This is a genomic window from Virgisporangium aurantiacum (genome assembly GCF_016863635.1).
GTDB lineage: Bacteria > Actinomycetota > Actinomycetes > Mycobacteriales > Micromonosporaceae > Virgisporangium > Virgisporangium aurantiacum.
Genome location: NZ_BOPG01000085.1, coordinates 1 through 57,671, shown reverse-complemented (window position 1 = coordinate 57,671; position 57,671 = coordinate 1). Strand labels below are relative to the sequence as shown.

The following is a 57,671-nucleotide window of genomic DNA, read 5'->3' as shown; positions in this document are numbered from 1 at the left end:
GATCGTCCGTCCGGGCAGGCTGAGGCGGTTCGCGCCTATCCGGTCGTGACCTGGAGCGCGAAGAGATCACAGCCGTGCCCCCAGCCGAGCAGCGTGGCCACTGCCACGAACGGTTCGATCGGGCAGTTGCCGGCGCCGGCGCCGGCCAGCGACGCGTCCACCGGTTTACGCGGCCGGCGTGCCGACCCGATCGGGCTGGCCGACCTGGGCGTCCAACCAGGCGTCGACCTGGTCACCCGGCAGCGGCCGGGCGAACAGGTACCCCTGGCCGTAGGCGCAACCCGACTCCACCAGCAGCTGCTGGTCCGCCGCCGTCTCGATGCCCTCGGCCACCACGGACAGGCGCAGGGTGGCGGCGAGCTGGATGATGCCGCGGACGAGGTCGAGCTGGTGGGCCGAGGTGGAGATGGTGTCCACGAAGGACTTGTCCAGCTTCAGCGTGTCGACCGGCACCCGGTGCAGATAGCTCAGTGACGAGTAGCCGGTACCGAAGTCGTCGATCGAGACCTTGACCCCGGCCTGCCGCAACACGGCGATGTCGGCCCCGATGGACTCGTGGTCGCCGAGTAGGAGGCTCTCGGTGATCTCGACCGTGAGCAGGCGGGGCGGCAGGCCGGACCGGGTCAGCGTGGCCAGCACCCGGTTGACGAACCCTGGTGCGCGGAACTGGCGCACCGAGACGTTCACGCTGATGTACGGCGGGTCGGCGGCGAACCGGTGGTACCACCGGGCGGCGGTCTCGATCGAGGTCCGCATTACCCACTCGCCGAGCGGCACGATCAGCCCGCACTCCTCGGCGACCTGGATGAATTCCAGCGGCGGAACCGTCCCGCGGGTCGGGTGCTGCCATCGCACCAGCGCCTCCAGCCCCCGGACGCGGGCGGTGGCGAGGTCGACGATCGGCTGGTAGTGCAGGGTGAACGCGTTGTCGGCGATGGCCTGGTCCAGTTCGGCGCGCAGTTGCATGCGCTGCAGCACGGCCGCGTGCAGCGACGCCTCGTACCGTCGCCACCTGGCCTTGCCGGCGCCCTTGGCCGCGCCCAGTGCGACGTCGGCCTGGCTGATCAGCTGCTGGCTGTCCGTGGCGTCCGCGGTGGTGGACACGCCGATGGTCGGCTGTGCCGTCACCGAACTGCCGGCGATGAGGAACGGGTCCAGGAACGCGGTGATGACCCGCTCGACGATGACCTCGATCTCGTCCACGCCGGCGGCACCGGTGACGATCGTGCCGAACTCGTCGGCGCCCAACCGGGCGACCGGCCCGTGGCCGGCCACGCCGTCGGCCAGCCGCTCGGCGATCGCGATCAGGAGGGCGTCACCCATGTCGTGGCCCATGGTGTCGTTGACCAGGCGGAAGTCGTCCATGTTCACGAGTAGCACGCCGGCCACGGTGCCGCTCGCTTCGGCGTCGACGCACGCGTTGCGGACGGTGTCCTGGAACTGCAGCCGGTTGCCGAGGCCGGTGAGCGGGTCGATGTAGGCCCGCCGCAGCAGTTCGCGCTCCAGCCGTCGCCGCTCGGTGACGTCGCGCAGGGTGAGCACAAGTCCGTCGACGGTGGGCTCGTGGCGCAGATCGCGCACCGTCATTTCGACCTCGACCCGGGTGCCGTCCGGGCGTTGCACGATCCACTGCTGATCACCCGTGGCGTCCGCGTCCTCCGGCGTCAGGTCGCCGGTCAGCACGGCGCGCAGATCCGGGGCGACCAGTGTCGTCACGTCGACGTCGGCCAGGTCGTCGGTGCCGAACACCACCTGCGCCGACGGGCTGGCGTACTTGACCGTGCCGCCCGCGTCCACGATCAGGATGACGTCGGTCGCGTTCAGGATCAGCGTGCGGAAGTACGCCTCGCTGTCGCGGCGGTTGATCTCGCGGTTGAGCGCGAAGGTGCTCAGGATGCTCGCCGCCTGGCCGACGAGCACCGGCGCCGCCTCCTGCAGGTCGACCAGCGGCGCCTCGGCCGCCGCGACGTACAGATCGCCGACATACCGGTCGCCCAGCGAGAGCGGACAGTGCAGGGTCAGCTCGAAACTGCCGAGGGCCGCGGCGGCCGAGGCCGGCAGGCTGCGGGTGTAGCGCATGCTGACGTTCGCCGGCTGCTCGTCCCGAGTTTCCGGGCCCTCCAGCAGGAGAACCGCGCGGTGGGGCGTGTCCGGGGGCAGCAGCGTCGCGATCGCCCGGTGCACGACGTCACGCACCTCGCCGGCGTTCGTAGCCGCCAGCAAAGCCTCGCAGGCGCGGCGCAGTTCCCGCTCACGGTTCAGGGTGCGACGCAGCCCTCCGGCCACCACCGACATCCGGGCAAGCGCGAGCAACACGAGCACCGCGGACCCGATCGCGATGACCAGACCGTCCTGCACCGGGCCGTGCAGCGCCTGGAAGAACAGGATGGTGGGCGCCACCAGGGAGGCGACCCCGAGCACCAACCGCCGCGCGTGGACCTCGGTCGGGGCGAGGACCACCCGCGGCTCGGTCAGAGCGGTCATCGACCGGGGCAGCGCCGCCGCCCCACCGGCGATGAAGTACAGGAACCAGCCGAGATCGATCGGGCCGCCCAGGGCCCAGGCGCCGTTGAGCTGGCTGAGGCCGTACAGCGCGTCGGCGGTCAGCATGCCGATGCCGGAGATCAGCAGCAGGTTCACGCTGGGGCTGCGCGCCGTGCCGATGGCGAAGCGGACCAGCAGGGCGAGGAACAACACGTCGTAGAGCGGATACGCGACCGAGATGGCCTTCTCCACGAGAGTCAGGTTCGGGTTCTCCAGGTACGGGCTGATGAGGAACGTCCAGGACAGCAGGCCTGCGCCGGCCGTCAGGATCATCGCGTCCAGCATGCTCGCCCGGTCCCGGACGGTCGCTCCCGAGCGGATCAGCTGGCGCAACGCGAGCAGCGACAAAGGGACGAACATGCCCAGGAAGATCGCGTCCGCGACGGACGGGAACGCCCGCCGGTGCAGCATCTCGGCGAGCACGAGCGACGTGACCGTACCGACGGCGAACGAGAGCTGACCGCCGGCGAACAGGTACCACGGCAGCCGGCGGCGGGGCCGGTTGCGCCGCACCCCGACCATGATCGAGACGAAGGCGGTGAGAACCATCACCCCGTACGTCAGCGGTCCGATCGCGGGCACCGCGACGTACACGACCACGACCAGCCCCACCCAGAGGGCGTACAACCACGAGGCACGCCTGGACACGTCTCTCCTCCGAACGGACCTGTCCGGGCAGCAACGGCCGCCCGCGACGACCGCGGGACCGTTTGCCCGGTGGAGCATCCGACCCCCAATCGGCCGACAGATCCGCACGGTGAACAGTTTTGCCGCCGGACTCCCCGCCGCGGGTGGTCCGAACGGGTGGACTGTGACAGGGTGTCCGTTCCCGTGTGAAAGGTGTGGTATGGATCAACCGGACGTCGACATCTTCTCGTTCGCCGAGCGGCCTGACCTGCTCGCCCGGCTCGACGAGTTCACCGACGACACCGCCGCCCCGTTCCTCTACCACGACCCGGTATCGGTGACGCTGTTCCGCAGTCTCGTCGACCGGTTGCCGGAGTACACGCTCGTGGCCGTCGAGCGGGCCGGCGGTGCGCCGGCCGGGTTGATCTCCACGCTGCCGTACACGCCGCCCCCGGAGGGCGACCTGCCGCCCGGGGGCTACGACGCGGTCCTGCTCGTCGCCGCCGCGGACGCCCTGGCCGGCCGGCGAGGTCCGCTGGTGGCGGCGCTGTTCGCCACCGTCGCGCCCGGCCTGCGCGGCACCGGGCTGTCCGAGGCTCTGCTCGCCGCGGCCGGTCGCAACGCCGCCGCGTTGGGCCATGCGGTTCTGGCCGTACCGGTCCGGCCGACGCGCAAGCACGAGCATCCCGACGTCCCGATGGCCGAGTACATCGCGTGGCGCCGCCCGGATGGCCTGCCGGTCGACCCGTGGCTGCGGCTGCACGCACAGGCCGGTGGCACGATCGTCGGGGTGGCGCCACACTCGATGACGATCACCGCCCCGCTGGACCGCTGGCGTCGGTGGACCGGGCTCCCGTTCGATGAGTCCGGCCCGGTTCGGGTACCCGGCGCACTCGTCCCGGTACTCTGTGACACCGACCACGACATGGCGATGTACGTCGAGCCCAACATCTGGGTGACGCACGCGCTGTAAGTGCCGGCAGCGTTGGCAGCGGTTACGGTCGATCTATGACCACGTTCGATCTCTCGGGCCCCGCTACCTGCGCCGAGCCGGGCAGCGTCGAGGCGCTGTACGAGGCCGGGCTGTGGGACCAGGTGATAGACGAGGTCGACGGCCGCCGGATCCGCATCGGCGATCGATGGCTGGTCGACTTCGCGTCCTGCAATTACCTCGGCTTCGACCTCGATCCCGAGATCCAGCAGGCGATCGTCGGTCAGGTACACCAATGGGGCACGCACGCCAGCTGGTCGCGGATGCTGGGCAGCCCGCGGCTGTACCCGACGGTCGAGGAGCGGCTGGCCGACCTGCTCGGCGCACCGGACGTGCTCGCCCTGCCGACGATCAGCCAGACGCACCTGTCGGTCATCCCGGCCCTGGCGGGCGACGGCACGATCTTCCTCGACAGCAGGGCACACCGCACCATCTACGACGGGACCGTCCACGCCCGCGCCCGCGGTGCGACCGTGCACCGGTTCCGCTCCGGCGACACCGACCAGCTCGCCGACCTGCTCCGGACCGCCCCCGGCCGGGGACCGCGGCTGGTATGCATGGACGGCGTCAACAGCATGACCGGCAACCCGCCCGACGTCCGCGCGGTCGCCGAGGTCTGCCGGACGTACGACGCGCTGCTGTACATCGACGACGCGCACGGCTTCGGCGTGTTCGGCGAGCGCCGGCCGGACGAGTCCTCGCCGTACGGCGTTCGGGGCAACGGGGTCGTGCGGCACTTCGGCGAGACGTACGACGGGATCGTGCTCGTCGGGGGCTGCTCGAAGGCGTACTCCTCGCTGCTGGCGTTCGTCGCCTGCGAGCCGGCTCTCAAGCGGCGGCTCAAGCTGGAAGCCCAGCCGTACCTGTACTCCGGCCCCGTGCCTACCGCCGCGCTGGCGACCGTGCTGGCCGGATTGGACGTGAACGCGGCCCGGGGCGACGCCATCCGCGCCGACCTCTACCGCCGGACCGCACGCGTGCTCGACCACCTCCGCCACCTCGGCGTGCCGACCGCGAACACCTCCGGCTTCCCGCTGATCGAGGTGCCGTTGGCCGACCCGGACCGCCTGGTCGACGTCGGCACGGCACTACTGGACCGCGGGATCTACACCACGCTCGCGCCGTACCCCGGCGTTCCCCGCACCGAGGTCGGCTTCCGGGTGCAGGTCACCGCCGCCAACTCCGACGCGCAGGTCGACGCGCTGCTCGACACCCTCAGCTGGCTGATCGCCGGGTACGACCCGGGCGGGCCGGTGCTACGAACCGGATGAGCCCAGCCGGATCGTCCAGTGGTTGCTGCGCAGCGGGCGACCCTCGTACGAGACGTCACACTCGCCCAGCAACGTGAACCCCATCCGCCGGGCCAGCGTGTTGGACGCGGCATTGTCGACCGCGATGAACGCGTGTACCGGCTCAGTCATCCCCTCCGCCGCCAGCAGGGAGAAGAGCGCCCGCAACGCGCGGACCCCGAGGCCGGTGCCCAGGTACTGCCGGCGCACGAGCACACCGGCTTCAGGGACCGTCCCACCCTCCCAGTCGGTGTGCCAAAGCCCGACCAGGCCAAACGGCCGGTCAGAACCCGCCGGGTAAGCCGTGAAATACCGGTCTCCGAACGGCGGGTCCAACCGCATCTGGTGAACCGCGAGCAGTCGGTCGGCCGGCACCGCGCCGCCGAGATCGCGCATGACCTCCGGATCGCCGTCGAGCGCCTCGGTCAGCTCCAAGTCGGCTTCAGCGTAAGGCTCCAGGCGCATGCGGCCATGTTAAAGCTCATCGATTCGCCAGGTCAGTCGCCACAACCGCGGATAGCGGTATCGGCGGAACGCCCGGACCGTATCGCCGTTGGGGTATGTCTTTCCGGCCGTCCGCCCGCCGTCCTGACGCCGGCCGCGCTCGAAAGACGGGGCAGGACGGTGATTGGAGGAAGCGTGGTTCGACAACGAGGGCGTGCGTGGCGGTGGGCGGGTGCCACGGCGGCGGTGGCCGGACTGGTCGCGGTCGGCGCGGCGGTGCAGACCCCGGCGGCGATTGCCGCCGAGCACGGCAAGGAGTGGAAGTTCCAACGGGTCGACGTTCCGGGTGTGACGCTCCCGTTCGACCCAGCCAAGGTCGGTGACGAGACCCGGGTGGTGACCGGACAGGGCGCCGGCCCGTTCACCAAGGCCTACCCGCGCGGGATCAACATCGGGAAGAAGGGGGACACGGACGGCACGCCGAACGGGCCGGAGACCGGCACGGTCGGAGTCGATCCGGCGAAGCATTCCATCGGACGGTCCGGGAACCCCGCGGCCGACAAGTGGACGGGATCGGACGAGATCCGGGATCCGGACAATGACTGGTTCACGTTCCGGTCGCGGGCGTTCACGCAGGGATCGCTGGTGGGCAACGGGTCGGCCGTCAACATCGTGGCGATCGAGTTCTCGTCGCAGAACAAGGGCGACACATTTGTAACGCCACCCGCCGCCGACGGTCTCACGTTCACGGTCGAAAAGGGCGGCCCGTGTGGCTCGAAACTGGTGGTCACGTTCGCCAAGCCACTGAAGCCGGGCGAGTTCATCTGGATGAGCCTGCCCAAATTCGACGAGAAGAGCGGAATGATCGGCGCCTTCATCCCGGCGAAGGCGCAGAAGAAGAACAACAACAAGAACGAACCCGCCGAACGGCTGGCCCCGACCTCGGTGCCTGATCCGGAGCCGACGGTGCCACCGACGGGTTCGGCGACGGTCTCGCCGACGGTGAGCGGTCCACCCGGCCCTGAACCGCAACCGACCTGGACCCAGGCGCCCGACCCGACCTCGACGACGCCTGTCGATCCGAGCGCGAGCGACTCGTGCGTGCTGGTGGTGAGCGACGACGAGATCCTGATCTGACCGTTCCGGTGTGCCCGTGGCGTGCCGGAATGTCGGGGCGTGCCGGTCGGATGCTCGTTTCCGGCCGGCACGCCCCCGGTTCGATGACGGCGTGCGGCGGCTCGCGCGTCCCCCTAACGTCCGACATGTCAGCCCTGACAGTCGTGGATAGCGTCGGGCTCGTCGCACATCAGTGGCGAATCTCGATTCCCCCCTCGGAGGGAGACTCATGTCCACATCGCACACACGTCGCCGCCTGCTCGCCTCGTCCCTGCTCCTGGCCCTGGTCACGGCGGGGAGCCTGGTCGTGACCGGTGCTCCGGCCCTCGCCCGCGACACCGTGCAGATCCCATGCCCGAGCTGGGCCACCGTCGGATGGTCCGCGAAGCCGCTGAGCGTGGCCAGCTCGTCGCCCAGCTTCCTGACCTCTGAATCACTGATCGTCGCCAACAACCTGGACACCCCGGTGACCGCCACGTTCACGTCGACGACGTCGCGGACATTCACGGTCTCGGCCACGGCCGGAATCTCGATCCCGAACCTGTTCGGTTTCCTCAACGTCAACGTCAGCAGTACCATCACGTCGAGCACTACGACGGCGATCGGAGTGAACGCCCAGGCGACGGTGCCCCCGCACCAGCGGGTGATCGGGGACTACGGGGTCGACGCCTACGACGTCTATTTCAACGCCTACTGGGTCATCAAGCTCCACACGAGTCCGGGCGGATGCTGGGTGTGGGCGGACACCATGGGATACGAGGTACTCCACGCCACCGCGCCGACGAACACCCAGGGTTGGCAGCTGCGGATCGGCTGACTCCCGAACCCTGATCGCGGGCCGGCGGCGGTCCGCGATCAGTGGATCCCGTCCTCGCGGACCCGGTCCGCGAGATCCAGTTTCGTGTACGTCGGCCGGCCACGCTCCAGATACTTCGCCTTCACCCGGTCCAGATACGTCTTCGCGGTATCCGGCCGGACACCGACGTGCCGCGCGGCCGTGGTCAGCGTCATCCCGGACGCGTAGGCGAGCAGGATCTCCCGCTCCCTTGTGGACAGTCGCGGGCGGTCGGGCCGTGGGTCCTCCAGGAAGGCCATCGCCAGCGGGGGCGTGTAGACCGTCTCGCCGCCCGCCGCCGTGCGGATGACAGATGCCAGCGTGGCCAGGTCGTGGTCCTTCGTCACGTAACCCGACGCGCCGGCCGCGAATGCCGCCGCGATCTCATGCGGCCTGGACCACACGCTGAGGACAAGTACCCGATGGTCCGCAGCGATCAACCGGCGGACATTGTCCACAGGGTCAGACCCGTCGCGCAGGACCAGATCGAGCAGGACCAGATCGATACCGTCGCGCGGGTCGCCGAGCAGCTCGTCGACGGTGGCCGCGGCGACTGTCAGCGCGATATCGCCGGTCTGTGCGAGCCATGTGCCCAGCCCGTCCAGCAGCATGCGGTCGTCATCCACAGCGGCGACGCGGATCCCCTGGCTCATGCGGGCCACGTGAGCTCCACGCAGGTACCGTCGCCGGGCTCGCTGGTGATCCGCGCCGCGCCGGCCACGTCGGCCATCCGGTCCCGGATCGACCCGGCCAGTCCTTGTCCGGGCCGTACGGAACCGGGTTCGAAGCCGCACCCGCGGTCGACGATCCGCACCACCACGACACCGTCGACGCGCGTTGCCGTCAGCCACGCCACCTCCGTACCGGCGTGTTTGTGTACGTTGTTCAGGGCCTCGCGGGCGGCCCCGCCAAATGCCTGCACCACGTCCGGGTCGAGCCCGTCCACAGGTTCGACCCGGACGTGCACGTAAAGCCCCAGCTCACGCGCGCCGGAGATGACCTCGTTCAGCTTCTCCGCGAGGGTGCCCACCGTCGGGGTGTCGGCCTGCAGCAGCTGGCGGATGTACTCCGCGTCGCGCGCGCACCGGTCGCGGACCTGCTCAGTACGGTGATCCAAACCACCGCGTGACACGGCGACCAGCGTGGTGAGGACGGTGTCGTGGAGGGCCCGGTGATGGGCCAGCCGGGCCTGTTGCGCGGCCCGGTGGGAGTCGGCGACGACCTGGGCGGCCGTCAACTCGTCCAGCCGACGGCCCTGTTTGCGCAGGTACCGCCGTGCGAAGCGGATGATGACGGCGAACCAGATGATTCCGTTGAGGCAGCCCGCCAGTTTCGCAGGCAGTTCACCCGCGTCCGACGCCTGCAGCGCGATCGACACCGTGTGCGCGGTCAACAGCACCAGCACGGCGGCCACGGCAGACCCGAGCCGTTCGAAGGCAGCCCCCGCCAGCGCCGCCGCGGCCTGCCCCAGCCGCCCGGACCAGTTCAGCGAGTCGTATTCGGCCTCGCTCGGGAGGTTCGCGGTCACCGCGAAAATCAACGTCGCCGTCCACAACACGTCGATCCACACCAGCGGCGCCGGGAACCATCCGCGGCGGCGGACCTGGACGACGAGAAACATGTTCCACCCGACGGTGACGGCGACGAGTGCCGCATTCAGCGCGCCATTGTGGAACTCGGTCGAAGCGATGCTGAACACCGTCGGAATCAGGTAGCTCAGTCGCTGTAGCCCTAATAGCAGCAGAATGAACCGGTTGGCCCGTTCCTCGGCGGACGCCGCACCAGCGCCGCCTGCGGGGTTTGCGATCTTCCAATCGGCCCGACCCATCGACACCGATCGTATCGGAAGGACGGCCGCCGGTCCCGGCGGAGAGCCTCGCCGGGCCTGTCTCGGTCCGCGGCTGATTGCAGCCGGCGCCCGGCGGTGTGACCACCGCCAGGCGCCGTCTTTCCGTCGGGACGCGGCTACACCGGCGCCGGCTTCAGGACGAAGTCCGACGTGGTCGTCTTCCCCTTCGCGATCTTCACAGTTCGGACCTGCGGCTGGTAGCCGTCCCGGGCCACGATGACCTGGAGCGGGTTGTTGCGGACATCCAGCCACAGCGAATACCGGCCGGTTTTGTCGGTCCTCAACGTGTAGCTCGCCGCCCACGTCTCGATCTGCACGGTGGCGCCGGCGACCGGTTTGCCGTCAGTGGCGGTCACCGTGCCGGTGATCTGGCCCCACGTCTTCGGCGGTGTCACCGTCATGGTCACGTCGATCAGCGGCGCCGGGTAGGGCGTGTCGTTGTTCAGCACCAGCGATGCGGTGTAGGTGGCCGGCTGGGTCTGCGGAGCGGACAACGTCAGGGTCACCGTCGCGTGCCCACCGGGCGGCAGGGTCACCCGGTCGACGCTCTCCGACAACCACGGCACGTCGGCCACCGAGGCGCAGTCGGTGAACCCGGGCAGCACCTCCGACCGGGCCACCGGCGGCATGAACAGTCCGGCCGGAACCCCACCGATCCGGTACAGGCCGCAGGCGCTGCCACCCCGGTAGAGCGCGTCGTTCGAGTTGGGCAGGCTCGTCCACGTGTCGGTCGCCGGGTCGTAGGCGTAGCCCTGGTTGGTGACCGACACGCTGTTGTTGACGGCTCCGCCGGAGACCAGCAACCGGCCGCCGGCCGTGGTGTGCGCCGAGCCCCACAGGTCGGCCGGCATCGGGGCGCGCGCCGACCATGCGTTCGTCGTGGGGTCGTAGACGTAGGTGTGCGTCACCGCCGCGTCGGAGTTCAGACCGCCGGAGCAGTACAGCTTGCCGGCCAGCGTGCCGCACGACTGCCAGGAGATCGGCTCCGGATAGTCTGCCGCGGCCGACCAGGTGTCGCTGACCGGGTCGTACACGGTCACGTCGGTGCGGCCGCAGGTCTGCTTGCCGCACCCACCGATCACGAAGAGCCGTCCGTTCAGCACCGCGGATCCGGACCCGGCCGCGGGCCGCGGGTTCGCCGCCGCCGTAGTCCAGAGGTTCGTGTCCGGGTCGTAGACCTCCGTCTTCGGGTCGGGTTGGCCGTCGGCGCCCCAGCCGCCCGTCGCGTACAGCCGGCCCGCGATGAACGCGCCCGACGGCGCCTCCCGGATGTCGGCCGCCCGGCCCTGGCTCGTCCAGGCGCCGGTGTTCGGGTCGTACACGTAGAGATCGGCCACGACGGCGGACCCGGTCCACCCGTACGCCGAGTAGACCTTTCCGCCGAACACGTCGACGAGGCTGCCCTGTACCGGCGTCGGATAGTCGGCGATCGACGTCCACGGCGCGGCCGACGGCGTGACATCGGCCGGTGCGGCGGGGGCGCGAGCAGCTCCGGCGCGTGCGGCGGCGGCCAACGACAGCGCCGTCACCGGGGCCTTCACCACGTTCGGTGCCGCGCCGCCGCCCGTGAGCGCCTCGACCCGGCCCGGCTGCTCGACGATCGACACGGTGGCCGGTGCGGTACCGGTGTTCGTGACCGTCACCTTCGCCGTGGTCGACGAGCCCCAGGCGACCGTCCTGCTGATGTTCCCCGACGCCGTGACGCGGCCCGCCGGCAGCGCGACGTCGCCCCGGGTGGCGCCGTCCGCCGCGACGTCGAGGGTCCGCGTGACCGGGCTGTAGGTGCGCCGCGTGGTCGTGAATGCGGTGCGGCCGGCTGACGAGAACATCCAGTAGAAACCGTCCACAGTGGACGAAGTGGAGGACGGGCCGGCGGACACCGTCGCACCGATCAGGCCACCGCCGGTGTTCGCGTCGGTCACCCGCCCGACCACCAGGCCGCCGCCGACCTTGTCGCAGGTCCGGCGCCCCATCCGCACGTTGTCGACCTGCCACCAGGTCACGAAACCGCCGTTGTAATGGAACCGGACCACCACCGCGGCCGCGGTGGGCAACGGGACGTCGACGTGCGCCGGACCGACCAGTTCGCGCTCGTCCTCGTGCCAGACGTTGGCCCAGGTGGTGCCTCCGTCGGCGCTGACGTCGACGTCGACCGTCGAGGTGCCGAACCAGGGCCGGAAGGCGGTGTCGAAGCTGAGCGTCGGAGCGTCCACATCGGACAGATCGGTGACCGGCGAGGTCAGGATCGTGTCCTCGCGGTTGGCGGTGCCGAGCGCCACGCTGTCGACGACCGCGAAATGGCCGGACCCGCCGGTGCGGTTGCCGAGCGGTCGCGGGTCGTCGAACTGCCAGCCACCGGCCGGGGTCGCGTTGGTCACCGTCCAGCCGGGCGGCGTCGTGGTGGTGTCGAAGGCCTCCAGGCTGCCGGCGTAGTGCACGGTGTAGCCGGGCGCGTTGCAGCCGGCCACGTCGATCGGTACCGGCACGTCGCGGTGAAGGTCGTCGGTGCCGAGTTGCACGTGCAGATCGACCGGTGCGTAGCCGGGATAGACGGCGGTCACGCGCGCGGTGTAGGCCACGCCCTCGGGCAGCGTCAGGCTGTAGCGCCCGGTGTACGGGTCGCTGAACACCGGCCCGCCGGGCACGCCGTCGACGGTGATCTTCGCGTAGAGCGGCCAGCCGTGGCCGGAGCCGTCGGTCACCGTTCCGCTGATCGTCGAGCGGGGCAGGCCGTCGAGCGCGATGTCCGTCGTCAGGGTCGCGCCGTCGGCGACGGTCGTACCGGACGCGCGTGAGCGCACGAAACCGTACGCGTCGACGGTGACGTCGTACGTGCCGGCGGGAAGCACGAGCGTGTACCGGCCCGCCGCGTCGGTGGTGGTCGAGTAGTCGCCGGCGCCGACCGCGGCCCCGGTTACGGGTGTGCCCGTGGCGCGGTCCGTGACCGTGCCGGTCAGCGTGCCGTGCGGACCCATCGCGAACGCGGCCGGGCCGGCCGGTGTGCCGAGGCCGCTCGGGCCGTCGTATCCGGTTCCGGCGGTGCACAGGTAGGTGGGCTCGCAGCCGCCCTTGGTGTTGGCGCCGGAGGTCACGTCGTTGAGGGCTTCGGGGTGCGTGTACGGGTAGGCGTTGGGATAGGTACCGGCCACCGGCGCGCCCGCCACCGCGTACACACCGGCGATGATCGGCGCCGACACGCTGGTGCCGCCGAACAGGCGCCACCCCTGGCCGTCGACGCCGTAGGTGTCGTAGACCGCGACAGCGGTGGCCGGATCGGCAACCGCCGCCACGTCGGCGACCGTTCGCTTCGCGCATCCGGTGTCCTTCTGGAACGCCGGCTTCGGCTGGTACAGCGAGCAGCCGCTGCCCGTTCCGTTGAACACGCCGTTGACGTTCCAGTACCAGACGCTCTCCGAGAAGCCGCGGGTGCTGCCGTCACGGGCCAGCGAGGTGCCACCGACCGCGGTGACATGCGGCGACGCGGCCGGGTACGTCACGCCGTAGGCGCTGTCGCCGGCACTGGCCACGATCGCGACGCCCGGGTGGTTGTAGTGCGCGTCGAGAGTGTCGGTCAGCGACTGTTCCTCGCCGCTGCCGGGCACCTCGAAGTAATCCGTCCCGTAGCTGTTCGACACGACCTGCGCGCCCTGCGCGACGGCCTGATCCACGGCGGCGGCCAGGTCGTCGAAGCTGTCGCTGTCGGCCTCGACGAGCACGATGTGCGCGAGCGGCGCGACCGCCGACACCATGTCCAGGTCGAGCGAGATCTCCGCCGCCCACCGGGAGTCGCGGTTCGGGTAGCTGGTTCCGCCGCGCTGGTCGACCTTGCGGAAGCAGCCCGTGGCCGACACACACTCGGGCAGGCCGAACTGCGCCCGGTAGACGGCGAGGTCCGACTCGGCGTTGGGATTGTCGTATGCGGCCACGACGGCGACCGTCCGTCCGGCCCCGCCGCCGGCCGGCAGGCCGTAGGCCGACCGCAGGTCGGCGGGCCCGTAGCCGTCGGGCGGCGCCGCGGCCTGCACACCCCGGGCGCCGCCGACGTCGAGCCGGCGCAGGGCGAAGCAGGTGGCATGGCCTTTCTGGGGCGTGCCGCAGACCGCCTCGGCCTGCGCGGCCGGCCCAGCCGGCTCGGCCAGCGCGGGCACCGGCAGGTTCCACAAGGTGACGACCGCGGCAGCGGCGACGGCGATCGTCATGCGGGTGCGCGTGTGCATCATGGTCCTCCCGCCCGGCATCAGTCGCGGATGACGGGCGGCGGTCCGGGATTCGGGACCACGCCGGGGAGGGGGATCCGGGCCGATGCCGCCGATGCCGCCGCTGACGTGCGCGGCGTTGCGTCCCGGTGGATCGCGGGGATGACGGCACCGCCCAGGGCCAATGCCACCCCGATCAGCACCCAGTTCCTTATCGCCATGTTCGCCTCCATGCGTGATTCGGCGACCGTGAAGTCACTGTGAAGTCACTGTGAAGACGTTCCATCGCGTTCCATGCCGTTCCATCCCGGCCGGCGCGCTCACCGCACGGCGTCGGCGCCCCGCCGGCTCAGGATGACGTACGCGATCCCGGGTTCCGGGAGGTGTGGGCGGGGGTCGCCGGCGGCCGACGCGGTCACGCCGGTGCCGAGCGTCACGACACTCGTCGCGGTCGCGACAGTCGCCGTAATCGCGACCATGGCAAGCAGCGGCCGCCTGGATGTCACGTCACACCACCTCTCTTCACCGGTCACGGCCTTGGACCCACCGCCGGTTGCCGCCGCTGCCACGTGGCTCGACCTCTTCCACGGCCGAGACGGGGCCATGGAGTCGACTCGAATCGATTCGAGAGCACGGCCGTCCCGGATGCGCCGACCCGGCATGTGCTGCTCGCCCCGCCGATCTCGTTGCGCGCCAGCGCCAGGCCCGTGCCGCCAGGTCGTCCGCCATCCGCACATCGACGTTCACCACTTGACACGGGGCGCCGGGTGGAATTACGTTCCCGTCGAACCGATTCGCCGCCCCCGGTTCAACGGCGTTCGGGTCGGACCGTAACGGCCGATCAAGCAGCGATGGAGCCTGCGGAACCGTCCCTTCGCCGCGTCCTTCCGCCGAACAGAAGGTGACATCAGTGCACGTCACACGTGTCCTCGCCGCATCCCTGTCGCTGGCCGCCGCGATCACCGTTTCGGCGGCGCGGCCGGCCCTCGCCGCCGACGAGTCGATCAGCGTTAACTTCGCCGCCACGGGTGGCACGCCGACCAACCGGGCGTCCGGTTGGATCTACGGCATGACCGAGAACGGCACGGCGCCACCCGATACGTTCTTCACCGACGTACGGTTCCGGGCGATGCGGGCCGGGGGTGCGCAACTGCCGGGGGGCGGCTGGGTAGGCGGCGGTTACGACCGTCGGTGGAACGCCACCCTGGCACAGGCGCGCCGCACCGCCGCGCTCGGCGGTCGGTTCGTTCTGCTCCCGCACGACCTGTGGGGAGCCGACGGGGCACCGATCAGCCGGTTCCCGGGCGACAACGGCAACTGGACCGACTACGACAACTTCCTGACCCGCGTGTTCAACGACGTGCGGACGGCGGGGCTCACCGTCGAGTGGGACATCTGGAACGAGCCGAACATCACCCTCTTCTGGAACCGCCCGCAAGCGCAGTACTTCGAGCTCTGGCGGCGCACGTACCAGCGGATCCGGGCGGCGTTCCCCAACCATCTGATCGTCGGCCCGAGCTGCGCGTGCGTGCCGTCGACCGGCGGCTGGTGGACGCAGTACCTGGACTTCGTCCGGGCGAACAACGTCGTGCCCGACATCGTGAGCTGGCATTCGCTGCCGGGCGACCCTGTGACGAACGTCGCCACGGCCAATACGACGCTCGACTCGCGTGGCATCGCGCATCCGCGGCCGTACCAGATCAACGAGTACGGGGCGAGCAACGAGCAGAACCCTGGTGACGGTGCGTGGTACATCGCTCGGCTGGAGCGGGCGGGCGCCGACGGGCTGCGGGCCAACTGGGCCGGCGGCTCGAACCTGCACAACGACCTGGCCGGCCTGTTGACGCGCAACGCGAGCGGACAGTACCTGCCGAAGGGTGAGTGGTGGGTGTATTCCTTCTACGGCTCGCAGACCGGCCAGACCGCGTCGGTGACCCCGAGCGCGTCGTACGACGCCTTCGCCACGAAGACGACCGGGTCCGCGAAGATCCTCGTCGGCGGAGGCCGTACGACCGGTAACGTCGCCGTCAACATCCAACGCCTCGACACTCTCACCGGCGTCGTGCAGAACAACCAGGTCCGCGTCGTCGTACAGAACATCCCGTACAACAACGGCAGCGCCGTATCGGGTCCGGCCACGGTGCGGGACAGCGTGGTGACCCTGTCCGGCAACGCCACGACCGTCAGCGTGTCGCATGCCAACATCGACGACACGTCCACCATCACGCTGTTGCCGCCGTCAGGCGGCGTCGCGGGCCAGCAGATCGTGGGAGGCCAGTCGGGCCGGTGCGTCGACGTGCCGGACTCGTCCACGGTCAACGGCACCCAGACCCGGCTGTGGGACTGCACCGGCCAGGCCAACCAGCGATGGACAGCGACGCCGGGCAGGCAGCTACAGGTGTACGGCACCAAGTGTCTCGACGCCAACGGGCAGGGCACGACCAACGGAACCGCCGTGATCATCTGGGACTGCAACGGCCAGGCCAACCAGCAGTGGAACGTCAACGCCAACGGCACGATCACCGGCGTGCAGTCGGGGTTGTGCCTGGACGCCACCGGTGCCGGCACCGCCAACGGCACGAAGATCATCCTGTGGACCTGCAGCGGCGCTGCCAACCAGCAGTGGAGCCTGCGTAGCTGACCCGGCGTCTCAAGCTTTCCGGCGTCTCAAGCTTTGGAGCCCTCGATGCACAGTAGATTCGGTCGGTTGGCGGCGACGCTGGCCGCGCTGGCGGTCGGCCTGTCCGCCGTGATGACCCCACACGTCGCCGCGGCGGCCACGGTCGCCGTCAATCCGGGAACCAGATGGACCGACACGGCCGGCAACACGTTGCAGGCGCACGGCGTCGGCATCTTCATGGTCGGCTCCGTGTACTACATGGTCGGTGAGGACAAGAGCGCGGGGTCGACATTCACCGCCGTCGCCTGCTATTCCTCCACCGACCTCGTGCACTGGACCCGACAGGCCGACGCACTGTCGCGCCAGGCCTCCGGCGATCTGGCCGCCGGCCGGATCGTGGAGCGCCCGAAGGTGATCTTCAACAACGCGACCGGCCGGTACGTGATGTGGATGCACATCGACAACACGTCGTACAACGATCAACGGGCCGGCGTCGCGGTCAGCTCCACGCCGTGCGGTCCGTACACCTATCTCGGCGCGACCCGGCCACTCGGCCATCCGAGCCGGGACCTCGGACTGTTCAAGGACGACGACGGCACGGCGTACCTGATCCACGAGGATCCGGCCGTGGGCATGCGTATCGAACGACTCACCGCCGACTACACCAGTGCGCAAAGCACCGTCGCCACCTTCCCGTCGCTGGAGTCTCCGGCGATGGCGAAGGTCGCCGGCCGCTACTTCCTGCTCACGTCGCACCTCACCGGGTGGGCCACCAACGACAACGTGTACGCGACCGCGACCTCGCTCGCCGGGCCGTGGAGCGGATTCAGCAACTTCGCGGTGGCCGGCACCCGCACCTACGACTCCCAGGTGTCATTCCTGCTGCCGGTCACCGGTAGCGCGGGCACGAATTACGTTTACATCGGAGACCGGTGGAATCCGTCAAACCTCAACGCGTCGGTACCGGTCTGGTTGCCGATCACACTGACCGGTAGCGGCACGGCCGCGTTGAGCTGGCACAGCTCCTGGGGTATCGACGCCGGCACCGGTGGCGTGACCCTGACTGCCGGCCGCCTGACCGGTACCCAGTCCGGCCGCTGCCTGGACATCACCGGGTCCTCCCAGGCGAACGGCACCGCGGCCGTGCTTTGGGACTGCGGCGGCGGCGTGAACCAGACCTTCGCGCCGACCACCGCCGGCGAGCTGCGGGTGTACGGCAGCAAGTGCTTGCAGGCCCGCGGCCAGGGCACCGGCGCGGGAACCACGGTCGACATCTCCGACTGCACCGGCGGCAACCACCAGAAGTGGATGCTCGCCAACGACGGGACCGTCGTCGGTGTCCAATCACGACTGTGCCTCGACGCCAACGGACAGGCGACCGCCAACGGTACGAAGGTGCAGATATGGACCTGCAACGGTGGTGCGAACCAGAAGTGGACCCGGACGTAGCGGCATGACGTTCGCATCTGCTCCGGTGGAAGGAGCGAATCGATGACCCACAACTTCGTGACCCGGCGATCCCTCGTCAAGGCGCTCGGGACCGCTGGAACCGTCGCTGCCGGCGGCTCGGTCGGACTCTTCCGCGTGGGCTCCGCGGCGGCGGCGATCCCCGGCCCGACGAGCTACTCGGCCACCTGGGCGTCGGTAGATCAGCACCCGCCGGCGCCGGAGTGGTTCCAGGACGCCAAGTTCGGCATCTACTTCCACTGGGGTGCCTTCAGCGTTCCGGCGTTCGTCAACGAGTGGTACCCACGCAACATGTGGAACAACGGATCGCCCGAGAACAACCACCACAAGAGTGTTTACGGCGATCCGTCAGCATGGCCGTACCACAACTTCATCAACGGCGCCCGCGACCGGGCCGGCAACTTCGTCCAGTTCGCACCCAGGTTGGCCTCGGCCGGCGGCGCATTCGACCCGGTGGCATGGGCACAGCTGTTCGCCGACGCCGGTGCCCGGTTCGCGGGTCCGGTCGCCGAACATCACGACGGCTTCTCGATGTGGAGCAGCAGCGTCAACGAGTACAACTCGGTCGCCCGGGGACCGCGGCTGGACCTGCTACGCCTGCACGCCGACGCCATCCGCGCCAAGGGCCTGAAGCTCATGGTCGCGATGCACCACGCGTACAACTTCACCGGCTATTACCAGTTCGTGCCGGCGCAGTCGGATCCAGGCCTCAGGAAGTTGTACGGCCAGCTCGGCACGCCGGCGGAGTACCAGCTGTGGTACGACAAGCTGAAGGAGATCATCGACGGCTACCAGCCGGACATTCTGTGGCAGGACTTCAACCTGGGCGCCATTCCCGAGTCGTACCGGCTGAACTTCCTGTCGTACTACTACAACCGGGCGGTCGCCTGGAACAAGGAGGTCGTCGCCACCTACAAGGACGGCTTCAACAACCGCGGCGAGGTGTTCGACTTCGAGCGGGGCGGACCGGCCGGGATCCAGATACCGTACTGGCTCACCGACGACAGCATCAGCAGCTCCAGCTGGTGCTACACCGTCGGCATCGGCTACTACAGCTCCAACGCGCTGCTGCACGCGCTGATCGACCGGGTCACCAAGAACGGCAACATGGTGCTCAACATCGCCCCGATGGCCGACGGGACCATCCCGTCCGGCCAGCGCAGCGTCCTGCTCGCCATCGGCGACTATCTGCGCCGCTTCGGTGAGTCCATCTACGCGACGCGGGCCTGGGAGGTCTACGGCGAGGGTCCGACCCAGATGGGCGGCGGGACCTTCCAGACGCCGCGGACCGGCACCGCGCAGGATGTGCGGTTCACCCGGAGCAAGGACAACCGAGTGCTGTACGCGACCCTGCTCGGCTGGCCCGGCGGTACCGCCCACATCACCACGCTGGCGTCGAACCGCATCAATCTGAGCACACTGACGTCGGCGCGACTGCTCGGCTCCACCGCGGGCTCCTACATCGACCTACCCACGCCCACCCAGGACGGCGCCGGCCTGCACGTGACCCTGCCCGCCACGACGCCCTACAACGCCCCGGCCTACGTGCTCAAGCTCAGCTTCACCGGTCCCATCCCCACGCTCGGCGGCGGCGGTCCGATCGCCGGCTGGGTACGCGTCGGCAACGTCGCCACGGGCCTGGCGCTCGACAGCGGTGGCAACGTCGCGTCGGGTTCGAACCTGAAGCAGTGGAACTGGGACGGCAGCACCAACTTGCAGTGGCAGTTCGTCGACCTGGGCGGTGGCTGGTACCGCATCGTCAATCGCACCAACGGGATGGTGGCCGACAGTTGGGGCAACGCCACCAACGGTGCCCCGGCCCGGCAGGCAGCCTGGAACGGCGGCAACAACCAGCAGTGGCGGCTCAACAACGTGGGCGGCGGGCGCCACCAGATCATCAACCGCGGCACCGGCACCGCCCTCGACGGCATGGGCAACGGCACCGCCGGCTCGGTCACCGGTATGTGGACACCGAACAACAGCACCAACAACTACTGGACCATCACGGCGGCGGTCTGACCGGCGCACCTGCCGGCCGGTGCAACCTCGCCCGGCGACGGCGGAGTGGGCCGCGACGACGCCGGCGACCAGTCCGGCACAGCGCCGCCCTCCTCGCATCGGGCCGCGGACGCTCGACGCGGTCGGGTGCCGCCCGGTGGCGCCGCCGCCGCACACAGGCACGATGTCGATTTGATCCGGCTGCCGACTACGGTCCGGGCGTAGCGGCCGCCACCCGGTCGACCGTGATCAGGGCGGTCGGGTCGACGTGTTCGTGCACGACTGTGACAGCGACGGCCCGCCCGGAGGCGGCTAGGTCGACAGCGACTTCGACGGGGTGGCCGACCGCCCGTTCGTCACGTGACGCCGCATGTGGATCCCTCGATCGGACGCCTTCCCGGCGGGATCCGGCACGATGGATGGATGGCGGGTGGAGTACTCCAGTGGCTGGCCGTCCGGCGGTGGCCGGTCGGCGTCCTCGCGACGGCGTGGGTCGGCCGTCGCGCGTTGCGGGCATCGGCCGACGAATCCCGGGTCGGGACCCTGATCGAGGTGATGACAACGGGCCGCAGCGCCGCGGCCCGGACCCGTGCCGCGGCGACGCTCGAGCGGCTGTGGGAGGGCCGGTCGCCGGCGTGGGAACGGATCTGGGATCGGATTCTGGCCGTCCTCCGCGACGACGACGGCTTTGACCCGGCGATCGGTCGGTTCCTGCTCGGTGCCGACCCGGCGTGCGCGCACGAGCCGCGGCTCCGGGTGGTGGCGGGCATGGCGCAGCCGTTCCGTGGCCTGAACGCCTCGACGATCGTCGTCCGACTGGGCCTGCGGCCCATCGCCGATCCCGACCTGGCCACCGGGTTCCGGGATGTGCTGCACCGCACCGACGAGCCGTCCCTGCTGGGCGCCCTCGAATTCGAGTTCGTCGAGGGGTTGTGGGCCGAACTCGGGTTGCGGGTCGCCCGGCAGGAGCGCCACCACCGGCTGTGGACTGACGACGGCACCCCGACACCGCTGCTCGAGGCCATACTCACCAACCCGCACCTGCCCCGACCGGTCGACCGCCCCGACCGCTCGCCCGACCTGGCCGTACTGATGGTGCTGCGCGACCGGACCGACCTCATCACCGGATTCGACCCGGTCAACCTGGTCAAGCACCTGCTGGACCGGTTGACCCACGGCACCCGGGTGCCGCGACACCGTGGTGGCATCAGCGCGTCGACGGCCTGTGGCCGGGCGCTGACCGCGCAGGCCGACGGCCCGGTGCGCATCGAACTCGCCCGCCGCGCGGTCGAAGGTGACGAGACGGCCGCCCGCTACGCCGCCGCGGGTGGGTTCGTCCCGGCCGACCCGGACTTGGTGCCGCTGTTCCTGATCGCGACGCGGCAGTTCCACCGGCTCGACGACGCCGATCCGGACGGGCGGCGGCTCGCCGCGTTCCCGCTCGCGGTCGGACATGCCGAGATGCTGCTCAGGGTGGTGAACCAGAGCGGCGTTCCGCCGACGGTCCGCGCGGCGTGCGTGCGGGCGCTGGCCGCCGCCAGAGCCGTCGGGGTGCGGGATCTGTTGTGCCGCCGCGCGGAGGCCGGCGACCGTGCCGCGACCGAGGTGGTCGTCGCGGGTGGTCACCTGCCGTCGGACCCGAGGCGGGAGCCGGCGTTCCTGTTCCTGACCCGGCAGTGGGACCGTTACGACGCCGCCGACCCCGACGGGAGCCGGCTACGGGCGTACGCCCCGACGAGGGCGTCCTACTCCGAGGAGCGCAGGCAGCTGCGCCGGATCGCCCGCGAGGCCGGGCGCCCGGACCCGGGCGACCCGCACCGGCAGCTGCGGGGCGGCGGACGCGGGCACGGCGTTGCGGGCTCGGGCGGCTACGCCGATACCGGCGGTTACGGCGACGGCGGCGGCTACAGCGGCGGCGGCTTCAGCTGCGGCGGCCACGCGTGACGGGCATGGGCGCGGCCTTCGATCATGGTCCCAGCAGGTCAGGGCGGTTCGAGTAACGACGTATTACCTCCACCCTAAAGAACCAGGTCAATGCCCGTCGGTCACACGTGACCGCCGAAACCTCTCTCGGCAAGTCGATGTCGTCAGATGTGAATCGGCGCTAGCGACGGCCATCGCATTCCCTCGGCCGTGCGCCGCCGTACGTTTCGTCCGGACCGTACGGCGGCGTATGCCAACGCGGATGTCTGGGTTCGTTGTCCGGGCCTGTTGTCGGGCGGCGACGGTGTCGCGGCGGCGTGGGTTGGAACGTCTGACGTCGTCCGAGGTGCCGATGCTGCGTCGACGGTTGCGTGTGTCGGATGGCGTCGATCGGCGTGGTGACGCCTGCGGCTTGCGACCCAGACTGCGCGGGCCAGTTGCCCGTCGAGGTCGTAGGTGGTGGCGGTCTCGAACGGCACCGGCTGTCCGTCCAGGGTGATGGCGTACACCGTCGTGGGTCGCCGCGGCGGCTGGGTGGGGACGTCGAAGATGGTGATGGGTACGTCGTGGCCCGTGACCGTCAACGCGAGTGTCGATGCCTTCGGCAGGTTCCGCTGATCCCGACGGTTCTCCCGGTAGGTCGGTGGCTGGACGGCGGTGTTGAGGGCGCGGGCGAGGTGGGAGGCAACGGCGCGGCCGAAGGCGTGTACGCCGTATTCGCCGACGCGTGGCTCGGCGGTGATCGGTGTGACATAGGCGTCGGCCGCCAGCGAGGGTGGTTCAGGGACGGACATCGTCAGCAGTTTCCTTCGACGAGACGGGTGTGGGACGGCCCCGATCGGCGGGCCGCCGGGAGGGCCGTGCCGCCCCGGAGGAGTTCGACCGGAGTCAATGGTTCTTTGTGTGAAGTTCACCACCAATTGCACACAGTGATCATCCACTATGGTTACCGCCATCGATCTCAGTGTGGCCTGGGGGTAACTCACCGTGATTGTCGGCGGGTATTCGTCATCCATCAAGGAACACCCGGATATTCGGCCTGTCCGGAGGCGTCATCCGCTCCGTCGCCTGCTCGTCGTGGCCCTGGTGCTGTCGGGCACGGCGCTCCCGGCGTCACCCGGCACCGCGGCGCCGACCCAGCCGGCCGCGACCACCTGTCCCGCGACGGCGCCCGACCGTGCGACGGCCGCGGCGATCGCCGCGCGCTGCCGGCGCCAGGTCGAGGACGAGTCGGCACGCACCGAGAAGGCACAGGTGTTCGTCAATGCCGACGCGACGCTCACTGCGGTGACCGCCGCGCGGGTGCAGCGGGTGCGCAAGGACGGCGGGTGGGCGACGCCGGACCCGGCACTGCGGCCGGTCGACGGCCGGCTGGCGCCGGTTGCGAGCGCGACGGACATGTCCTTCTCCGCCGGCGGCGACGCGCCGCTGGTGACGCTGCGGGCGGCGAAGGGTGAACTGTCGCTGCGGTGGCCGGGTCCGCTGCCGCCGCCGACGGTATCCGGCGCGCAGGTGACGTACCCGTCGGTGTTGCCGGACGTCGACCTGGTGGTCACCGCCGACGTCGAGGGTTTCAGCGAGGTCCTCGTGGTGAAGACGCCCGCCGCGGCGAAGAACCCGGCGTTGGCCGAGGTGCGCTTCGCCGTCGAGGCCAAGGGGCTGACCATGCGTGCCGGCGACGCCGGGACGCTCAAGGTCGTCGACGGCGCGGGCGCGACGGTGTTCGCGTCGGGAACACCGAAGATGTGGGACTCGTCAGGCCAAGGCTCCGACTCGGACTCCGGATCCGACGCGCGGGGAGCGACCGCGGGTGCCCGCGACGCGGCGATGCCGCTGACGCTGTCCGGCTCGACGCTCACCGTGCGACCGGACCGGAAGTTCCTGACCGCATCGGCGACGACGTACCCCGTGTTCGTCGACCCGGCACTGGTGGCATCGGCCTGGACGATGATCAACAGTCGGTTCACAGGCCAGTCGTACTGGTCCTACGACAAGTTCGACTGCCCCAAGTGGGAGCCGAAGACGAAGTCGTGCGCCAAGGTCGGGTACACCGACGAGGCGCAGACGATGACCTACCGGTCGTTGTTCGAGTTCCAGAACGCCGAGTACCTCGGCAAGCACGTGCTCGACGCCAAACTGACGATGGAACTGCTGCACTCGTGGTCCTGCGGCGGGACGAACACCGACGTGCACCGGGTCGGCAACGCCCCGCGCTCCGACACGAACTGGGGCAACAACGCCGGTTCGTGGGTCTACCCGGCCGCGGCGTCCGGGTCGAGCTTCAACTGCAGCAAGCAGCCCAAGCACACCGAGTGGGGCCTCACCGGGCTGGCCCGCCAGGCCGCCGCCGAAGGCTGGGGCTCGATCACGCTCGGGCTCAAGGCCATGAACGAGTCCAACCACAACGCGTGGAAGAAGTTCGATGCATCGACGGCCCGCTTCGTCGTCACCTACAACTCGTACCCGAACGCGCCGGACCAGCTGCGAGTCGCCGACGGTACCTGTGGGACCGGCGCCGGGCGTCCGTACGTCCGTACATTGACGCCGCAGCTGCGGGCCCGGGTCAGCGACGCCGACGGCCTGGCCCGCCCGCTCAACGTGACGTTCACCTGGTGGCAGCTCGGCGGCACCGTGGGCGTCGGCGAGCAGGCGTCCCAGGCCGACCTGGCGTCCGGCACCGACGCGGTCGTGTCGATCCCGGCGGGCAAACTGGTCGACGGCCGCACCTACGTGGTTCGGGCCCAGGCCGGCGACGGCATCGACGTCGGGCAGTTCTCCGCGCAGTGCGAGTTCACCGTCGACGTCACACCGCCGTCGACACCGGGCGCGGTCGGGTCGACGAGCTACCCGTCCGACGGCCAGCTGCACGGCGGCGCCGGGATCGCGGGTACGTTCACGATCGCGCCGCCGGCCATGAACCCGGCCGATGTGGTCGCCTACGCCTACACCGTCGACGGTGGCATACAGGGCGCGCAGGCGCCGCGCGTGAACGCCGGCACCGATCACGGCGCGACGGTGTCCGTCACCCCGCCCACCGATGGCGTGCACACGCTGCGGGTGTGGGCCATCGACGTGGCCGGCAACCTGTCGGCCGCCCCGAGCACGCACACGTTCGGGGTGCGGGCCGGGTCCGGTCCCGACGCGCTGTGGCGTTTCGAGGAGAGCAGCGGCGCGGCCGTCGACTCGACCGGGCACGGCAACGCGATGACGCTCACCGGCGTCGGTCGCACGTCGGGCCGCGGCGGCACGGTAGCGGTACCGAACGGCGGCGGCACGTTCGGCACTACCGCGGGTCCGATCGCCACCCGCGACCCGGTCACCGGTGGGGCGACGACGGTGCGGACCGACGCGAACTTCGCGGTGTCGTTCTGGGCGCAGCGCCCCGCCGCCATTGCGAACTCCGTCCCGGTGGTCGTGTCCGCCGACGGGGAGCGGACGTCCGCGTTCTGGGTCGGGTACCACGGGACCGACCAGCGTTGGACGTTCGCAATGGCGTCGGTCGACGGTGACGCCCCGTCGATCGCGACGGTGAAGTCCGACGCCGCGCCGGCCGCGGGCATGTGGACCCATGTCGCCGCGGTCTACGACGCCGCCAGCCACACGCTGCGGATGTACGTCGACGGCGTGGCTCAGGCGCAGACCGCGACACTCACCGGCGGGTTCAACGCGACCGGCCCACTCGTGCTCGGCGGGCGGAAGTCCGCCGGTGCCCGGCTCGGCGGCATGGTGGGGGTGGTCGACGACCTGCGCGTCTACGCCCGCACGTTGAGTCCGACCGAGATGGAATTCGAGAAGCAACTCAAGCCGGTGTCGCCGATCGTCACCCTGTCCGACGGCGGCCGGGTCACCATCGGACGGCCGTTGCAGGTGACCCTCGACGCCCGCGGCGACACCACCATCACCCGAATCAGGTACAGCCTCGGCGACCAGACTCTCAGCGGCAGCGTCACCCTGCCGGCGGCCGGCGGGAAGGCGACCGTGACGGTCACGCCGACAGTGCCTGGATCGACGTTCGTATTCGCGGCGTCTGTGACCGCGAACAACCGGCAGAGCGAGACCGCGGCCGCGGTCGCCCGGGTCACGGACCTACCCGCGGTCAACGGAACCGCGTCCGACGCGAACGGGAACCCGGCCGTGAACGCCCTTGTCCGGCTGGAGCCGGGCGGCGCGACGCTGCGCACGGGTCCGGACGGCTCGTTCGCGTTCCCGAACCTGGCCGCCGGCCAATACATTGTGACGGCGACCGGCGGCCCGTGCGGCGCGACGGCCACCAGCGCCGTGACGATCGACGAACCGACGTTCGTGGGCCTGACCCTGTTCCCGCAGGCGGACCTGTTCGGGTACACGTGCTCGACCGAGGAGCGTCCGTTCGTCCCGGCCGACCAGACGGTGCTGCCGCTGACCGGCGACGACAAAACGATCCAGGTCACGTTGCCGTTCACCGTGCCGTTCTACGGCGAGAGCGCCACGACGGCGTGGGTGAGCACGAACGGAACCCTGTCGATCGGCGACGGGACGGACGCGGACGAGTACCGGGGAACCAGCCTGCCCGACCGCTCGACCCCCAACGGCGTCATCGCCCCGTTCTGGGACGACTTGATGGTGGACGGGTCGGCGAGCGTGCGGACGGCCGTTCTCGGCACGGCACCGAACCGGCAGTTCGTGGTGGAGTGGCGGAACGTCATTTTCTTCTCCGAGGACCTCCGGGTGACGTTCGAGGTGATCCTCTCTGAGAACGGCGATCTCGCATTCACGTACGCGAACCTCGGCCCCGACCCGACGTCGCGGGGCGCGTACGCCGCGGTCGGCGTCGAGAGCCGCACCGGCGGGATCGGCACGCAGTACAGCTTCCACGAACCGTTGCTCGCCGACGGCAGTGCTGTGGTCATCACCCGCCCGACCGTTCCCCGTCCGATCGGGCCGTGGACGGTGTCGGGCCGGGTGACCAGGAACGGCGCGGCGGTGCCGAACGCCCTCGTGTCGATCGATCCACTGTGGACGGACGTGCAGACGACGACCGGCTCCTTCGCACTCGGCGGCGTCGAGAGCGGTCGGTACGTGATGACCGCCCGCCAGGGCTGCGACGCCGGTGCGGCGGCCATCGACGTCGCCGGTGACACCCAGGTCGACATCCCGCTGAACTCGATGTACCGCGACCCGGTCGGCTACGGCTGCACGGTTGCCACCACGCCGTTCGTTCCGGCCGACCAGACGATCCTCCCGTGGCGGATGGCGGAGGAGGACCTCTGGGAGGCGTACGGAGAGGTGCCGTTCCCGTTCCAGGTGTTCGACTTCGCCTTCACCACCTTCTACGTGACCGAGGAGGGCGACTTCTACCTGGAGGAGTGGTGGGGTTCTCACATTCGCACCCTGAACGCGTACAAGGACCCCCATACGTTCTTCGACGCGCAGACGACCGTGCGCACGGCCCTCATCGGTACGGCACCGAACCGGCAGTTCGTGGTCGAGGTGCGCAACCTCGGCTCGACGCGGACACCGACCAGCCGGGTCAGCTACGAGGTGATCTTCGGTGAAGACGGCCTGCTGACGTACAACTACGCCGGGATCGACGAGGCGCACGAACGCGAAGCGAGAGCGGTCCGTGTGAGCGACTTCTGGTATTCGCGGGCGTTGCCGGGCCAACCGGAGTTCACGAACAACCGCGCCGTCACGTTCCACCGTTTCGAGCCCTGAGCCCTGCCGACAACCGAGGAGACACACCGTGCGCACGCCGTCGCGGATGATCCGTCGTGCCGTCAGCACCATCGCGGTGAGCCTGCCGCTCGTGCTGGCCGTCAGCCTCGTCGGGGCGGGGCCGGTCCTCGCCGCGCCCGTCGCCCCGTCCGGCCCGCCGGCGTCGGCGAAGGTCAAGCCGATCGCGGTCGTGCCGGTGCGGGCGACGGTTCCAGCCGTCCCGGCGTACCGGCCAGCGTCGGCCAAGCCGGCGCCCGCCTGGCCCGGTGCGTCGTCGACCAGGGTGTCCGTCGCCCCGGCCGGGCAGCGCGCGGCGGCCCAGGCCGCCGGCCCGGTCACGGTGACGGCCGCAGCCGGAGCACCGGCCGCGGTCACGGTGGACGTGCTGGGGCAGGCCGATTCCGCGCGGGCCGGGATTCGGGGCGTGCTGGTGCGGTTGGCCCGCGCCGACGGCGTCACCGGCAACGGACGCGTGAACGTGGCCGTGTCGTACAAGGACTTCGCGACCGCGTACGGCGGCGACTGGTCGTCGCGCCTGCGGCTGGTGTCGTTGCCGGAGTGCGCGGTGACCTCGCCGGGTCGGCCGGAGTGCGTGGGCACGGTGCTGGCGAGCGACAACGACACCGTCGGCAAGGTCGTGTCGGCGGATGTGCCGGTCGGAACGCCGGCCCGTGACGAGTCGGCCCGGGCGGGCGGCTCCACGCTCGTCGCGCTGACAGCGGGCGTCTCGGGCGCGGCAGGCAGCTTCGCGGCGACGTCTCTGTCGCCGTCGTCGACGTGGTCGGCGGGCAACTACGCCGGCGACTTCTCCTGGTCGTACCCGATGCGGGTGCCGCCGGCTGTCGGTGGCCCGGAGCCGTCGCTGGACCTGGGGTACTCGTCGCAGTCGGTCGACGGGCGGATGGCGGCGTCGAACAACCAGCCGACGGAGATCGGCGAGGGCTTCGATCTGTCGATCGGCGGCTACGTCGAGCGCCGGTACCGCAACTGTTGGGAGGACCGCAAGAACGGCGGTAACAACACCACGAAGACCGGCGACCAGTGCTGGGCCACCGACAACGCGACGGTGAACCTTGGTGGCCGGTCACTGGAGCTGATCCAGGACGCCACCGACGTCAACCGGTGGCACCCGCGCAAGGCCGACGGGTCGAGGGTCGAGCGGCGGTACGGCGCACCGAACGGCGCCCGCAACGGCGAGTGGTGGGTGCTGACCACGTCGTCGGGGACGCAGTACTGGTTCGGGAAGAACATGCTGCCGGGCGCACCGTCGAACAAGCCGACCGGGTCGGTGTGGACGATGCCGGTGTTCGGCAACCACGTCAACGAGCCGTGCAACCAGACGACCTACAACGCGTCGTGGTGCACGCAGGCGTGGCGGTGGAATCTCGACTACGTCGTCGACCCGCACAACAACACGATGTCGTTCTGGTACTCGTCGAACACCAACCACTACGCGAAGAACATGGTCGTCGCGACGCCGGTGTCGTACGTGCGCGGCGGGCGGCTGGACCGGGTCGAGTACGGCACGCGGGTGGAGCCGGACCCGACCACCGGCACCGACTCGGTGTTCGCGGGCAACGCCGCCGCGCGGGTGCTGCTCGGCTACGGCGACCGGTGCCTGTCCAACTGCGGCACCCACAACGAGACGACGTGGCCCGACACGCCGTGGGACCTGGAGTGCGCGTCCGCCACGAAGGAGTGCCTGAACGCGTCGCCGTCGTTCTGGACCACGAACCGGCTGTCGACCGTCACCACGCAGGTGCGCAACAGCGCACCGAACGATTTCCGCGATGTCGAGCGGTGGACGCTGACGCACGGCTTCCCGGACCCGGAGGACTCGACCCGGGCCGGGCTGTGGCTGGAGAAGATCTCCCACGTCGGGCTCGTGGGCGGCACGACGGCGATGCCGGACATCACGTTCGAGGGCGAGCCGATGCACAACCGGGTCGACACCGTCGACCATTCGCCGTCGATGAACTGGCGGCGCCTGGTCGGGATCTACACCGAGACCGGTGGCCTGGTGCAGATCGACTACTCCGACCCGGACTGTGTGGCCGGTACCCGGGTGCCGACGGTGCCGGAGAGCAACACGTTGCGGTGTTACCCGGTGAAGTGGACGCCGGAGGGGCACACGACCGCGAAGACCGACTACTTCCACAAGTACGTCGTCGACGCGGTGACCGAGTCCGACCTGACCGGTGGCGCGCCCCGGGTCGTCAACCGGTACACGTACCTCGGTGACCCGGCTTGGCACTTCGCCGACGACGACGGTCTGCTGTCCGAGGACGGCAAGACGTGGTCGTCGTGGCGCGGCTACGGCAGGGTGGGGACGACGGTCGGTGACCCGGGGGAGCAGACGTACTCGGAGACGACGTACTTCCGCGGCATGAACGGCGACAAGGGGCCATCCGGCACCACCCGGTCGGTCAGCGTGACCGACTCGCAGGGCGGGACGTTCGTCGACGAGGACTGGTACGCAGGCATGGTCCGCGAGCAGCGGACGTTCAACGGCCCCGGTGGCGCGGAGGTCTCCGGTTCGCTGTCCGAGCCATGGCATTCGGCGGAACTCGCGACCCGGACGATCGCGGGTGCGAAGGTCGCCTCCCGCTACGTGGACGTCCGGACCTCCGAGTCCCGCACAGCCCGCGACGGCGGGCGGCCGGCGCAGCGGACCAGGACCGTCAAGGAGTTCGACTCCTACGGCATGGCCGTCAAGGTCGACGACCTCGGTGACGTCGACGTGACCGGCGACGAGCAGTGCTCGACCACCACCTACGAGCCGCGCAACACGACCGCCTGGATCATCGGCCTGCCGCACGGTGCCCGCTCGTACGCGCTCAGCTGTGCTGCCGCCGCGGGAACCGTCACCGCCGACGACGTCGTCAGCGCCACCCGCACGAGCTACGACGGCCAGGATCCCGGCATCGCGCCGAAACGCGGTGACGTGACCCGCATGGAGCAGATGACCGGCTGGGCGAACGGGCAGCCGGTGTTCAGCACGGTGGCCCGGGCGGCGTTCGACAGCCACGGCCGCACCGTCGAGTCGTGGGACGCGCTGAACTTCCGGTCGGCGACCACATACACGCCGGCGAGCGGCGGCCCGGTGACGCAAACCGTCGACACGAACGCGCTGAACTGGACGACCACGAGCACGATCGAACCGGCGTGGGGCCTGTCGACGTCCACCGAGGACGTGAACGGCCTGAGGTCCAGCCTGGCGTACGACAGCCTGGGCCGGTTGACGGGCGTCTGGAAGCCCGGCAAGACCAAGGGCGTCGACCCCGCGGACGTCAAGTACACATACACGGTCCGCCGCGACGGCGCGACGGCGGTGACGACCGACCGGGTCGGCCCGACCGGCGCATACCTGACGTCCTACACGCTCTACGACGGGATGCTGCGGCAACGGCAGACCCAGTCGGCGTCGCCATCGGGCGGTCGGCTGCTCACCGACACGTTCTACGACACCGCAGGCCGGGCGGTGAAGGCGTACGACACGTACCACAACACCGGCACGCCGGGCATCGACCTGGTCGGGGTGGTCGCCGCGGACACGATCCCCAAGCAGACCCGCACGGTGTACGACGGTGCGGGACGGGCGACGGACAGCATCTTCCAGCCATACGAGCGGGAACGCTGGCGCACCCACACCGTCCACGGCGGCGATCACACGACGGTGGTGCCGCCACAGGGCGGCACCGCGACCACCAGGTTCGTCGACGCCCGCGGCCACACCACCCGGGCGCGCACGTACATGGGCAGCACCCCGACGGGCGCGCACGCCGACACGACGTACGAGTACAACCGCCGGGGTCTCCTGTCGACGGTGACCGACCCGGCGGGCAACCGGTGGGTCTTCGGGTACGACATCACCGGCCGGCAGACCACCCTCGACGACCCCGACAGCGGAACCCTCACCACGACCTACGACGCCGGCGGACGGGTGGCGACCTCGACCGACGCCCGTAACCGCAAGCTGCTCTACACCTACGACGCCTTCGGGCGGCGTACCGGCATCTACAAGGACGCACTCGCCGCGACCAACAAGATCGTCGAGTGGATCTACGACCAGACCACCCTGCCCGACCAGGTGACCAAGGCCAAGGGGCAGCTCACCTCGGCGACCCGGATCGTCGGTAACGACCGGTACACGGTAGCGACCACCGGATACAACCTGGCTTACCAGAAGACCGGCACCTCGATCAGCATCCCGATGGCGGAGGGCGGCGTCGGAGGCACGTACTACTACAACGCGGGATACAACCGCGACGGCAGCGCGAACAGTCTCGGTTCCCCGGAGACCGGTGACCTGCCGGTGGAGTCGGTCGGCTTCACCTACACCGATCTCGGCCTGCCGAACCGCATGACCAACTTCCTCGGCTCGGCACCGCAGGCGAGCTACGTCTCCGACACCCGTTACAACGCGCTCGCCGAACCCGAGCAGCTCACCCTGTACCGAGGGCTGTTCAGCGAGACCGGGTCCCGGGTCTACCGCACGTTCAAGTACGAACTGGAGACCGGACGCCTCGAACAGGTCATCACCGCGCGGGACGGCGCCGACCCGAACACCGTCTCGGACATCACCTACGACTACGACGACGTCGGCAAGGTGACCCGGATCGCGGACTCGCCACCCGGTGCGACCGCGGACGTCCAATGCTTCCGGTACGACGGCCTACAACGCCTCACCGGGGCCTGGACCCCACGATCGGGCGACTGCGCCGCGACGCCGACGGCGGCCGGCCTCGGCGGACCGGCGCCGTACCGGCAATCCTGGACCTATGACGACATCGGTCGCCGCCTGACCCAGACCGACCACAGCCTGACCTCCGACACCCAGGCCGTCACCACCGCCTACGACTACCCGAACGACGGCGGCGACCAGCCGCACACGCTGACCGGCGTCACCCGCAGCGCCGACGGCGCGTCGGTAACCACCGGCTACACCTACGACGCAGCCGGCAACACGCTCAACCGCCCGGCACCCGGTGGGGAACTGCAGACGCTGACCTGGGACCACCAGGGCCACCTCGCCTCCACCAACGACCCGACCGGCGAGACCAGTTACGTCTACTCCGCCACCGGTGACCGGCTCATCCGCCGCGACGCCAAGGGGAAGACCCTCTACCTGCCCGACGCGGAACTGCGGTGGGACCGCGCCACCAACAGCAAGACCTGCACGCGGTTCTACAACTTCGGCGGAACGACCGTGGCCCAACGCACCGCCGCGGGTGTCACGTGGCTCGGCGGCGATCATCACGGCACACAGCAGATCGCGATCGCCGAGGCCGGGCAGGCGGTCACCCGTCGCTACGAGACCCCGTTCGGAGCCGAACGCGGCACACCGACCCTGTGGCCCAACGAGAAGGGCTTCGTCGGCGGCACCAAGGATCCCACCGGCCTAACCCATCTCGGCGCGCGCGAGTACGACCCGGCGATCGGTCGCTTCGTGTCGATCGACACGATCGTCGACTTCACCGATCCGCAGCAGATGAACGGCTACACCTACGCCAACAACGCACCCACGGCCGCCAGCGACGCCGACGGTCTGAAGGTCATGACCGACGAGGAATGGTACGGCAACACACCCACCTACACCTCCGACGGAACCGGCGGTGGCGGTGGTGGTGGCGGCGGCAACGGTGGCGGCGGCAAGAAGGACGGCGGCAAGGGCAAGTCGAAGAAGTGCGGCACCTGGGACATCGTCTGCAAGGGCAAGAAGGCCGCCACCGCCACCGTCAACTGGGTCGACGACCACAAGGCCGCCATCGCCGGCTTCGCCGCGGGTCTGGTGGTCGGTGTGGGCTGCGGCTTCGCAATCGGTTGGACGGGTGCGGGCGCCGTCGCGTGCGGCGCGTTGGCCGGCGCCGTGGGCTCCGCCGTGCAGTACGCGGTCGAGACGAAGGTCGAGGGCAAGGGCGAATTCAGCTGGGGAGGCCTGGCCAAACAGGCAGCGGTCGGCGCGGTCATCGGGGCGGTGACCGGAGGCCTCGGATCGGCCGGCGCCCAGGGAATCAAGGCCGGCGTATCGGCCGCCGTCGCCGGCCAAGGCGCGAAAGCGGCGACGAAGGCGGCCGGGGCGGCCGCGTGGAAGGAAGCGGGGGAGATCGCCACCGGGAAGGTGACAGGCGGTGCACTCAGCCGCGGTGCCGGATCCGCCGGCGCCGCCAAGGCCGGCGGCGGCAAGGGCGGCGGCGGCGGCAAGGGCTGCAGCTTCACCGCCGGAGCGACCGTCCTCATGGCCGACGGCTCCGGCAAGCCCATCGAGAAGATCGCCGTCGGCGACCTCGTGGTGGCGTCCGGTCCGGACAACGGGACGACCGCGCAGCCCGTGACCGCCACCATCACCGGCACCGGCGACCGGGAACTCGTGCAGATCACCGTGGAGACCGGCGGGACGGACGGACCGGCGACGATCACGGCGACGGACAACCATCCGTTCTGGGTGCTGCCGGCGGGCGAATGGGTCGACGCGAAGGACCTGCAGCCGGGGCAGTGGCTTCAGACGTCGGCAGGCACGCGGGTCGAGATCGGCGCCGTACAACGTGCCGGGCAGGCCGGCGTCACGACGTACAACCTCACCGTCGCCGTCACACACACCTACCATGTGCTCGCCGCCGACCAGCCGGTACTCGTCCACAACTGCGGCGGACCTAACTGCCAGTGCTCTGCGGAAGGACTCCCGAGCTACAGCAGGCCCGGTGGATGGCAAACGGCGCACGGGCCGGCCAGGGATTACGCCGCCCGGGGCGGTCCAACCCTGAACTGGGAGCATGTCGTGGAACAGAGCCAGGCGGCGAAGTCTGGTTTTCCGCTGGAGTGGATCAACCATCCGGACAACATGATGCTGTTGGAGAGCACCGTCAACTTCGCGAAGAACGGATACTATTCGAAGACTTTCAACTGGACGGGCGGACAATCCATTCGCAACATGCTCGCGGGCATGCCCTTCAACCAGCAGTGGGACTTCGGGATGTACGTGATCAATACGATCAGGACGTACGGCAAGGAAGCCTTGCCGGGAAACCTGCCGGGAATCTGATGTCGCTCGACGATGTGTACAACGAAGCGGTCGACTACGGTGTCGAGGGTGCGGTCCCGCCCGGCACGCCGCTCGGGGTGGCGAGGCTCTCGCATGTTTCGCGGGTCTTCGGCGCCATGATGGGCGGCGGCCTGGGATTCGCGATGGAAGTCATCGAGCCCGACGAGTTCGAACGCGCCGTGGAGGGTTTCCGATACCTCGATCTGGGCGAGGTCGCCGACCTTCTCGCCGACCTGGTCGACAGCTACGGGAGTGCCGACTACGACGAGCAGAAGGAAACCGTCCTGGACCGCAGGCTGAACGAGGGCGACCTGCTCCTCGACGCTTTTCGGAGAAAGGTCGCCGTGGTTCCGTCCGACTTCGGCATGCACCAACCGCCCGGCGGAGGCTGAGGACTAGGTCGCGTGTCGAAGTCGGCTGAGCCGTGTCTGGTGAGCCGCTGGTGGGGAAGCACGCGTGGAGCCTGGCGGGGAATCGGAGCCGGCCCTGGTGCACGTATCGGAACTGGGCGTCGGCGTGACGCTGCCGCGGACGAACTTCTCGGGTGCGATCAGTGTCCCGGCCCGGTAACGACCTTCTGGCTTTCGGCCTCGTGCGCGCCACCCTTTTTCGCGAGCGTGGCGCATGCCTCTTCGATGTCCCGGGCAAGCGTGTCGACGTGCTCCCGGCTCATCGTCTCCTTGACCAACGCGCGCATGATCGTCACATTCTGGGCATCCGGCGGGAGGGTGTAGGCGGGCACCATCCAACCGCGCTCGGCCGAGAGTTGCCAGGCGATGTCGAACTCGTCGTATCCGTTGTCCGCGGCGAGGCGGAATGCCACCAGGGGAAGTTGCTCCTCGTCGGGGCCGATCAACTCGAACCGGCCCATCGCCGCCAGCTTCTCGCCGAGCACGCGAGCATTGGCCTGCATGTTTTTCATGATGTAGCGATAGCCGGCCCGACCGTAGCGGACCAGGTTGTAGTACTGGGCCAGCACCATCGCGGAGCCGGTGGAGAAGTTGAGGGTAAATGTCGAGTCGGTCTTGCCGAGATAGTTCTCCTCGAACACGAGGTCCTTGGCCAGGTCCGCCTTCTCCCGGAAGATCAGCCAGCCGATGCCCGGATAGACCAGCCCGAACTTGTGCCCCGAGACGTTGATCGAACGGACCTGTTCGAGGCGGAAGTCCCACGGCGAGTCGGGGGTAGAGGAACGGCCACACGAAGCCGCCGCTGGCCCCGTCGACGTGCAACGGCACGTCGAGCCCGCGCTCGCTCTTGATCTGGAGCAGCAGGTCGTTGATGCCGACGATGTCGTCCTTGTGCCCCGTGAACGTCGTCCCGAGCACGGCCGCGACACCGATCGTGTTCTCATCGACATGGGGCGCCACGTCGTCCGGGCCGATCGTGTACTTACCGGGCTGAAGCGGCACGATCCGGGGTTCGACATCGAAGTAACGACAGAACTTCTCCCACACCACGTGTACGTCGCCGCCGAAGACCAGATTCGGAATCGCGGTCGAGGAGCCCGCGTTCCCGCGACGCATCCGCCAGTTCCATTTGAGCGAGAGACCACCCAACATGATGGCCTCGGACGATCCCTGCGTGCGCGCGCCGGTCGTCTCGCCCGGCGCGTGGAAGAGGTCCGCGATCATCCGGATGCAGCGCTGCTCGATCTCCGCGGTGCGCGGGTACTCCGCGTGGTCGATGAAGTTCCGGTGCAGGTTCGCCGCGACGATCCGTTGCGCCTCCGGCTCCATCCAGGTCGTAACGAACGTCGCCAGGTTCCGGGCCGGATCACCCTCCAGCGCCATCTCCTCCGAGACGAGACGGAAGGCGTCCACGGCTGTCATGCCCGTATCCGGAAACTCCCGGGTCGGCACCTCCCGCGTGACGAACCGGTTGCCGAACAGAGCCGCGTCAGCGTCATCGTTGCCCATGGGCGTCGTGGTCATGCGCGCTCTCCTAGGTTGGCCTGGCCGCGGGGTCGGCGTTGTGAACGGCCTGTCGCCAGGCCGCGAACATCAGGATGGCTCCGATCAGGAAGCACAGCGCACCGAGCAGCGTGCCGGCGACATCGACCCACAGATTGATCACGTCACCAGAGCTGGGCAGGACGAAGCTGGCCAGAGCGGAGGCCATGAACAGGACGGATCCGATCATGTTCACCCACGCGATCCGCCACGGCAGCATCCGCGGCCGCCAACTCCAGAAGGTCCCGATCGCGAGAATGCCAAACGCGCTGGCCACGAGGAACAGGGTCGATCCATAGATGTCCGGCCGCCACACGTGTCGGTCCTGCTCCCGCACCGATGCGTTGTGCGCCAGAGCGGCCAGCGTGCTGACGTTGAAGAACAGCGTGCCGGGGAACTGCGTGATTGCCGCGAGCCAGTTCCGGTCATGCGGTAGCCAGGCCCATAACCGCACCGGTTCCGGTGAGCTCGGCAGCGCGGCGCCGTCGCCCATCGCCGGAGTCTGGGCCTGAACGAGTTGAAGGAACGACGCCGCGGTGAAGAAGATCGATCCAACGAAGAAGGTGACGCCGTCGACGACGCCTCCAACCGCGTCGGTGTACGCCGGCACCGACCCCAGCACGAAGCAGGCCGAGCCCACGATGAACAGGCTCGCGATCGCCGAGTTCAGACGGACCGGCCGCACCCTCATCCCGTTCCTCCGATCGGCCAGACGTCTCAGCCTCGCGCACGGATCGGCCCGGCGGCTCACCCCACCCGGATGAGTCCGAGCTCGCATCCTGCTGGTACGGGTGCTGATGATCTCCAGGGGACTGCGGTCGTCGAGAGGCAGTCCGTTGTATTTGCCGGCGTAGAACCACCGCTGGCCCTTGAGCTCATCCAGGCGCTGCGGATGCTCAGCCGCGAGGTTCTGGGTCTGGCTGGCCGACCGGCCGGGACGGCTGACGACGGAGGAGGGACGGGCTGGGAACGCGACGCCTCATTCCGACCGGAGGACGATCCGTCCGTGCGGGTGGATAGGTTACGGGCGGGCTGTGACCTTCGGGAGTCTACGGCGCTGAATCTTCGCTGGTAGTTGGCGGCAAGCCATGGGGCGGCTCTCACCAGGAAGGCCCGGGTCAACGGCGCTTCCGCCGACCGGGGCCTTCGCTGTTCGAGCGCCTTTCCCCGCTACGGCGTCTGGCGGACCTCGTCGACCACGGCGCGGGTCAGGATGGCGAAACTGGTCTTGGCGAACCTGTCCCCGTCGCTGTACCTCGTCAGTCGGGTGAGGTTCGCGCCGAGGAACTCGTACGTCTTCCGGTCGAAGATCCATGTGCTCGTGTCGCCGTTCTGCGCGCTGACCCGTTGCACGGCGATGCCCGGTCGGCCGGCCAGGTCGGTGACCTCGGTGATCATCGTGACGCCGGGGATCATGGCGACGGCCTGGTAGAGCGCGGCCCCCAACCGCGGGGGCAGCATCGTGTTGTTGAGTACTCCGCCGATCACCTCGAAGGCCTCCTGGTCGGCGTCGACGCGGTCGCCGGGCTTGGGACCCGGTCGGGCCGCGACCGCCGCGCGGACCGTGGCCAACAGGGCGGAAGGGTCGGTGGGCAGGGTCGTCAGATAGGTGTAGGTGGTGTTGCCCTCCAACGAGGGATCGGCTTCGGCCGGTGTCGGCCCGCTGAACTGCTGTCCCCGCTTGTCCGGCATCACCGTCCAGCCGGGCTTTGACCCGTCCACGGAATCCCAACTCTCGGAGACGCCGACTATCTCTCCCTTGGGGTTCACCTCGGTCGGCACCGTCGTGCTGAACTGACGCTTCTCGTAGATGAACTGGTCGCGACGGACCTGCTCCGTCCGCTGACCGGCCACCAGCGACACCCGTTCCAGCAGGGCGATCGCGTTCTGCGGCACGTCAGGTACCTCCTGATGCTGGCCGGGTACATCGGCCGGCGTGCCACTGACGGCGCCGCGGTCGACGCCGCTGGTTCCGCCCGTACCGCCGACGACCGCCGTCGCCGCGATCGCCAGGGCGGCGAGGGCCGCGACGCCACCGGTGGTCGCGCGCACCGTGCGCCGGTGCCGCAACCGACGGCGTCCCGCCTCGAGGCTGCCAGCGACGAAGTGCGGGGGCAGCGGTGGCTCGACGTCGTCGGCCTGGCGGAACATGTCCTGGAGCTGTGCTTCTGACATTGTCATCTCCTACTGGGACGCGTTGAGGTAGCCGGGCAGCAGCTCCCGGAGGCGGGCCAGGCCGAGCGAGGTCTGGCTCTTGACGGTGCCGGGGGAACGGCCCAGCACCCTCGCCGTTTCGTTGACGTCGAGGCCTTCGAAGTACCGCAGCACCAGCACCACCCGTTGGCCGGCGGGCAGCCGGGCGAGCGCCGCGGTGATGTCCATCCGGTGGTCCGGGTCTGTGGCGTCGCGCTCAGCGGCCTCCGGTAACTCCGCGGTGGGCAGGATCCGCCGGAACCATGAGCGCCGCGTGGTCTCCAGGTAGGTGCGGACGAGGACCTGCCGCACGTAGCTGTCAAGCGTGGCCGGGCCCCGCACGCGGTCCCATTTCAGGTAGAGCTTGATGAACGCTTCCTGGACCAGTTCCTCCGCGACGTGCCAGCTTCCGCACAGGTGGTACGCGGTTCTTCGTAACGGCAGGACCCGCGCCTCGACGTACGCGGTGTACTGCCGTTCCCGGTCCTCCGTGGACTCCATGCCCGTATAGATGGGTCCGCGAGAGAAAAGGTTGTGACCGCGTCAGTCTTCCGGCGTCACGAGGACTGGGAGAGGTGCGCCGGAACAACGGAGCGCCACGTATGCCGACCGCCGTGCCGACCGAGCCCGCTCTACGTCGGGCTCCACCGGCCCGCCGACGTGGCACGATCCCAGTCCCGCCGGCCAGCGCCTGATCGAGGGCCGCCCCGCCATGGCCGTCCCACACCTGGCCGCACACTCTCGCCCGAACAGCCACCCGACAGCGGTGAACACGATCGCCTCGACAGCACTGAACAGGTAGATGCGCCGCCTCGCGGGTGCGTTCTGGCGGCGAATGTCCGCGCTCATGAGGGCTTCCGGCTCGTGTTCCGGTCGTGATGCCGGGATCTGATGGTCGTGGCGTAGGCGGTCACGGCGAGCGCGGTGGATGTGACGGTGACGAGTCCGAGTGGGAGGGCGTTGTCGGCGCCGCCGAGGCCGACGAGGGGTGCGGCCAGGCCGCCGAACGCGAACCGGGCCAGGCCGAGCAGAGACGAGGCGGTGCCGGCGATGTCGGGGTAGTCGGCCAGGGCGAGCGAGGTCGCGGGTGGAGAGGTGACGGCGACTCCGCTGACCATCGTCAGCAGCGAGATGACGACGGCGATCAGGGGTAGGTGCAGGATGGCGGTGGCCAGTAGTCCTGCCGCGCCGAGCGTGCTCATGCCCAGCCCGGTCGCCAGTGTGCCGGTCTCCGACCATCGCTCGGCCAGTCGGCCGCCGAGGTAGCCGAAGACCATGAAGCCGAGGGAGTTCAGACCGAACGCCAACGAGTACTGCTGTGGCGAGAGCTGGTAGATGCCCTGCAGCACGTAGGTGGCGCCGGCGAGGTAGGCGAAGATTGCGGCGTTGGTGAAGCCGCTGACCAGGACGGCGCCCAGAAAGACCCGGTCGGTGAGCAGACGCCGGAAGTCGCGGGCCATGCGTGTCCACTCTCCGGCGACGCGGCGCTCCGGGGGTAGCGTCTCGCGGACGACGAGGGTCGAGGCGGCGAGGATGGCGACGCCGAGGGCGGCGAGGAAGAGGAACAGGCCGCGCCAGTCGGTGACGGCGGCGAGTTGCCCGCCGATGACGGGCCCGATGATGGCCGCCAGCCCGGCGAGCACGGTGAGCCGGCCGTAGTAGCGGACCAGTTTGCGGCCGGTGTAGAGGTCACGGCCGGCGGCTTGGGCGATCACGATGCCGACGGCGCCGGCGAGGCCCTGGACGAACCGGGCGGCGATGAGCGTTTCGATGGTCGGGCTGATCGCGCACAACACCGAGGTGACGATGTATGCCGCGACGCCGGCCAGCAGGGGGCGGCGGCGGCCGAACCGGTCGGACAGGGGTCCGGCGATGAGTTGTCCGAGGGCAAGGCCGAGTAGGCAGGCGGTGATGGTGAGCTGCGCGGTCGAGGTGGCTGACCCCAGTTCGGCGGTGAGCGCTGGTAGTACGGGCAGGTAGAGGTCCATGGAGATCGGACCGAAGATCGTCAGCAGTCCGAGCACGATGCCGAGGCGGCGGCTGGCCGCTTGGTCATGCGGTGCCGCTGCCGGCCCGTCTGTCCGGGTCACCGTCGGGTCAAGAGGTGTGAGCCGTGCCGCCACGCTTGTTCCTTTCGGGTGCAGCAACTGCTGACTGCCCCGGCCTGCGCGGCGCGGGCCAGGGCAGGCGTCGTCGCAGGGGTTACGGGTGTAGCAGCACCTTGATGGCGCGGCGTTCGTCCATGGCCGTGTAGCCGTCGGCTGCCTGGGCGAGCGGGAGGGCGAGGTCGAATACCTTGCCGGGGTCGATCCGTCGGTTCCAGACCAGGTCGATCAGGTCGGGCAGGAAGCGGCGTACCGGTGCGGGGCCGCCGTGCAGGTGGACGTGGGAGAAGAACAGGTCCATGCCGGGCAGGACGACGTCGTGGGTGACGCCGACGTAGCCGACGTGCCCGCCGGGGCGGGTGGAGCGGATGGCCTGCATCATCGATTCCTGGGTGCCGACGGCTTCGATGACCGAGTGTGCGCCGAGCCCGTCGGTGAGGTCCTTGATCCGGGCCACGCCGTCGTCGCCGCGTTCGGTGACGATGTCGGTGGCGCCGTAGTCGAGGGCGAGTTTCTGGCGGGTCTCGTGCCGGCTCATCGCGATGATGCGTTCGGCACCGAGTTGCCGTGCGGCGAGGACCCCGAGGAGCCCGACGGCGCCGTCACCGACGACCGCGACGGTCTTGCCGGGGCCGGCTTGCGCGGCGACCGCGGCGAACCAGCCGGTGCCCAGCACGTCGGAGACGGCGAGCAGGCTGGGGATCAGGTCGTCGCCGGGTAGGTCGGGTGTGGCCACCAGCGTGCCGTCGGCCAGCGGAACCCGCATCCGTTCGGCCTGCGCCCCGCCCGGGGCAGCGGACTCCCGGCGCACGCACGAGGACTGGTAGCCGGCCCGGCAGATCTCGCAGGTGTTGTCGGAGGCGAAGAACGAGCCGACCACGAACTGGCCCGGCCGCACCGTGCGAACGTCGGCGCCGACTGCTTCGACGATGCCGGCGTATTCGTGGCCCATCGGCCGTGGCCCGTCGATCTTCTCGATGCCGCGGTAGGGCCACAGGTCCGACCCGCAGATACATGTCGCGGCCAGCCGGACGATCGCATCCGTCGGTTCGATGATCTTCGGTTCCGGACGGTCCTCCACGCGGACCTCACCGGGGGCGGTCATGACAGCAGCACGCATGAGCAGAGATCTCCTTGTACGCGACTGATGGCGTTGGTGGGTCAGGCAGGTCGGGCCAGTTCGATCCGGACCGCGATCCGCCTGCCCGCGTTGGCGAGACTGTCGAGGCCGGTGTCAATGGTCCCGAGGCGGACCAGGCCCGGGTCGGGCACCGCCTGGCCGAGGTCGTCGTAGTAGACGGCGATCACCTCGCTCAGCGGCCAGAAGTAGATGTGACCCGGGACGGGATCATGGATCGGAGCGGAGCCCTCGACCGTGAGCACGTGCGGCAGCCGCCCCGACTTCGCCTGCCCCCACACATCCTTCAGCTCCACGGTCGCCGGCAGCATCGCAGCGAACTGCCGCGCCTCCGGCGTATCGACCAGCGTCGCGGTCGCGACACGGTCACCGAACCGCAGCACCACCGCTACCCCCACCGTGGCGCTTGACGTGGTCGACGGAGAATCGGACCCCGTGGCGTCGGGGCGGGGCTGAACGGAGCACCCGGCCAACGCAGCGACCAGTGAAGCGGTCATCAGAGCAGCCGCCCAGCGGCGGGTCCGAGCGGCGACGGTCGGGGCCATGACATCGGTCATGGCGTCCAGCACACCCGCAGGGCGCGGCACGAGGAAGTCACTGCCGATGGGTGTACTCGTAGTACATCCCAGGTAGGCAGCGCGCGTCGTACCGTCGACGGTGTGGACAACCGAGTCGAGGTGCGCGAGTTCCTCACCTCCCGCCGCGCCAAAATCACACCAGAGCGAGCCGGGATCCCCGTCGCCGGACAGCGCCGCGTGCCCGGGCTTAGGCGCAGCGAGGTCGCGGCACTGGCCGGCATGAGCGTGGAGTACTACGCCAAACTCGAACGCGGCACCCTCGCCGGCGTCTCCGCCGGCGTCCTCGACGCCATTGCCCGCGCCCTGCACCTCGACGACGCCGAACGCGCCCACCTGCTACGCCTGGCCCACGAGGCCGACGGCAGCAACGCCATCCTGCGCACCCGCCGCCGCCCGAAACAGTGGACGGTCCGGCCCAGCCTGCAATGGTCACTCGACGCCATCACCACCGCGCCCGCCATCGTCGGCAACAACCGCCTCGACCTGCTCGCCGCCAACCACCTCGGCCGCGCCATGTACAGCGACCACTACTCCAACACGGGCGGCCAGCCGAACTTCGCCAGATTCACCTTCCTCGACAGCGCAGCCCGCCGCTTCTACCCCGACTGGGACCTCGCCGCCGACATGACCGTCGCCAACCTGCGCACCGCCGCCGGCAAAGACCCCCACGACAAAGGCCTGCACGACCTCGTCGGCGAACTGTCCACCCGCAGCGACGACTTCCGCCGCCGCTGGGGCGCCCACAACGTCCGCACCCACGGCACCGGCGTCAAACATTTCCACCACCACATCGTCGGCGGCCTCGAACTCGCCTACGAAAGCATGGACCTACGCGCCGAACCCGACCTCACCATGACCCTCTACACCGCCGAACCCGGCTCACCCACCGAAGACGCCCTACGCCTACTCGCCTCCTGGGCCGCCCACAACCAACAACACGATCATCGTCTGTGATCACACTGCCTGGACGGTCGGGTCCGCAACTACGAGGTTCGAACTCGCGCCGCCACGACTCGAGCTTCGGCGTTCATGCTGCGCGCTGCCACCGGGTCCACGCCGATCGTCATCTCCTCGCGCACGCCGGAGGTGGTGGATCTTCGGCGTACTAGAGCAGGCTGAGGCGGAGCAGGGTGGGCGCGAACACCTGGGGTGGCTCGGGCGGGTTGCCGGCGGCCACGATGCCGTCCAGGAGGGTTTTGAGCTGGGTGGCCCGGCCCAGCGCGAGGGTCCGCAGCTCGGCGGAGATGTTGGCGGCCGGCGGGTCCTCGCGACGCGTGCCGAAGAAGGCGTACAGGTCGCGGACGTCGTCGAGCAGCGCGTCCTCGGCCTCGGCGTCGCTGCCGGCGAGCAGCGCGTTGCCACCGAGCACCAGGCCGCGCAGAATCTCGTTGGCCTGCACCGACAGCGGGAAACCAGCCACCACCAACTGCTGCCACAGCAATTTCGCCCCGGTGAGGCGCCGGCCGAACCGCCCGATCGGATCGCCGGCCTGGCCGAGCCGCTCGGCGACCTGGTTGTAGAACGCCCGCTGGGCCAGGCGGAGCTTCGCCGCGACGGTGGTGACCGTGGCGGCGCGCAGCGCCGGGTTCACGATCGCCTGCCGTCGCGGGAACGTCGTCAACTTCGACCACAGCTTCTTGTCGCCGACCAGCAACGGGTACGGGTTCTTGCCCCGTGGGCCGGTGGTCGGGTCGAAGGAGCCGAGCTCGCTCTTCGGAACCGAGGCGATGAACCGCTCGCGCGTGTCGGCGGTGTAGCGGTAGACGACCTCGGTGCCGTAGTTGATGTTGACGTGCATCGACAGCTCGTACGTCAGCCGCACGATGTTGCCGAGCCCCGGCTCCTCGCTGCTGATCAGCCGCCACGACGCGGCGATGCAGGCACTGAGCTTCCGCAGCCCGCTCGCCACGCCGGGCAGCGAGCTGTTGCTGAGGTTGTCGGCGATCAGGTACGGGCGCAGCGGGGTCAGATTCAGGTCGGTGATCGCCGCGGTCGACAGCTTGGCGACCTTGTCGTCGAACCGGCCGCCACCGCAGCGGCCCAGTTCCACCCACGTCTCCCGGTCGGAGTTGAAGAAGTGCTCGTCCGGCGGCCCCTGCTCGGCGCCGCCGAACAGGGTGATGTTGTGCAACTGGTGACGCGGCGCGATTCGGAACTGCGCCTCGGCGTCGGAGATCGCCCTGCGCAGGTCGTCGTACCGCGTCCGGTAGTGGTCGTGGAGGGTGTCGAACAGCTGCGGGTCGGCGATCCGCGACAGCGCCGTGCCGAGCGCCGCACCGATCTCGATCAGGGCGGCGACCCGGTTGTCGGAGATCGGCGCGGCCAACGCCGGCGATTCCTCGCTCAACTGGGCGTACGCCTCGGCCGCGACGATCCAGTCGAGCGGGTTCGCCAACCGGCCCGACGCGAGCGGTGCCAGCCCGAAGCGCTCGGCCGGTGCCAGCCGCAGGTAGTTGATGTTGGTGGCGGTACTGAACCGGGTCAGCTCCGTCAGCAGGTCGTCGTCGGTGAACGGGCGCTCCTCCGGGCCGGCCTGTAGCGGATCCCGGGCATGGTCGTTGCCCCAGGTGAAGAACAGGTTCTCCGCCTCAAGGAACGTCTCGTTGTCGATCGGCTGGCCGGTACGCTCCTGGAAGTTGAGGAACCCGTTGATGCCCTCGACGAGGTCACGGCGGTGCGCCGCGTCGAGCTGGGCCTGGAAGTCCGCGGTGAGCCGGGTCAGCTCGGTGTGCAACTGGTACAGCGAGGCCTGCAGTTCCTCGACGTTCCCCTCGACCTGTCCGAGGTTGAAGTCGATCTCGGCGAGCCGGGCCAGGAGTCCCGAGTACATCCGGTCCAGGCGCGCGTCGATACGGTCGAAGCGGACCCGCATCTCGTCGCGCAGCTCGGCGACCAGCTCGGCCAGCTTGCGTAGCTCCTCCAGGATGACCTGCTCGATCGGCTTGGACCGGCCGCCGAACAACCCGGTCGCCTGGATCATCAACGCCGTCATCACGAACGCGAAACCGATGCCGCCGCCGAGGAACAGCTCGCACGAACTGGCCGACGCGATGCCCTGGATGAACTTGCCCACCTGCGCCGACGCCCGGGCGGCCTTCTGGGCGGCGGTGAGCATCCCCACCGAGATCGTCGCGAACTCGCGGATGTCATTGCCGAACTCCGCGTCGACGAGGTCGGCCACCGCGGCCAGGACCCCGAGCGCCTCCTTGGAGCCGTCGGCCGCGTCCTTCAACTGCTTGTCGAGTTCCTCGGCCTTCTTGATCGCCTTGTCCAGCGCGGACAGGTTCTCCGGGGTCTTCTTGTCCTCGGCCTTGCCGATGGACACGTTGATCTCGATCAGGGTGGTCGTGTACTGGTCCCGCACGCCGGAGACCGAGCCGCTGATCGCGCCGAGCGTGGACTGCACGCCACCGGCCGGCATGCTGAGCGCGCCGTTCGGCTGGATGTGCTGCTCCACCAACGTCCGCAGCACCGGAAGATCGACCTTGGTCACCGCCACGGCGGCCGCGTCACCGGTACCGATGCCGAGCGCGGCGCCCAGCGGTCCGGTGTCGATCCCGGCCGCGACCGCCGGCCGCGCGACGGCCGTATCGTAAAGCCCCGCCCAGATCTGCCGGCACAGCCGCCGCACGTTCGGCACCCGGTCGAACTGCAGGTCCAGCGGCTGCACCTGGCGCCGCTGGCCGGCGCCCTGCCGGAAGCTGCGCAGGAACTCGCGGGTGTACCCGGTCGCGGCCTCGCGCAGCGGAGTGGTGGTCAGGTGCGGTACCACCGCGACGAGGATGCGGCTCATCCGGAACGCGTCGTCGGGCGAGAGGTCCCGGGCCGGGTCCGGCCGGTGCTGCGCGATCGCCGTGGCCACCGTCGTGCTCAGCTCGCGCAGGCGGGCGGCGGCCAGGTTCGGCCGCAGCAACAGCACGTGACGGACAATCCCGGCCAGAACATCGGTCTCCGGACCGCTCGCGGCGGCGACCGCGAGATAGACCTCCCGGTCGGTGACCCGCTTCGGCAACGTGACCGCTGGCAACGGCTGCCCCATGGCATGCCCCTTCGTATCGGCGTCAGCCCTTGACGCTGCCGCGCCGTGAAGCCGGGGCAAACCACCTTCCGGACGGTCACCGGATCGGATCGTTGACTGCCGATGCCATCGCAACGTGGGGGTCGACAATTCCGCTGTTCCGGCGGTGCGGAAGATGCAGCGGCCTACCTGCGAGCCAACCATCTGACCGTGGTCTGCGACAGGAACATGATCACTATCGCGAGCCAGCCGACCACAAGCCTAGTAGGTTGGGCAACGATCCGTGCGCCGAGAACAGTTTCTCAGGCTGGACTGGTCGCCGTGGTTGGCTCGGCTTGGCGAACTGGCGGTTCGAACCTCGCGCGTGGGTCTTCCGCTGTCCAGCTACGTCGGTTCCAGGTGGGAAGTGCCCGTGCCAGGTTGCGTGACCCGGTCACCGCGATCGCGCCGGAGCGCAGCGCGTCAGTCCACTCGATTTTTCCCATGTGCCAGTGGGCGAACGCCAGCGGCTCGTTGATCACGACGATCAAGTCTTCTTCGCCGCCGGGGTGTTTGAGACAAAGTTCGGCGTCACCGCGTTCGATCAGCAACCAGCCACGGGGGATCGGCCGGGGAAGCGTGGGGTAGTCGAAGCGGACGACGACGCGACGTCGGGGGAGGAGCTCGCGGTCGAGCCAGAAGTTCACCCACGCCCATAGAACCACACCTGGGTGGGCGCGCTCGGGCTTCAGCTGCGCCCACTTCGATCCCCAGTCGTGCAGGGCCACCATCACCCCGGCCAATTCGTGACCGGCCCGGGTGGGTTCGTAGATGGATCCAGGTCCGTCGGGCTTGGCCTGAATTTCGATAACCCCGGCGCGTTCCAACTCCCGCAGCCGCTTCGAGAGCAGTCCCCGAGACAGCCCTGGGGCGCCGTCGGCGATTTCATTGAAGGTTCTGCAGCCGACGAGGATGTTGCGCAAGATGATGATGGACCAACGTTCCGCGAGCAGCTCCGACGCCCGAGCGATCGGGCAGTACTGACCGTAGGTCCGCATATCAGCAGCCTCTCACCAGCGGAAGATCGGCACGAGTTCATTTCCTGAACTTGTTGCGGCCCAGTGTCGGGCCGACACTCGCCTCGACTGAACGAACAAGGCGAGAGGACGTGCCATGAGTTCGTCGACGTACCTGCTGGCTGGGCAGGTCTCCGAGCTGGACCGGCTCAAGCTGCAGTCGCGCGTATGGGAGCCGAGCGGTCGCCGGCTCCTGGAACAGTTCGGTGATGGTCGCGGTGCCCGGGCCGTCGACATCGGATGCGGCGCGATGGGCTGGCTGCGCCTGCTGAGCGAGTGGGTCGGCCCAGACGGCGAGGTCGTGGGAACAGACATCGACGAGGCCATGCTCGCGGCCGCCAAGAGGCTCGTGGCCGAGGAAGGCCTCGGCAACGTGGTCCTGGTCAGGGACGACCTTTTCGAGAGCAAACTGGAGCCGTCGTCCTTCGACCTGGTCCATTCGCGGTTCGAGATCGGCCCGCTGGCCCGCGGCGAGGAGCAGATGGCCACATACTGTCGGCTGGCTCGGCCGGGTGGCCTTCTGGCGCTGGAGGACTGGGACAAGGCCTCGTGGCATTGCAACCCGCCGGCGCCCGCGCTCGACCGGCTCATCGGGCTGATCGATCAGGCGTTCGCCCGGGTCTCGGCGCTCGACGGTGGCCGCACACACGTTGACCTGTTCTACGGCGCCGGAATCGAGCCACACCTCAACGCTGAAGTTCTTGCTCTGCCCCAGGGCCATCCCTACCTGCGGTTGCCGATTCAAATGACCACGAGCTTGGCCCCGCGGTTGCAGGAGTTCGTCAGCGCCGAGGAGCTGGCGAGGCTACAGCAGGGAGCCGAGAAGGAGCTCGCAGAACCCGGCCGCTGGGGTACAACGTTCACCCTCATCCAGTCCTGGGGTCGGCGGACCTAGACACCTACGCAATCGACCGCCACTGAGACCTTGGAGGCGCCTCCCCGAGAACGGGCCCACGAACACTGCGCCAGCAAGTTGCCGGAAGTTATGTCCTCGGATCGCCGACGACCGGTCGAGTCCGTACGCACGGACGGCGGCCGATGAGCGCGTTGCGCCTCGCGAGCGGGGTTCAGGTCAACCTCTACCCAGCGGCGGGCCCGCCATGGCGCGCGCAGCAGCGACCAGGGCCATCACACCCGCACCGAGGATGGGAAAGCCGATCGACAGGATGCCGAGGAGGCCGAGCACCACCATCATCACGCCCGATACTGCCAGCGCCGATCGGCGCCCAGGCGCCGCGCGAGCGACACCATAGATCGAAAGAAGTGCTGCCGCTGCCAGTCCTCCGATGAACCAGGCCGCCGCGTGGCCGCCTTGCTGACGTATCAGTCCGACGTAGAGAACGATCATGATCACGGCGGTCGCAGCCGCGATGGCTGCCAGAAGATCCCAGCCTGTCCGCCATCTGGAGGTCATGATTTATCCTCGCAGATCCCGGTAGCGCTCATCTGACCGGGAATCAGGATGTCCTCATCCCAGATCGGGGTGCCGACCATGGCGTATGGATCACCTTGGATGACGAGACCTGGGCAGAAGCGCGATCTCGTCACTGTCATCGGCGTCGCCGATGTGGAGCCGTCCCGAAGGAACTTCGAAGGCGAACTCGTGCGGCAATCCGTCAACCCGCTTCGATGCCACCTGAACCTCGAGGGCGACGTCAGCGCTTAGCGGATGTTTACCGCGCGGTTGTCGCTCGCTGGTCTGTCATGTCGGGCGTTGCGGGGTCGGTCGGCCGGTCTTGGGAAAGGTCAACACGAGACCGATGATTGTTGAGGTGGCGGCGGCAAGGACCGGTGCGAGATGTCCATGATCGGTGTAGCCGATGGCTCGATGAATGCCGATGGCGGCGGTGAGGGACACGAGGCCGGAAATGCATAGTGTCTCCCACTGTGCCCGCGAGCTGGGCGCGCACCAGAGGCAGGTGAGTGCGGTGGCGCCGATGACGCCGACGGCGGCGCCGAAGCCGACGCGATCGTGCGCGATGAGTGGCACAAGCCTCGGACTGATTCGGTGGAGGTCGTCGACGGTGACCCGCATGAAGGCGAGGTCCTCGGGCACGAAGACGTCGGTGAGGCCGACACCCAGAATGACCAGGCCGCCGATCGTGGTGCCGCCGGCGCCCAGGAGCAGGCAGGCCTTCCCGAGCCCCTGGCGGCTTCGTAGATCGGGCAGCCGGCCCGTGGTGAGCAGGACCAGTGGCCCGTTCCAGGGCTGGATGATTCGGCGGCTGCGGGCCATGCCGAGCAGGTAGACCGGCAGGAGGAGCAGACTGCCGATGCCGTGCCAGGTGTCGAGGTAGCCGTAGCCGAGGTAGGCGAAGAAGCTGGCGAAACCGGTGATCCCGCTGAATAGGAGCAGCCACCAGGCCCAGGCCTCGCCCCGCCGGAGGGGGAAGAGGGCGAGATAGGCGTACAGAACTCCGATGCCGAACAGCGCCCCACCGAACGCGGCCCGATCGTGGATCATGAACTCCACGACGCGACAGTCCGCTACCGAGCACAGCTCGGCGGCGCTCATCTTCAGGTACCGGATGTCGTGCGGAAGGAACTCGCCGCTTGCGGCCAGAAACATCGCGAAGCCGCCGGCGAAAGCGAGGCCCCAGGCGGTGAGCAGCAGCAGCGGGACGCCGTCGCCGATGACCTGTCGTACCAAGCCCCGGCCTTCATCTGTCGGTGACATACCAGACACCTCACGCAACGATTCTGTTGAGAACGTGGTTTCGCCGAGCTCTGGGCCGGCGACTGGGGAACCGTGGCGCAGTCGACGGTCTGACGCGACTGAGCCGGAGTTGGATCGGGTCAGCGCAGGTGCCACACCGCGAGTCCGAGGTATACCACCACGAAGTAGCCGAACAGTGCGACCAGCGCGAGGTGCCCGAGCCGGAACAGCCAACCGCGTGGCCAGGGTGCGCCCCGGAACGCGGTGGCGTCGACGACGACGCGTACGAGCCAGTACAAGCCGATGAAGGCCGCGAGCGCTGCGGCGCTGCGGTCGCCGCGCACCATCTCGTCGTGCAGCAGCAGGGTGAGCACGCCGAAGCCGAGGTAGGTGAAGACGATGAAGCCGCCGGCCACCCACACGAAGCGGCGGTTGAAGTCGGTGAGCTTGGCCAGGTCGCTACGCCAGTCGAGGTGGGCGGGCAGTTGAACGCTGACCGCGAGCAGGGCGAAGTGGCCGGCGCCGGCCAGCCACAGGGCGAGGTCGGTCATGGTGTGCTCCAGGAGGTGAACAGCGGTGCGACGAGACCGTCGCGGAACGGGGTATGGAAGAGCAGCGGCAAGGGGGCCAGGACCCAGCACCAGGTCCATAGCCGGGCGAGCGGGCGCGGCCAGCGGGCGAGCCCGATTCGTGGCTCGGCGTGCACGGCGGCGGCGTGCAGCAGAAAGTAGGTCGTGGGCCCGCCGAAGCCAGCCAGCACGGGCACGCTGATGGCGGCCTCGTGCAACAGCCCGGACAGCGCGAACAGAGCGGCATTGGCGTACCGGCCGAACCAGCGCCGGGCAAACGGTGCGAAGACGACGCGGTTCATCTCGACGTAGGCGGTGTTCCAGCGCAGGCTCCAGAACTGGCGCAGCGACCGGCTGGCGAGGGGGTCGGCGAACAGGCGCAGCACCGGGTAGCGGCGAACACGCCAGCCGCTGAGCATGTCCGAGGCTCCCAAGTGGACGGTGGTCAGGATCACGGCGACGCCGAGCCAGCCGACGGTGGCGCGGTTCAGGCGTGGCGCGGCCACGGCGAGGGCAGCCCCACCAGCGAGCCCGGCGGCCATGACGAGCGCGCCGCGGACCACCCAGCGACGCGCCGTGGCGGGCACGCCGGTGGCGTCCGCGCCGGTACCTGTGTTTCGAGTGCGGGTGAACGGTGCCGGGTTGACGCCGGGCCACGTCAGGTACGCCGCCAGGGCCTGGCCAGCCGGTCGCCGCTCGGCGGTCACGAACGCGATCGCCTTGATCAGGACGTACAGCGCGCCGACCACCACGACCTCGTTAACAAACACTCGCATAGTAAACATTAACGCAGTGGCTGACGCCATAGGATGGTGCGATGGGTCACGGCTTGACGATCGAGGAGCTCGCCCAGCGGGCCGCCACCAAGACCTCCACGATCCGGCTGTACCAGTCGCGCGGTCTCCTCCCACCGCCCCACATCACCGGCCGCGTCGGCTTCTACTCGCCGGCCCACCTCACCCGGTTGCGGGTGATCACCCGGCTCCAGGACCGGGGCTACTCCCTCAACGCGATCAAGGAACTGCTCGACGGCTGGAGCCGGGGCGCGAGCCTTACCGACCTGCTCGGCCTGGAGCACGAACTGGCCGCCGGCGGCTCCAGCCCCGGCACCGGACCCGCCGAACTCACCCCAGAAGACTTCGCGGCGCTGTTCCCCAACGGCGAGGTCGACCTCGACATCGCCCAACGCTCCGTCGCCCTCGGCCTGGTCACCTTCGACGAAGAGGCCGGCACCGTGCACGTCCCCAGCCAGGCCTTCCTCACCGTTGGACGGGAACTGGCGCGACGCGGCGTGCCACCGTCCGTCGCGCTCGACGAGTACGAAAACCTCGCCGCCGACGCGCGCCGCATCGCCGACCGGTTCGTGGCCCTGTTCGAACGCCACGTCGTCGACACCGACAAGGTCTTCGACCCAGCCGAGCTGGCCACACTGACCGCAGAGATCAAGCAGTTCCGCGAACTGGCCGCCGTCGCCGTCCGAGACCTCGTGGCCACCGCACTCGACGAGGCCGCCGCCGAAGCCGTGGCGCGACACGCCGACACCACGCAGTGACAGGACGGCGACGGCGTTGGGTTGGACCTCACTCGTTGTTCGTCGGTCTCACTGCTGGTCGGCGACCACGAGATCGTCGAGGAGCAGCGTGTTGCCGGTCGCTCCGCCGCCGCCGGTCAACTCCAGAAAGACGGTGGCGGCCGTCGATGGCGCGGTGAGCTGTGCGGTGAACTCCTGCCAGTTCGGAGTAAGGCCGGTGATGGGTACCACGTCGGTGGCGAGCAGCACCTGGTCGGCGTTGAACCAGCGCACCGACAGCGTCGCCGTGGTGACTCCCGGGCTGGTGCCCTGCCGCGCCCACAGGCTGACTCGTTTGCCGCCCGGGTTGGCGGTGAATCCGGGCCAGTTGGCCAGGCTCACCCCGAAGCTGGCCCCGGTGAGGGCCACCCGCAGGCCGTACCCGCCGGAATGCGCGGCGTCAGCGACACGCTCCAGAGTGCAGCCGAACCACGGCGACCACTTGCCGAGCGATCCTTCGAGCGTCGCCGTGTCGACGTCGAGCGCGTTCGCGATCGGCGGCGGACCGGACGCACCGTCCAACGTGCTGCCCGCGTCCTGGTTGTAGGGCGCCGCCCGCCAGGTGTTCCAGGAAATCGTGTCGCCCCAGCCCCTCGCGAACCTCCAGTCGCCGAAGTAGGCGTTGTCGTGGAAGCTGTTGCCGTTGTTGAACATGACATCCTGCTGGATGCCCGACACGGTGTACGGCATCCACGGTAGGTTGTCGGCGCCGGTCGCGATGAGCGCCTGAGCGCCGCAGTAGGTACCGGCACACGGCACCTTCGCCTGGTCGAACCGGAACTCGTTGCTGAACACCTTGACGTCGCGCGAGTGCCAACGGCAGTCCGACCGGTACGGCTCGTTCGCGATCGACGTGTAGCACGGGTGTGTGGCGTTGATCGGATCCAGGTAGTCAAAGTCGTACGGCGGCGGGATGACGGTCGGGCTGACGAACGGCGTGCAGTACGTCTTGCTGGTGTTGCCGTTGGCGTTGCAGAACCGGTTGGCGTTCTCGTAGATCGAGACCCCGGAGAAGTTGTCCTCGAACAGGTTGTTGCGGATGTCGAGGTTCGGGCTTCCGGTGATGCTGTGCTGAAGCCGGGCATCACCGCCCGACTCGGAGATGTAGATCGCCGGCGACGGGGAACCGAGGTTCTGGTTGCCGCTGACCCAACCGTTGCGTTTGAAGACGTTGCGGCTCATCGTGGCGTTGTAGCTGATCTCGTACCAGATGCCGACGCTCTGGTTGTGCTCGATCCAGTTGCTGTCGAAGAGGAAGTCGATATTGTTGGTGTCCGCCCACAGACCCACGCTCAGGTTGTCGTGCACATAGTTGGCGGTGACGGTAGCGCCCTTGACGTCCCAGAACTTCACGCCGCCGGTGCAGCCACAACCCGGTTCCCTGGTCTCCCAGTCGTCCTGGTTGTTGCCGACGATCTCGTTGTTGTCCACGACAATCCCTTTGATTGCCGAGTCGCCTTCGACCTGATCGTCGTACATGCTGACGCCGTACTGGCCGTTGTCCTTCAGGCAGCTGTCGCGAATCGTGTTGAGGCTGCCCAGGAACACCGCCGCGCCGTCGTTGTGGTGCGCGTAGAGGAACTCCATCAACCAGTCGTTGCTGGCGTTGTGGTTGATGACACCCTCGTTGTTGTTGTCCAACCCACGACCGAAGTTGCGAATCTCGAGGTAGGCGATTCGCACATCGGTGGCGGGACCGGCGAACGCGTACTTGTTGGCGTTCATGCCGTCCAACACCGCTCCGGGCGCGCCGAGATAGGAGCTTCCACTGCCGGGCGTGACGGTGCTGTACTCACCGGTGCCCAGGGTGTGTACACCCGGAGCGAACCAGTAGGTCTGGCCCGTCTGCCCGAAGTTGAACCCGGTGTTGTCACCGGCCGGAACGACGACCGACCCGTCCGGTGCCACCGACGGGCCGCCGTTCCAGCCGTCGCCGTCGCATACCCGCAGCTCGGTCGGCAACTGCGCGTACCAGCCGCCGGGTGTTCGCTCCGCCGCCGCGGCGGCGGGCGCCGGTTGGCCCGTAGGCACCGTTAGTGTGCCGACCGCAAGCGCTACGGCCACGACCAACTGTCGTCGCTTCAAGGCCTCTCCCCATTTGATCCTGATCATCGGGAGACGAAGTATAGATCAACAATATATTCAGACAGATGCAAGGATCGATCCGGTCGTGGCGGGCGGAGCGGGGTGGGTGGGGGTGCTGCTCCCCGGCTCGCCGGGAAGCAAGGTGCTGGTCGCCGCGGAGGGCGCCCAGCCGTTGTGCCTCAGGGGACTCGACGCCGACCGCGCGGCTACTTCTGGCGGTCGCGTACAACGGGGTCGGGTGGACGCACGGCCTCGTCGGCGAGCACGAGACCGCGATCGCGTACTGCGCCATGGGTTGTCAGCGCGACGTCGACCTCGACCAGGCCATCCTCGAGGTGAAACGCAACCGCACGGCGCGGCACCTCCTCAGTGGTTGGTCTGGTCGCCGCAGCGAGCGGCTCCGGGATCGCCGCCGCCAGCGAAATCACGCGGCGAGTGCGGTCGGTCCTTTCTGACCTGCGCCCGGCTCGTTCAGGATCATGAAAGGGCCTGTCTGCGACGATGAGTGACGGAGTTTCCGGCCAGAAGAGTTGAGGTTTCGATGTCCTGTGCCATCGCCGCTATCGGGCCGGTCGGCGGGGTATTTCTGTTCGATCTGCCGCATGTCGCGGAATTTGATCGCGATTCGCTTCTGGTCCGGTCGTTGCCGAAGTTCACCGCGACCGCGGTCTGCGGCGGGCCGGTCTCACGGGACAGTTCCGCCGGACGGCAGTACGTGGCGGGACTCTTCGCCGCCGGGTGCGGGCCGCGTCGCGCGCAGGCGTCGAGGTTGGCGGACTGGGCAAGCGGTCAATTGCGGGCGACCTCCGATCCGGCGCCGGCGGTCGCCACCGCCACCGCCACCGACACCGGATCGCAGACTCCGCCGTCGTCTCACGTCGCCACGCTCGCATGAGCCGCACCCGGCCGCTGGCGTCGATCCTCGGCACGGCCAAGGACGTAGCCGGTGCGTTGGGCCTGGCGTGGCGGGCCGCCCCGCGGACGGTTCTGAGCTACGCGTCGTTGTCTCTGCTGGGCTCGGGCATCCCGGTCGGCCTGGCGTGGTGCACCAAGCTCATCGTCGACGGGCTGACCGACCCGCAGCGGAATGTGCCCTACCTGACCGGTCTGGCCGTCGGTCTCGCGGGCGCCGTGCCGCGCACCGATCGTCAGCCACGGAGCTGCCCGATCGTGACCGATTGGTTGGTGGCCGCGGTCGGACGGTCGCCGGTGACGAGGCGCTGGCGAGGTGCTCGGCCCAGGCGCGACGTCCGAGCGACGGGCGTTCCGCGGGTCGGCGCCGGCGTCGCTGCACCAGATGAGCCAGGACGGCGGCCTCGGCCTCGGCTTGGGTCTGCCGGCGGGAGCTCGCGGTGCCCGCGTGCCGGAACCGCAGGCCTTCCACCGTCTTGGTCTGGTCGTTACTCGACGAGCTGCGGCACGGCGAAGCAGGCACCATGACCGGCTCGCATGCTCCGAGGCGCTGGTCGAGATCTGCCGCGTACAGGCGGCCGGCGATGGTGATGCCGCCAAGGCGACATACACAGTTACCTGCGGTTCTGATATCCGAGGAGCTGGCGGGCATTGGCCTCGTGATCCGACAGGAGGTCCTGCGGCGACAGAGCTTTCCGCGAGTGGCGCGCTCCGCCAGCCAGGTCAGCCCTTCGACGACCTGACGGCCGAGGACCTCACTGGCGTACGACGACGTCCAGCTCGGTCCCGGAGGGCATCGCTTTGAAGTTGGTGGGCGCCGTTGGCGGCTTGGTGATGCTCCACTGACGACGAGCGTCGCGCGACAGCGAGCCGTAAGGACGAAGCGATCGCCCAAGAATAGGCTGAACCCGCAACCACGGGGACACGGTTTCGACGTCCGCACAACGCCCACGCTTCACGCGACACACAACTGGAGGTAGCGCACGTGAAAACGACAAAGCTGGTAACGGCAACGTTAGCGCTCGCAACCGCGATTACGCTGTTCAGCGCGGTACCGGCGCAGGCAGCGGCGTATACCGTGGTAGCCGAGCGGTCCACCGCCACCGCATCGGCCGACGGAGGCGTTCTGCCACAGGCTGGCTGGCGGTACCACAGCAGCTATCAATTCAATTCCACCTGCAACTCCGTGGGTTGGGGGCTCACGGTCATCGGTCAGGCCGAAGACTGGACCTGCGTGTACGTTACGCCCAATTGGCAGCTTCACCTGTACGCGTGGTGGTACTGAGGGCTTGCGGATAAACAGCTCGTTGGTCTGATTCTGTTGGTGCTAGGCCGTCTTGGGGTTGGCGACGTGGCTCTGCTGATGGCGGATCTGTTGCTGTGGAACAGGTTTGCCAGCGTGTCCGAGGCGGAGACAGTCATCGTCCTGCTGAACGGGCCGGCGCCGGCGGAGGTCGAACACCCCGCCGGCCCGACGGCGAACTCCTCCTGCGCTCCCGGCGGACAGGGCCCATCGAGGTCGGTAACCCCGCGATTGGTGAGGATCCATCGACAACCGCCTTCGATGACATGGCCCTGAGACTGCCGACCGTCACGACCGCCGGAATCGGACAACCGGCGGGCGACCGGGCAGACCAACCTGGCCGTCCGAAACTCGGTGAGGGCTTCGGGATCGGCCTCGCCGAGCAGCACGCGCGCCGTGCGCACCACGTCGTCCCGGTCGTCGGCGCGGCGGCTCCCCTCGGCAAGTAGCTCAGCGATCCTCGCCTCGATCTCGTCGAGCTGCGCGTGCCACGGAGCCAGCAGGCGTTCGTGCAAGCGGGTGAAGACGGCCAACCGGGTGCGGACATCAACCAGGCGCGCTTCGGCGGCGGCAAGCTCCTGACCGATGAGGAACAGCTCGGCCTCCAACGCCTCGAGGCGCGGATCGATCCACGATACGGGTAGACCCCCGGTCACCCTCCACCTCCATCGGCCATGCCCCACACACCGTACTGACACGTGACATTGTCGTGGGCTGGGCTTGGCTGGAGCCGATCAGAATGGGTCGACTTCGAACCCGGTGATTCCGCGCTCGGTCCGGCTATGACGCCGTGGGACGGTGGCGAGGGGCGTGGATGACGCGCTAGCCCGTGATCGGCATTCCTGCGCAGATTCGGGCGCCGATTCAGCTGCCGATGATGTCATGGGTCCGTTGCGGATCGA

At 69.2% G+C, this 57,671-nt stretch carries 42 protein-coding genes and 2 pseudogenes (1 of these 44 running past the window's edge); 18 read left to right on the top strand and 26 right to left on the bottom strand.

Annotation, left to right across the window (positions count from 1 at the left end):
- Positions 1–23 carry the end of a putative bifunctional diguanylate cyclase/phosphodiesterase gene (locus tag Vau01_RS52415; protein WP_204008978.1) on the top strand. Its footprint begins 2,017 nt before the window's first position, so 23 of the gene's 2,040 nt are visible here — the last part of the coding sequence; its start codon lies beyond the left edge, outside the window; the stop codon is at positions 21–23.
- Between the two features lie 30 nt (positions 24–53).
- On the opposite strand, the pseudogene Vau01_RS52410 reads toward Vau01_RS52415, so the two are convergent.
- Together Vau01_RS52410 and Vau01_RS52405 are read right to left on the bottom strand one after the other, a co-directional pair.
- Positions 54–164 (bottom strand): annotated as a pseudogene (locus Vau01_RS52410) (4-hydroxy-2-oxovalerate aldolase); the annotation flags it as partial.
- 1 nt (position 165) lies between these two features.
- Entirely contained in the window at positions 166–3,192 is a 3,027-nt protein-coding gene (locus Vau01_RS52405) for a putative bifunctional diguanylate cyclase/phosphodiesterase (protein WP_204008976.1), read from the bottom strand.
- 199 nt (positions 3,193–3,391) lie between these two features.
- Here Vau01_RS52405 and Vau01_RS52400 point away from each other — a divergent pair, with 199 nt between their 5' ends.
- Both Vau01_RS52400 and Vau01_RS52395 read left to right on the top strand, forming a co-directional pair.
- The gene (locus Vau01_RS52400) at positions 3,392–4,144 is read left to right on the top strand and encodes an N-acetyltransferase (protein ID WP_204008974.1); all 753 of its coding nucleotides are present in this window, start codon (positions 3,392–3,394) and stop codon (positions 4,142–4,144) included.
- Positions 4,145–4,179: 35 nt separating this feature from the next.
- The gene (locus Vau01_RS52395; protein WP_204008972.1) at positions 4,180–5,433 is read left to right on the top strand and encodes an aminotransferase class I/II-fold pyridoxal phosphate-dependent enzyme; all 1,254 of its coding nucleotides are present in this window, start codon (positions 4,180–4,182) and stop codon (positions 5,431–5,433) included.
- Here the strand turns inward: Vau01_RS52395 and Vau01_RS52390 are convergent.
- A complete protein-coding gene (locus Vau01_RS52390) occupies positions 5,419–5,916 on the bottom strand; it encodes a GNAT family N-acetyltransferase (protein WP_204008970.1) in 498 nt (165 codons plus the stop codon). The two genes, Vau01_RS52395 and Vau01_RS52390, sit on opposite strands and share 15 nt — an antisense overlap.
- On the opposite strand from Vau01_RS52390, the gene Vau01_RS52385 reads away from it, so the two are divergent.
- Together Vau01_RS52385 and Vau01_RS52380 are read left to right on the top strand one after the other, a co-directional pair.
- A complete protein-coding gene (locus tag Vau01_RS52385; protein ID WP_204009038.1) occupies positions 5,797–7,032 on the top strand; it encodes a hypothetical protein in 1,236 nt (411 codons plus the stop codon). The two genes, Vau01_RS52390 and Vau01_RS52385, sit on opposite strands and share 120 nt — an antisense overlap.
- Positions 7,033–7,240: 208 nt before the next feature.
- Positions 7,241–7,828, top strand: a complete 588-nt coding sequence (locus tag Vau01_RS52380; RefSeq protein ID WP_204008968.1) for a hypothetical protein — start codon at positions 7,241–7,243, stop codon at positions 7,826–7,828.
- Positions 7,829–7,866: 38 nt separating this feature from the next.
- Here the strand turns inward: Vau01_RS52380 and Vau01_RS52375 are convergent, their stop codons facing one another.
- From Vau01_RS52375 to Vau01_RS52355, 5 genes are all read right to left on the bottom strand, one after another.
- Positions 7,867–8,499, bottom strand: a complete 633-nt coding sequence (locus tag Vau01_RS52375; protein ID WP_204008966.1) for a helix-turn-helix transcriptional regulator — start codon at positions 8,497–8,499, stop codon at positions 7,867–7,869.
- A complete protein-coding gene (locus tag Vau01_RS52370; RefSeq protein WP_204008965.1) occupies positions 8,496–9,674 on the bottom strand; it encodes a sensor histidine kinase in 1,179 nt (392 codons plus the stop codon). Before Vau01_RS52370 ends, Vau01_RS52375 begins: the two co-directional genes overlap by 4 nt.
- Positions 9,675–9,811: 137 nt before the next feature.
- Positions 9,812–13,912, bottom strand: coding sequence for a carboxypeptidase regulatory-like domain-containing protein (locus Vau01_RS52365; RefSeq protein WP_204008963.1), 4,101 nt, complete (start codon positions 13,910–13,912; stop codon positions 9,812–9,814).
- Between the two features lie 20 nt (positions 13,913–13,932).
- The gene (locus Vau01_RS52360) at positions 13,933–14,112 is read right to left on the bottom strand and encodes a hypothetical protein (RefSeq protein WP_204008961.1); all 180 of its coding nucleotides are present in this window, start codon (positions 14,110–14,112) and stop codon (positions 13,933–13,935) included.
- A gap of 99 nt (positions 14,113–14,211) precedes the next feature.
- The gene (locus tag Vau01_RS52355) at positions 14,212–14,397 is read right to left on the bottom strand and encodes a hypothetical protein (RefSeq protein WP_204008960.1); all 186 of its coding nucleotides are present in this window, start codon (positions 14,395–14,397) and stop codon (positions 14,212–14,214) included.
- 404 nt (positions 14,398–14,801) lie between these two features.
- Between Vau01_RS52355 and Vau01_RS52350 the strand changes: the two genes are divergently transcribed.
- From Vau01_RS52350 to Vau01_RS52335, 4 genes are all read left to right on the top strand, one after another.
- Positions 14,802–16,532 carry an RICIN domain-containing protein gene (locus tag Vau01_RS52350; protein WP_239152686.1) on the top strand — a complete coding sequence of 577 codons (1,731 nt, stop codon included), beginning with the start codon at positions 14,802–14,804 and terminating at the stop codon, positions 16,530–16,532.
- Between the two features lie 45 nt (positions 16,533–16,577).
- Positions 16,578–17,960: a ricin-type beta-trefoil lectin domain protein gene (locus Vau01_RS52345; protein ID WP_204008956.1), complete on the top strand. Its 1,383-nt coding sequence runs from the start codon at positions 16,578–16,580 to the stop codon at positions 17,958–17,960.
- A gap of 42 nt (positions 17,961–18,002) precedes the next feature.
- On the top strand, positions 18,003–19,997 hold the full coding sequence (locus tag Vau01_RS52340; protein ID WP_204008954.1) for an alpha-L-fucosidase: 1,995 nt from the start codon (positions 18,003–18,005) through the stop codon (positions 19,995–19,997).
- A 402-nt stretch (positions 19,998–20,399) separates the two neighbouring features.
- A complete protein-coding gene (locus tag Vau01_RS52335; RefSeq protein ID WP_204008952.1) occupies positions 20,400–21,920 on the top strand; it encodes a hypothetical protein in 1,521 nt (506 codons plus the stop codon).
- Positions 21,921–22,063: 143 nt separating this feature from the next.
- On the opposite strand, the gene Vau01_RS52330 is transcribed toward Vau01_RS52335, so the two are convergent.
- Positions 22,064–22,915 carry a hypothetical protein gene (locus Vau01_RS52330; protein ID WP_204008950.1) on the bottom strand — a complete coding sequence of 284 codons (852 nt, stop codon included), beginning with the start codon at positions 22,913–22,915 and terminating at the stop codon, positions 22,064–22,066.
- A 61-nt stretch (positions 22,916–22,976) separates the two neighbouring features.
- Between Vau01_RS52330 and Vau01_RS52325 the strand changes: the two genes are divergently transcribed.
- The 3 genes from Vau01_RS52325 to Vau01_RS52315 are packed head-to-tail and all read left to right on the top strand — an operon-like array spanning position 22,977 to position 35,027.
- Positions 22,977–27,593 carry an NIDO-like domain-containing protein gene (locus tag Vau01_RS52325; RefSeq protein WP_204008948.1) on the top strand — a complete coding sequence of 1,539 codons (4,617 nt, stop codon included), beginning with the start codon at positions 22,977–22,979 and terminating at the stop codon, positions 27,591–27,593.
- Positions 27,594–27,621: 28 nt separating this feature from the next.
- Positions 27,622–34,635, top strand: a complete 7,014-nt coding sequence (locus Vau01_RS52320) for a polymorphic toxin-type HINT domain-containing protein (RefSeq protein ID WP_204008946.1) — start codon at positions 27,622–27,624, stop codon at positions 34,633–34,635.
- Positions 34,635–35,027 carry a hypothetical protein gene (locus tag Vau01_RS52315; protein ID WP_204008944.1) on the top strand — a complete coding sequence of 131 codons (393 nt, stop codon included), beginning with the start codon at positions 34,635–34,637 and terminating at the stop codon, positions 35,025–35,027. Before Vau01_RS52320 ends, Vau01_RS52315 begins: the two co-directional genes overlap by 1 nt.
- 158 nt (positions 35,028–35,185) lie before the next feature.
- Here the strand turns inward: Vau01_RS52315 and Vau01_RS52310 are convergent, their stop codons facing one another.
- From Vau01_RS52310 to Vau01_RS52305, 3 genes and pseudogenes are all read right to left on the bottom strand, one after another.
- Positions 35,186–35,989: a pyridoxal-dependent decarboxylase gene (locus Vau01_RS52310; protein ID WP_275424044.1), complete on the bottom strand. Its 804-nt coding sequence runs from the start codon at positions 35,987–35,989 to the stop codon at positions 35,186–35,188.
- Positions 35,883–36,374 (bottom strand): annotated as a pseudogene (locus tag Vau01_RS64875) (pyridoxal-dependent decarboxylase); the annotation flags it as partial. The gene Vau01_RS52310 and the pseudogene Vau01_RS64875, both read right to left, overlap by 107 nt.
- Positions 36,375–36,579: 205 nt before the next feature.
- A complete protein-coding gene (locus Vau01_RS52305; RefSeq protein WP_239152683.1) occupies positions 36,580–37,080 on the bottom strand; it encodes a hypothetical protein in 501 nt (166 codons plus the stop codon).
- 43 nt (positions 37,081–37,123) lie between these two features.
- On the opposite strand from Vau01_RS52305, the gene Vau01_RS64095 reads away from it, so the two are divergent.
- Complete coding sequence (locus tag Vau01_RS64095; protein WP_239152680.1) at positions 37,124–37,351, top strand: hypothetical protein; 228 nt, start codon at positions 37,124–37,126, stop codon at positions 37,349–37,351.
- 406 nt (positions 37,352–37,757) lie between these two features.
- Here the strand turns inward: Vau01_RS64095 and Vau01_RS52300 are convergent, their stop codons facing one another.
- The 5 genes from Vau01_RS52300 to Vau01_RS52280 all read right to left on the bottom strand — a co-directional run bounded on the left by Vau01_RS52300 (position 37,758) and on the right by Vau01_RS52280 (position 42,409).
- Positions 37,758–38,762 carry a CU044_5270 family protein gene (locus tag Vau01_RS52300; RefSeq protein WP_204008940.1) on the bottom strand — a complete coding sequence of 335 codons (1,005 nt, stop codon included), beginning with the start codon at positions 38,760–38,762 and terminating at the stop codon, positions 37,758–37,760.
- 9 nt (positions 38,763–38,771) lie between these two features.
- Entirely contained in the window at positions 38,772–39,281 is a 510-nt protein-coding gene (locus tag Vau01_RS52295) for a SigE family RNA polymerase sigma factor (RefSeq protein ID WP_204008938.1), read from the bottom strand.
- 344 nt (positions 39,282–39,625) lie between these two features.
- Positions 39,626–40,903, bottom strand: coding sequence for a multidrug effflux MFS transporter (locus tag Vau01_RS52290; protein WP_204008937.1), 1,278 nt, complete (start codon positions 40,901–40,903; stop codon positions 39,626–39,628).
- Positions 40,904–40,982: 79 nt separating this feature from the next.
- The gene (locus Vau01_RS52285) at positions 40,983–42,005 is read right to left on the bottom strand and encodes a zinc-dependent alcohol dehydrogenase family protein (protein ID WP_204008936.1); all 1,023 of its coding nucleotides are present in this window, start codon (positions 42,003–42,005) and stop codon (positions 40,983–40,985) included.
- A 41-nt stretch (positions 42,006–42,046) separates the two neighbouring features.
- A complete protein-coding gene (locus Vau01_RS52280; protein WP_204008935.1) occupies positions 42,047–42,409 on the bottom strand; it encodes a cyclophilin-like fold protein in 363 nt (120 codons plus the stop codon).
- A gap of 273 nt (positions 42,410–42,682) precedes the next feature.
- Here Vau01_RS52280 and Vau01_RS52275 point away from each other — a divergent pair, with 273 nt between their 5' ends.
- Entirely contained in the window at positions 42,683–43,555 is an 873-nt protein-coding gene (locus tag Vau01_RS52275; RefSeq protein ID WP_204008934.1) for a helix-turn-helix transcriptional regulator, read from the top strand.
- A 151-nt stretch (positions 43,556–43,706) separates the two neighbouring features.
- Here Vau01_RS52275 and Vau01_RS52270 read toward each other — a convergent pair whose 3' ends face one another.
- The gene (locus Vau01_RS52270) at positions 43,707–46,640 is read right to left on the bottom strand and encodes a hypothetical protein (protein WP_204008933.1); all 2,934 of its coding nucleotides are present in this window, start codon (positions 46,638–46,640) and stop codon (positions 43,707–43,709) included.
- A gap of 281 nt (positions 46,641–46,921) precedes the next feature.
- Positions 46,922–47,656 (bottom strand): winged helix-turn-helix transcriptional regulator, encoded by a 735-nt coding sequence (locus Vau01_RS52265; RefSeq protein WP_204008932.1) that lies wholly within the window; start codon positions 47,654–47,656, stop codon positions 46,922–46,924.
- A 115-nt stretch (positions 47,657–47,771) separates the two neighbouring features.
- Here Vau01_RS52265 and Vau01_RS52260 point away from each other — a divergent pair, with 115 nt between their 5' ends.
- Entirely contained in the window at positions 47,772–48,569 is a 798-nt protein-coding gene (locus tag Vau01_RS52260; protein WP_204008931.1) for a class I SAM-dependent methyltransferase, read from the top strand.
- A 177-nt stretch (positions 48,570–48,746) separates the two neighbouring features.
- Here Vau01_RS52260 and Vau01_RS52255 read toward each other — a convergent pair whose 3' ends face one another.
- From Vau01_RS52255 to Vau01_RS52240, 4 genes are all read right to left on the bottom strand, one after another.
- Entirely contained in the window at positions 48,747–49,088 is a 342-nt protein-coding gene (locus Vau01_RS52255) for a hypothetical protein (RefSeq protein WP_204008930.1), read from the bottom strand.
- A 288-nt stretch (positions 49,089–49,376) separates the two neighbouring features.
- Positions 49,377–50,324: a hypothetical protein gene (locus tag Vau01_RS52250; RefSeq protein ID WP_204008928.1), complete on the bottom strand. Its 948-nt coding sequence runs from the start codon at positions 50,322–50,324 to the stop codon at positions 49,377–49,379.
- A 146-nt stretch (positions 50,325–50,470) separates the two neighbouring features.
- The gene (locus tag Vau01_RS52245; protein ID WP_204008926.1) at positions 50,471–50,881 is read right to left on the bottom strand and encodes a hypothetical protein; all 411 of its coding nucleotides are present in this window, start codon (positions 50,879–50,881) and stop codon (positions 50,471–50,473) included.
- Positions 50,878–51,675, bottom strand: a complete 798-nt coding sequence (locus tag Vau01_RS52240) for an MBOAT family protein (protein WP_204008924.1) — start codon at positions 51,673–51,675, stop codon at positions 50,878–50,880. The genes Vau01_RS52245 and Vau01_RS52240 overlap by 4 nt, the downstream gene beginning before the upstream one ends.
- 41 nt (positions 51,676–51,716) lie before the next feature.
- Here Vau01_RS52240 and Vau01_RS52235 point away from each other — a divergent pair, with 41 nt between their 5' ends.
- Complete coding sequence (locus Vau01_RS52235) at positions 51,717–52,451, top strand: MerR family transcriptional regulator (RefSeq protein ID WP_204008923.1); 735 nt, start codon at positions 51,717–51,719, stop codon at positions 52,449–52,451.
- 48 nt (positions 52,452–52,499) lie between these two features.
- Here Vau01_RS52235 and Vau01_RS52230 read toward each other — a convergent pair whose 3' ends face one another.
- Positions 52,500–54,500, bottom strand: a complete 2,001-nt coding sequence (locus Vau01_RS52230; protein WP_204008921.1) for a right-handed parallel beta-helix repeat-containing protein — start codon at positions 54,498–54,500, stop codon at positions 52,500–52,502.
- A 260-nt stretch (positions 54,501–54,760) separates the two neighbouring features.
- Positions 54,761–54,982, bottom strand: coding sequence for a hypothetical protein (locus Vau01_RS52225; protein ID WP_204008919.1), 222 nt, complete (start codon positions 54,980–54,982; stop codon positions 54,761–54,763).
- 77 nt (positions 54,983–55,059) lie between these two features.
- Between Vau01_RS52225 and Vau01_RS52220 the strand changes: the two genes are divergently transcribed.
- Both Vau01_RS52220 and Vau01_RS52215 read left to right on the top strand, forming a co-directional pair.
- On the top strand, positions 55,060–55,449 hold the full coding sequence (locus tag Vau01_RS52220) for a hypothetical protein (protein ID WP_204008917.1): 390 nt from the start codon (positions 55,060–55,062) through the stop codon (positions 55,447–55,449).
- Between the two features lie 1,002 nt (positions 55,450–56,451).
- Entirely contained in the window at positions 56,452–56,751 is a 300-nt protein-coding gene (locus Vau01_RS52215) for a hypothetical protein (RefSeq protein WP_204008915.1), read from the top strand.
- Here the strand turns inward: Vau01_RS52215 and Vau01_RS52210 are convergent.
- The gene (locus Vau01_RS52210; protein ID WP_204008914.1) at positions 56,727–57,425 is read right to left on the bottom strand and encodes an ABC transporter C-terminal domain-containing protein; all 699 of its coding nucleotides are present in this window, start codon (positions 57,423–57,425) and stop codon (positions 56,727–56,729) included. The genes Vau01_RS52215 and Vau01_RS52210 overlap by 25 nt on opposite strands.
- Positions 57,426–57,671 lie beyond the last annotated feature (246 nt).

What these genes read in the sequence shown, in the direction of transcription:
- Vau01_RS52305 (WP_239152683.1), bottom strand. Translation starts at nt 37,080, where the DNA reads ATGGGCGACGGCGCCGCGCTGCCGAGCTCACCGGAACCGGTGCGGTTA.
- Vau01_RS52345 (WP_204008956.1), top strand. Translation starts at nt 16,578, where the DNA reads ATGCACAGTAGATTCGGTCGGTTGGCGGCGACGCTGGCCGCGCTGGCG.
- Vau01_RS52340 (WP_204008954.1), top strand. Translation starts at nt 18,003, where the DNA reads ATGACCCACAACTTCGTGACCCGGCGATCCCTCGTCAAGGCGCTCGGG.
- Vau01_RS52315 (WP_204008944.1), top strand. Translation starts at nt 34,635, where the DNA reads ATGTCGCTCGACGATGTGTACAACGAAGCGGTCGACTACGGTGTCGAG.
- Vau01_RS52390 (WP_204008970.1), bottom strand. Translation starts at nt 5,916, where the DNA reads ATGCGCCTGGAGCCTTACGCTGAAGCCGACTTGGAGCTGACCGAGGCG.
- Vau01_RS52370 (WP_204008965.1), bottom strand. Translation starts at nt 9,674, where the DNA reads ATGGGTCGGGCCGATTGGAAGATCGCAAACCCCGCAGGCGGCGCTGGT.
- Vau01_RS52265 (WP_204008932.1), bottom strand. Translation starts at nt 47,656, where the DNA reads ATGCGGACCTACGGTCAGTACTGCCCGATCGCTCGGGCGTCGGAGCTG.
- Vau01_RS52235 (WP_204008923.1), top strand. Translation starts at nt 51,717, where the DNA reads ATGGGTCACGGCTTGACGATCGAGGAGCTCGCCCAGCGGGCCGCCACC.
- Vau01_RS52285 (WP_204008936.1), bottom strand. Translation starts at nt 42,005, where the DNA reads ATGCGTGCTGCTGTCATGACCGCCCCCGGTGAGGTCCGCGTGGAGGAC.
- Vau01_RS52380 (WP_204008968.1), top strand. Translation starts at nt 7,241, where the DNA reads ATGTCCACATCGCACACACGTCGCCGCCTGCTCGCCTCGTCCCTGCTC.
- Vau01_RS52375 (WP_204008966.1), bottom strand. Translation starts at nt 8,499, where the DNA reads ATGAGCCAGGGGATCCGCGTCGCCGCTGTGGATGACGACCGCATGCTG.
- Vau01_RS52295 (WP_204008938.1), bottom strand. Translation starts at nt 39,281, where the DNA reads ATGGAGTCCACGGAGGACCGGGAACGGCAGTACACCGCGTACGTCGAG.
- Vau01_RS52395 (WP_204008972.1), top strand. Translation starts at nt 4,180, where the DNA reads ATGACCACGTTCGATCTCTCGGGCCCCGCTACCTGCGCCGAGCCGGGC.
- Vau01_RS52330 (WP_204008950.1), bottom strand. Translation starts at nt 22,915, where the DNA reads ATGGATGACGAATACCCGCCGACAATCACGGTGAGTTACCCCCAGGCC.
- Vau01_RS52400 (WP_204008974.1), top strand. Translation starts at nt 3,392, where the DNA reads ATGGATCAACCGGACGTCGACATCTTCTCGTTCGCCGAGCGGCCTGAC.
- Vau01_RS52360 (WP_204008961.1), bottom strand. Translation starts at nt 14,112, where the DNA reads ATGGCGATAAGGAACTGGGTGCTGATCGGGGTGGCATTGGCCCTGGGC.
- Vau01_RS52300 (WP_204008940.1), bottom strand. Translation starts at nt 38,762, where the DNA reads ATGTCAGAAGCACAGCTCCAGGACATGTTCCGCCAGGCCGACGACGTC.
- Vau01_RS52335 (WP_204008952.1), top strand. Translation starts at nt 20,400, where the DNA reads ATGGCGGGTGGAGTACTCCAGTGGCTGGCCGTCCGGCGGTGGCCGGTC.
- Vau01_RS52240 (WP_204008924.1), bottom strand. Translation starts at nt 51,675, where the DNA reads ATGCGAGTGTTTGTTAACGAGGTCGTGGTGGTCGGCGCGCTGTACGTC.
- Vau01_RS52310 (WP_275424044.1), bottom strand. Translation starts at nt 35,989, where the DNA reads ATGAGAACACGATCGGTGTCGCGGCCGTGCTCGGGACGACGTTCACGG.
- Vau01_RS52255 (WP_204008930.1), bottom strand. Translation starts at nt 49,088, where the DNA reads ATGACCTCCAGATGGCGGACAGGCTGGGATCTTCTGGCAGCCATCGCG.
- Vau01_RS52270 (WP_204008933.1), bottom strand. Translation starts at nt 46,640, where the DNA reads ATGGGGCAGCCGTTGCCAGCGGTCACGTTGCCGAAGCGGGTCACCGAC.
- Vau01_RS52260 (WP_204008931.1), top strand. Translation starts at nt 47,772, where the DNA reads ATGAGTTCGTCGACGTACCTGCTGGCTGGGCAGGTCTCCGAGCTGGAC.
- Vau01_RS52245 (WP_204008926.1), bottom strand. Translation starts at nt 50,881, where the DNA reads ATGACCGACCTCGCCCTGTGGCTGGCCGGCGCCGGCCACTTCGCCCTG.
- Vau01_RS52365 (WP_204008963.1), bottom strand. Translation starts at nt 13,912, where the DNA reads ATGCACACGCGCACCCGCATGACGATCGCCGTCGCCGCTGCCGCGGTC.